Raw genomic sequence first — 54,781 nt, 5'->3', positions numbered from 1 at the left:
AGGGTTCCAATGAATCGCTGTTCGAGGGGGCCGGCGGAGCGCCGTTCTGCAACGGGAATTTTACGATGACGCGTCGGCTTTTCAGAATTCTGGCGGCCCTTGGCCTTGCGGTGAGCCTGAGCGGCTTCGCGCTGCCCGCACAAGCCGAGAAACGCGTTGCGCTCGTCGTCGGCAACAACGACTACAGGAACGTCCCCAAGCTCCTCAAGGCGGTCAACGACGCCCGTACCATGGGAGATACACTGAAGCAGCTCGGCTTCTCGGTGATGGTCGCCGAGAACCAGAGCCGGCAGCAATTCTCCGAGACGCTGCTCGCATTCGACAGGACGATCGAGCCCGGCGACACCGCATTCTTCTTCTACGCCGGCCACGGCTTCGAGATCGCGGGCCAGAACTACCTGCTGCCGACTGACGTGCCCGCGGCGACCGAAGGGCAGGAAGAGCTGGTGCGCGACGCTTCCATCCTGGCCGACCGCATCGTCGAGCGCCTTCAGAACAAGAAGGCGCGCACGTCGATCCTGGTGTTCGACGCCTGCCGCAACAACCCGTTCGAGCGCAAGGGCACCCGCGCGGTCGCCGGCGGCGGCGGCCTCGCGCCGATGGTGCAGCTGCCCGAAGGCGTGTTCTCGGTGTTCTCCGCAGGTCCCCGCCAGACCGCACTCGATCGTCTCTCCAACGACGACGCCAATCCCAATTCGGTGTTCACGCGCACCTTCGCCAAGGAGCTGCTCCAGCCCGGCGAGAACCTGGTGCAGGTGGCGCAGCGCACCCGCCGTCTCGTCAGCGAGATGGCCGACACCGTCAAGCACAGGCAGGTGCCGGTCTATTTCGACCAGATGGTCGACGACGTCTTTCTCAGCGGCGTTGCCAAGGACGCCACCGCCACCGCCGCTGCACGCCCGGCCGATCCGCCGCCGCAGAAGCTCGCGGCTCTCCCGCCGGTGTCGGTACCGCGCGTGCCGAAGGAAGAAACCACCAATGCGCCGATCGCCAGCTTCTCGCGGCACAATGGCGGCTGGAGCGTGGTGTTCTCCTTCGCCGACCCGACGCTCGGCATTTCCTGGCGCATGGCCGGCAATGGCGATTTCCGCGAGACCGGCTTCATCGACACGCTCGATCCGCGCACGCGCAAGCGGATGCCGAACCCGTCGATCGAATTGCCGCCGGATGCGCAGGCCGGCACCATCGAGGTCCGCTATGTCGATCAGTCCGGCGACATGCAGGGGCCATTCCCGATCCGGTTCGATCCCGAAGCCGCGCTGATCCGCGACCAGCGCAAGATTCTCGACATGACCGCGACGAGCTGGCTGTCGTTCCGCGAGTTCAACGGGCTGCTCGTCTATTACACGCACCTCGTGTCCTACCGCTGCGCCATCCGCGAGGTGCGCATCGGCATCGACACCGCCGTTCCGAACCAGGTGTTGAAGATGCCGGGCTGCGACATGCGCGATCCCAGCGCGATCAGCGCCGGCATGCCGCTCTACATGAAGCTTGCCCCGGCGACGCAGTTCGTCTCGGTGGAACTGACCTACCGCGACGGCAGCGTGTCGGAAATCAAGAGTTTTCGGGCCGCGAACCGCAGCAACAACTGAGCGGTCTGCGGTTCCATTGTTGGGCGGCGAGCGCGGTTGGCGCGGGAAACTAGCCGCGACGCTTCCCGATGTAGCGCTTGATGGCGTCGATCGCTTCCATCAAGGGTGGCGCAAGCGAGAAGAACGTCCCCATGGCGATCGAGATGACCACATGGCGAAGCAGGACCTTCTCCTGTTCCTCGAACGGATAGCCGTTCTGGTCGATCCGTGCCGGCGCGAGCGTGCCCGCCTCCTGAGGATCCGGCTTCCGCGGCTTGCGCGGCGGCAGCATGATCACGACGAAAAGCACGTTGATCAGTAGCCAGATGCCAAGCACTATCAGTATGGTGCGCAACGCGGGATCATCCTGAAATCAATCGAAATTATCAGCAACGCTACCGGCCATTCGGCATTGCGGCAAACCAATTCCGGCTTGTTGCACTGCACAGAGTACTAAAGTTGTAAGCGAGGAGTTGATGACGGAATCTGATACCCCAGAGCACACCGTGCGTCACTCCGTGAGAGCCCGATGTTGCATCGTCGGCGGCGGGCCGGCCGGCATGATGCTCGGCTATCTCCTGGGACGCGCCGGCATCGACGTCGTGGTGCTGGAGAAGCATGCGGATTTCTTCCGCGACTTTCGCGGCGACACCGTGCATCCCTCGACGCTCCAGGTGATGGACGAGCTCGGCCTGATCGATGGGTTCCTGAAGCTGCTGCACCAGCGCCTGCAAATGATGGACGGCCTGTTTGGCGGCACGCCCGTGCGGATCGCCGATCTCCGCCGGCTCCGCACCAAGTACCCGTTCATTGCCTTCATGCCGCAATGGGACTTCCTGAATTTCCTGCGCGAGGCCGGCCAGCGCTTCGCCTCGCTCAAGGTGATGATGAATACGGAAGCCGTCGATCTGATCCGCCGCGGCGAGACTGTCGCCGGCGTGCGTGCGATGACGCCGGAGGGGCCGATCGATATCGAAGCCGATCTCACCATTGCCTGCGATGGCCGGCATTCGACGGTGCGCGAGCGTGCGGGGCTCCGCGTCGAGGAGATCGGCGCGCCGATGGACGTGCTGTGGTTCCGCGTCGGCCGCAAGGCGGACGAGACCGAGAACCTGTTCGCGCGCGTCGAGCCCGGAAAGATGATGGTCACGTTCGACCGCGGCGACTATTGGCAGTGCGCCTATGTCATCGCGAAGGGACAATACGAGGCGGTGAAGGCGAGGGGATTGCAGGCGCTGCTCGACGACGTCGTGCGGATGGCGCCGATCCTTCGATCCGGCATCGCCGATGTGAAGAGCTTTGACGACGTCAAGCTGCTCACCGTCGCGATCAACCGCCTGGCGCGCTGGACGCGGCCGGGCCTGCTTCTTATCGGCGATGCGGCGCATGCGATGTCGCCGGTCGGCGGCGTCGGCGTCAATCTCGCCGTGCAGGACGCGGTCGCGACCGCCAATTTGCTAGCCGACAAGCTTCGGCAGTGCTGCCCAACCGAGAATGAACTCGATGCCGTGCGCCGACGCCGCGAATTCCCGGTGAGGATGACGCAGCGCATGCAGATGATCGTGCAGAACAACATCATCAGCGGCGCCCTGCAGGGCGGCGATCGGCCGCTGAAGGTGCCGCTGGTCGTGCGCCTGATCACTGCGCTGCCATGGCTCCAGGGTATTCCGGCGCGCCTGATTGCGCTCGGCGTGCGGCCCGAGCACGTGCAGTCCAAGGCCGCGCCGGCATCGTAGTGCAGGATGTCGGTAGGGATAACGCGGCGTTAAATCGCGCGCCGCGCGTTGCGTGCGTGCAACAGCGCAAACGGATTCACGTCGCGCCGCTTGCCAATCCGGCGTCTTAACTTTCTTGATTCAAATTTGAGTAAGACCTGCGTGTGACCGTGCGCCCATCAAAGGACACGGGGTGTACCATGCGTAACAAATTGATTGCCGCCTTCGCCTGCACGACCGCTCTGGTTTCGACCGGCGCTGCTTCAGCCGCCGATCTCGGTGCGCGCTACATGAAGGCGCCCGCCTATGCGGAGCCGCTGTTCAACTGGACCGGTTTCTATGTCGGCGGCCACATCGGTGGCGCATGGACCAACGAGCAGTTCATCAACAACGGGACCGGCGCGCCGTTCGGCGATCTCGTTCCGGGCCAGGGCTATCGCCAGCGTGGCGCCGGCATCATGGGCGGCGCTCAGATCGGCTACAACTGGCAGGCCAACAACTACGTGTTCGGCATGGAAGGCACGATCTCCGGCCTCGACAACAAGGGTACGGTCGTCAACACCGCCTTCGGCGCCGCTGACGACATCTTCACCTGGCGCGCCAACGTGCTCGCGACCGTCGTCGGCCGCGCCGGCTTCGCCGTGCAGAACAATTTGTTCTACATCAAGGGCGGCTATGCCGGCGTGAACAACCGTCTCAACGTCAGCGACACCGTTGCGCCCTCGACCGGCTCGGGTGGTCAGACCCACTGGGCCAACGGCTGGACCGTCGGCGCCGGCTGGGAATACGGCATCACCCGCAACTGGATCGTCGGCCTCGAGTACAATTACGCGGCCTTCGGCAGCCAGACCTATCAGCTCGGCGGGACCTCGGGTAACTACACCTTCGATGCCAAGCCGCGCGATATCCAGTGGGCCGTCGTGCGCGCGAGCTACAAGTTCGACGCACCGGTCATCGCGCGCTACTGAGCACGTCAACGAACGACCGAAGCTAAAAAAGTACTGCCAACAACTGAAAGCCCCGGCTCCGTCCGGGGCTTTTTTCTGCCGATTCGCGCGTCGTTGTCGCCACGGGCGGGACGGCGCAGCGGATGGTCATCTCCGGAAATTGACCGTGACGGTGCATAAGGGTGCAGTAGGTAAATAGCACTTGCCTATTTCTGCCCCCACGGACTCCGCGACGTATCGTTTCAGCCATGTCGTTGATGCGGTGCGCGTCGGCGTGAACTACCGCTTCGGTCCCTCGGCCGTCGTCGCAAGGTACTGATCTCTCCGAACGTGAGAGCTTTCAAAGCCCCGGCATCTGCCGGGGCTTTTTCGTCGACCGCGGGCAAGCTTACGCCATCACGGAGAATCCACCGTCGACGGGGATCGCAGTGCCCGTGACGAAGTTCGAGGCGGGCGAGGCGAGGAACACGGCGATGCCGGCGAAGTCGTCGATATCGCCCCAGCGTCCCGCGGGCGTGCGCGCCAGCACGCGCTCATGCAGTCCCGAGACCTGCTGCCGCGCGCCGCGCGTCAGGTCCGTGTCGATCCAGCCCGGCAGGATGGCGTTGACCTGGATGTTGTCGGGCGCCCACGCATTGGCGCACGCGCGCGTATACTGCACGATGCCGCCCTTGCTTGCCGCATAGGCGGTGGCGAAGCTCGCGCCGAAGATCGACATCATCGAGCCGATATTGATCACCTTGCCGTTGCCCGACGCCTTCAGCGCCGGATAGGCCAGCTTCGAGCACACGAAGGCGCTGGTGAGGTTGGTGTCGATCACCTTGTTCCACTCGTCGAGCTCGAGCTCGTGCGGCGGCTTGCGGATGCTCATGCCGGCATTGTTGATGAGGATGTCGATCCGGCCGAGCTCCTTGACGACGCGGTCGATCATGGCCGCGACCGCCGCCTTGTCGGTGACGTCGGTGGTGACGGCAATCGCCTTCACGCCGCGCTCTCTGAGATCGGCAACGGCAGCGGCCGACTTGGTTTCGTTACGTGCGACCACGGCGATATCGGCGCCGGCATCGGCGAGTCCGTGGGCGAGGCCAAGACCGATGCCGCCATTGCCCCCTGTGACGATCGCGACTTTGCCGCGGAGATCGAACCGGTTGGATGTCATATTTGTATTCCCTGGTTTCTTCTATTGGTTGCTCTGCCAGATCAGGACCAGTCCGAAGCCGGCCATGGCTGCGCCATAGCCGGCCCATTGCAACTGGTTGACCATGAAGCTCGACCGCGGCCAGGCGACGGTGCCCGTTCCCTGTCCGATCCAGAGCAGCCCGACGGCGAGGGCAAACAGGCCTGCGATCAGCAGAAATCTGCGCATGCATTCCTCCCCGTTGGTTTGCTTCTGTCGTGGCCTACGGCATCAACGATCGCCGCTTGTCACGAAAACTTCCCGCCAGACTAGCCGTAGCTTCGGTTTGGATACAATGGCTGCGGATGCAGGGCCGCTGGGAGGATCCATGTCCGTGCGGAAGATGATCCGTGGTAGCCCCCTGGCATCGCGGCTGCGGCCACACTGGTGGCGGCCTATGCCGTCATTCCGCGGCGTGCGGATCTGCGGGCGTTCGATCCGGCCGAGATGGCGCGGCTCGAGACCGCGATGTGGCGCGACTATTACGACAAGCGCTATGCCGCGCTGTTCTATCATCTCTACGAATCGACGCGAACGCAGTTCGGCTTTTCGCCGCTAAGAAGCTTGCAGATCGCGCTCGGCGCCGCCGGGGCCGCCAGGACGTTCCAGCCGACGCGGTCACGACCGGAGGCCGATGCGGCCCTGCCAGCGCTCGTTGGATACTACCGGGATTTTGCATCGGCCGCGCCTATGGCATTCGACGCGCACGAGGCCGCCCGTCTCGAGCTTGACTGGTGGCAGGCGCGGCGCGAGGCGGCGGACCCGCGCGACTATGGCCTCACCATCGCACGCGTGACGGCGCTGACCTACGGCAAGAGCGCGGACGATTCCGGCATCAGGCAGTTCGGCATCGCGCGGGCAGAGGCCATGGCGTTTCGCGATGCGCGGGGCGAGGCGATCGCTGAGACCGACTGGGCGGGGATCGAGAACCGGCTTGGAGAGGCGTACCGATCTCTGAAGGCGAGCGTCGGCCGCTGACAATCCGGCAACGAAAAAGCCCCGGACGATGCCGGGGCTTTGACGTCTAACCAGACTGGATCAGGACCTGTCTCAGGAGTTGGGGCGCTTCAGTTGAAGCGGTAGACCAGCGACGTGCTGATGGTCTGGACCCAGGGCTTGAAGGTAATTGCGGTGCCCGTCAGACCCACCGCCGGCGCGCCGAAATTATTGCCCGGAGCAAACGTCGTGGGCCGGGAAATGCGGTCATAGTACGCCGAACGGTATTCGGTTTTCATGAACCAGCCGGGCGCAGCAATTCCGAAAATGTCGAGGTTGTTCTCGACGCCACCGCCAACGAAAAAGCCATCGCGGTGGAAGGAGCCAGTGGTCGTCTGCGTCGCGGTACTGGCGCCCGGTCCCACACCCAGAAACGTCTGAGACGTGCCTGACCATTCCGAACCCGAGTAACCGGCGTTGACGTAAGACAGGACATTGGGCGCAACGAGATAGCCTAACCGCGCGCCGGCCGTGTAGCTGGTGCGAAGCTTTTGGCGGCCTTCCGTTTGCCAGAAGGCGGGGTCGGTCAGCGAGCCACTGATCTCACCGAACTGTCCGTCAGCAAAGACGCCGGCCACCCAACGGCCGTTGAATTGCCAATCGTAACCGGCGCCGACGGTTCCAAACCAGCCGCTGCCGCCCAGGCGCGTATCGCGGGTTATAGCGGTGCCCGCCGGTCCGAAGGCACCGAACCCTCCAGCAACACCAGTGCTCTGGATGTTGCTGTCAGCGGACCACAGACCGCCGCCGCCGCCGCCGAAGATGTAGAAGCCGGTCCAGCTTTGGACGGGCGCGGGCGCCAGAGCCTTCCCATAGGGGCGGGCCCCAAGGTCAGCCGCCGCGGCCGAACCGGTCATCGCCGCCAATGCCGTCAGAGCGAGCAAAAACTTCTTCATGATCAAATCCCAACCTTGGTCTGTTCGGCGCGCGCGCTGAACTTCGAGTCATCGGATGACCAAGCTATAGGCGGTTCCAGCCAAAAAGCTGTTGCCGGTCAGGTACATATGAATTGGGAACGCAGAGCTTGAGGCGACGCCTCCGGACTGGCACGACCCGCTGGGGCACCGCGCACCGGAGCTCTCGATGTATCGAGCCTTGAACTCCGCAAAACAGAAGCCGCAACGAAAAAGCCCCGGACAATGCCGGGGCTTTGACGTCTGAATTTCAGATCAGATCAGTACTTCGCGACGACCGGACCGGTCCAGTTGAAGCGGTAGACCAGCGAGGTCGAGATCGTCTGGTTCCAGCTGTTGGCGCGGATGCTGTTGCCGGTCGGGAGGTTGGTGCCGTCGATCAGTTCGTCCTGGGTCTTGGCGTTGTAGAAGGCCGAACGATATTCGGTCTTCATGAACCAGCCGGGCGAAGAGATGCCGAAGATGTTCAGGCTGTTCTCGACGCCGCCGCCAACGAACCAACCATTGCGGTTGTAGCTGTTGAGGTGGGCACCAGCGGGAACGCCGGCCAGCGTCAGGAAATTGGTCTGGCCGAAGTGAGCGCCGGAATAACCGCCGTTGACGTAGGAGAGAACGTTCGGAGCAACCAGATAGCCGAGGCGCACACCAGCGGCCCAGGAGTCTTCCAGCTTCTGCGAGCCGGTGATGCCGAAGAAGGGATCCTGAACCGTGCCACGGATGCTGCCGAACTGACCGTCAGCGAACACGCCGGCGACCCAGGTGCTGCTGACCTGCCAGTCATAGCCGAGACCGACGGTGCCGAACCAGCCCGAGCCACCCTGGCGCTGGCCGATCGTCAGCGGAACCGCGCCGACCGTGGTCTGGACGGACTGATCGGAGTTCGAGAGGCCACCACCACCACCGCCGAAGATGTAGAAGCCGGTCCAGTTGGCGACGGGCGCCGGAAGCGGGGCCTTCACGTAGGGACGGGCAGCCAGATCGGCCGCCGACGCCGAGCCGGTCATCGCGGCAACCGCGGTGAGTGCGAGCAAAATCTTCTTCATTTCAAAATCCCCAAGCTTTGGTCTGTCCGGCAGGCGCGAGCGCACTGAAGTCCGATTGATCTGATGCCCGGACTATAGCTGCTTTCCGCCGAAATGCTGTTGCCGGACAGGCACAGTCGCCGGGAAACGCCGCTCGGCGAGGATTCCGGGCGGGATCGCCGAAATCAAAAATAGCTCTATTATTACAATATGTTGCGCCATTTTCCGAAGATCGAATTCCGGTAACTTCTCGTTAGCAAATCCGGCTCTGTCCGAAATGGTAGCAATCCTGCCTCAGCCTTGGCGCCGGTGAGTCGTTGGCCGAGTCGTTCCGCCCCAAGATGAGTCGGGTAGCGGACGCGGTCTGGGTCGGGCGCCTCCGCGAGCAGCCGCAAACAAAAAAAGCCCCGGTGTCGGCCGGGGCTTTGTGCGTGACGTCAGAAGACTGCCTCAGACGTCCAGCAGCTCCTCGCTCGCGAACTCCGCCTTGTCCGAGATGAACGCGAAGCGCGCCTCGGCCTTGGTGCCCATCAGGCGCTCCACCGAATCCGCCGTGGTGTCGCGGTCGTCGGCGAGCAGCACCACCTTGAGCAGCGTCCGCTTGCGCGGATCCATGGTGGTTTCCTTGAGCTGCGCCGGCATCATCTCACCGAGACCTTTGAAGCGGTTCACCTCGACCTTGGCGTTGGCGTTGAACTCGCTCTTGAGCAGCGTCTCCTTGTGCTTGTCGTCGCGTGCGTAGACGGACTTCGAGCCATGGGTCAGCTTGTAGAGCGGCGGCACCGCGAGGAAGAGGTGGCCCTCGTCGATCAGCCGCGGCATCTGCCGGTAGAAGAAGGTGATCAGGAGCGAGGCGATGTGGGCGCCGTCTACGTCGGCGTCGGTCATGATGATGATGCGCTGATAGCGCAGATCCTCTTCGCGATATTGCAAAAGCTGGCCGCAGCCGATCGCCTGCACGAGGTCGGAGAGCTGCGCGTTCGCCGTCAGCTTGTCCTTGCCGGCCGAGGCGACGTTGAGGATCTTGCCGCGCAGCGGCAGCACCGCTTGCGTCTTGCGATCACGGGCCTGCTTGGCGCTGCCGCCTGCCGAGTCACCCTCGACGATGAAGAGCTCGGAGCCGTCGGTGCCGGCATCGGTGCAGTCGGCGAGCTTGCCGGGCAGGCGAAGCTTCTTGCCGGCGGTCTTGCGTGCCGTTTCCTTTTCTTGGCGACGGCGCAGCCGCTCCTCGGCGCGGTCGATCACGAAGTCGAGCAGCCGGTTGGCCATGTTCGGATTGCCCGACAGCCAGTGGTCGAACGGATCCTTCATCGCCTGTTCGACGATGCGCTGCGCTTCGGCGGTGGCGAGACGATCCTTGGTCTGGCCCTGGAATTCAGGCTCGCGCACGAACACCGACAGCATCACGGCCGCGCCCACCATGACGTCTTCCGACGTAATGGATGACGCGCGCTTGCCCTGGCCGACGCGCTCGGCGTGATCCTTCAGGCCGCGCAGCAGCGCGCTGCGCAGGCCGGATTCGTGCGTGCCGCCATCGGGCGTCGGCACCGTGTTGGTATAGGAGGACAGGAAGCCGTCGGCATCCGCGGTCCAGGCGACAGCCCATTCGCAGGCGCCGTGTGCGCCGTTGCGGCCCGATTTGCCCGAGAAGATGTCGGGATGCACCAGCGTGTCGGCGTGGATCGCAGCGGCGAGGTAATCCTTGAGGCCGCCGGGGAAATGGAACGTTGCTTCCGCCGGCACGTCCTCGACGCCCTTCAGGAGCTCGGGCGCGCAGTTCCAGCGGATCTCGACGCCGCCGAACAGATAGGCCTTCGAGCGCGTCATCTTGAACAGGCGCTGCGGCTTGAATGCGGCCTTGGCGCCGAAGATGTCGGTGTCGGGCTTGAAGCGCACGCGGGTGCCGCGGCGGTTGTTGATCTTGCCGAGATCCTCGAGCTTGCCCTTCGGGTGCCCGCGCTCGAATGTCATGCGGTAGAGCTTCTGGCTGCGCGCGACCTCGACCTCGAGCAGCGAGGAGAGGGCGTTCACCACGGAGATGCCGACACCGTGCAGACCGCCGGAAGTCTCGTAGACCTTGGAGTCGAACTTGCCGCCCGAATGCAGCGTGCACATGATGACTTCGAGCGCCGACTTCTTCGGAAACTTCGGATGCGGATCGATCGGGATGCCGCGGCCGTTGTCGGTGACTGTCAGGAACCCATCGGCGCTGAGCTCGACTCCGATGAAGGTCGCGTGCCCGGCCAGCGCCTCGTCCATCGAGTTGTCGATGACTTCGGCGAAGAGGTGATGCAGCGCCTTCTCATCGGTGCCGCCGATATACATGCCGGGCCGGCGGCGCACCGGTTCCAGGCCTTCGAGCACCTCGATATCGGCCGCAGTGTAGTCGGCTTCGCCGCCGGTCCCGCGCGAAGCCGCCTTGGCGGGCGCACGCGACTTCGGCTCATCGCCGCCGAAAAAATCGTCTTTTGCTTTTGGCTTCAACTGCTTGGACATATATTTTGATGCACTTTGATGGCCGCGATGGCGGCGAATCGGTTGGGCCGACTATGCCACGGCTGGCCTGCAAAGGTCACCGCAGGTCCGCCCGGCGGGTGTGGGTGGGAGCCAATCCCGGCGATTTTACGCCGCAGGCCCCACCAATTCCCGGCAATTTGACACCTGGGCCCGGCTCAGGCCCGGCTTTGTGACTTGATGTCACACAAGTCCTTGGCTTACCAGTCCTTTTATCTGACAGGACCGTGACGGGGCGGGAAGGCAATCTGGAATGGAGCAGTACGCGCACGCGCTGGCCGATTTCGTGCGCGCTCACCAGGCTTGGGCGGCCCCGATCGTGTTCCTGCTCGCCTTCGGGGAGTCGCTGGCGTTCATCTCGCTGCTGATCCCGGCCTGGGGAGCGCTGGTTGCGATCGGCGCGCTGATCGGGGCGAGCGGCATCAGCTTCTATCCGGTCTGGATCGCCGGCGGCATCGGTGCTGCGCTCGGCGACTGGGTCTCCTACTGGTTCGGCTATCGCTACAAGGAGCAGGTCGCGCAGATGTGGCCGCTCTCGCGTTACCCGGAACTGCTGCCCAGGGGCGAAGCCTTCGTGCGGAGCTGGGGCGTGCCCAGCATCTTCATCGGCCGCTTCTTCGGCCCCTTGCGCGCCTCGGTGCCGCTCGCAGCCGGCATTTTCGAGATGCCCTATTGGAGTTTTCAGGCCGCCAATTTCATCTCGGCGCTGGTCTGGTCCGCGGCACTGCTGCTTTTTGGCGACGTGATCGCGAAGATCACGGAATGGATCTGGCGCGTGATCTGACCGGGCAGCTCGGCCGCCCGGTCAGCGGATACGGCAGAGCCTAAAGCGAGGCGTTCCAGATCGACGGAATCCAGCGATAGCCCGAACCATCCTTCTCCTTCTCGACGCGGACGAGACCGGGGAAGGCGGCATGGAAGGCCTGGATCGGCATCTTCTCGGCAATCGCCATGTCGTAGAGCTTCCGCCGCGTCTCTTGCGCCAGCGGCTTGTCGACGTCGGAGGCGATGTTCCATTCGGGGTGCTTCACGAACAGGAAGGCTGCGCCTGCGGTGATGTCGACCTGCACAAGTACCTTTTCCGCGCCGGACGCGACGATGAAGGAGTTGTGTCCCGGCGTGTGGCCCGGGCTCGCCACCGAGCTGATGCCGGGCGCGACTTCCTTGCCGGATTCGTATTGCGTGACCTTGCGACCGAGCGCATCGAACACGCGGCGGATGTTCTTGAAGTTGCTTTCGAGGATCGGATTGCCGGTCCCCTTGCTCATCTCGCCGTCGTCCATCCAGAACTTCCATTCCACTGCCGGAACCATGATCTCGGCGTTGGGGAAGGCCGGCTTGTTCTCGGCCGCGAGCAGGCCGTTGATGTGGTCGCCGTGGAAGTGCGAGATGATGACGGTGTCGACTGCCGCGCAGTCGATGCTGGCCGCCGCAAGGTTGTTGTGGAACTGGCCGACCTTGCCCTTGGTCTGCGTGAACTGGTCGGGCCCGAGACCGGTATCGATCACGACGAGCTTCGGTCCGGTGTTGACGACGACCGGATTGAAGGTGTGGGTGACCTTGTCGGTCGGCAGATGGTTCTCGGCGAAGATCTTGTTGATGTCGTCCTTGCTGGCGCCGGCCGCGTAATTGTCCGTCAGGTTGACGGTCGCGACGCCGTCGCAGACCACGGTGATCTGGTGGGTGCCGACATTGTAGCGGTAGAAGCTCGCATTCTGGGTCGCGGCCGGGGGCGCGGCGGCGCTCGCGGGCGAGGTCTTCACGAAGGGCAGGAGCGCCGAGGCGGCGGCGCCGGCTAGCGTTGCGCGACGGGTGATCTCGGTCATGGCGATGTCCTGGGGCTGGGTTGCGAACGAAAGGCACGAACCGGCGGGGTTGTGGCGCGCCGGTCCTCTCTCGGGAACCCCCATGTTTAAGGGAAATTCCGCTGCGACCCGATGACATCAGTGCGGCATCCTGCCGTCACTCCTGCGGCATCCTGCCGTCACGAGGTGCGGCAGCCGTCACGCCCCATCGATTTGGACTTGACCCTGGAACCCTCTGGCCTTATAGCCGCGCGCCATGATCAACGCCGCGACCATCCTGTTCGCCCGTCGCCGCCGCCGCTCTTTAGCGGTTTGGGCGGTCGATCGCGTTTGAGATCATCGTCTTTGCCGCTGGATCCGATCCGCGGCATTCTCTCTCTCCTGTCAGCGCGATCTGATCCGGCGGCCCCCCGAGGAGGCCCAGCAGGAGACCACGATGTACACGCCACCCTTTTTCAAGCAGGACCGCGCCGCGAGCCTGAAATTCGCCGAGGAGCGCGGCTTCGGCACGATGTGCGCCTTCGACGGCCACAAGCCGGTCGCCTCGCCGCTGCCGTTCTACCTGACTTACGCCGCTGACGGCACGCCGCAGGCCGCCTTTCATGTCGCCCGTCACAATCCGCTGCTAAAGCTGGCGGACGGCGCGACCTCCTGGCTGCTCGCGGTCAACGGCCCCGATGCCTATGTATCGCCCGACTGGTACGTCTCGCCGGATCAGGTGCCGACTTGGCTCTACCAGTCGGTGCATCTGAGCGGGCCGGTGCGCCTCTTGTCGGACGATCAGCTGGCGGTGCAGATCGACACGCTGAGCGACAAGTTCGAGAGCTGGCTGTTGCCGAAAGCGCCGTGGACATCGGCGAAGATGACGGCAGGCCGGCTGGAAGCGTTGAAGAAGGGGATCGTGGGTCTGGTCATGACGGTTGAAGAGGTCGAAGGCAGCTTCAAGCTCAACCAGCACAAATCGGACGCCGACTACACCGCGATCGCCAACGCGCTCGGTGCGCAACCCGAAGCCGACGCCAGAGAGATTGCACAATTGATGCAGGACGTGAGGCCGGAGGCCTTCGCGAACGAAACCAACATGCTCGAAAGGAGCGCGCCATGAGCCTCACCGAAACCACCAAGGCCCCGACCACCGGCGCGGCCAAGAAGCCCGCCACCGTCTTCGTCGACGGCGGCTCCGGCACCACCGGGCTCGGCATCAATGAGCGGCTGAAGCTCCAGAGCGACGTCACGGTGAAGACGATCGCCGACGACAAGCGCAAGGACCCCGCGGCCAAGAAGGCGCTGATGGAGGAGGTGGATCTCGTCATCCTCTGCCTGCCTGACGATGCCGCGAAGGAAACAGTGGCGCTGGTCGACAGCATGGGCACCGCAGGGCCGAAGGTGCTGGACGCTTCCACCGCCTACCGGGTCGCGCCCGACTGGGCCTACGGCTTTCCGGAGCTGACGCCGGACCAGGCCGGCAAGATCAAGGCCGCGAAGAAGGTCTCCAATCCCGGCTGCTATCCGACCGGTGCGATCGCGCTGCTGCGGCCGATCGTCGATGCCGGTCTGTTGCCGCCCGATTATCCCGTCGCCGTCAACGCGGTGAGCGGCTATTCCGGCGGCGGCAAGTCGATGATCGCGAGCTTTGAAGACGGCAGCGCGCCGTCCTTCGAGCTCTACGGCCTCGGCTTCGAGCACAAGCATCTGCCGGAGATGCAGCTCTATTCGAAACTGACGCGGCGGCCGATCTTCATTCCCTCGGTCGCCAACTACCGGCAGGGCATGCTGGTCTCGGTGCCGCTCCAGCTCGACGCGCTGCCAGGCAAGCCCAGCGGTGCGGACCTTCAGGCCGCGCTGGCCAAGCGTTACGCCGGCTCAAAGTATGTCGCGGTGATGCCGCTCCAGAACGAGGCGACCAAGGGCGGCAAGCTCGAGCCGGAGGCGCTCAACGAGACCAACACGCTCGAGCTCCACGTCTTCGCCAGCGACAAATATCACCAGGCGGTGCTGGTCGCGCGGCTCGACAATCTCGGCAAGGGCGCCTCGGGTGCGGCCGTGCAGAACATGCGGCTGATGTTGGGCCTTGCCGACAATAGCTGATCGAACGTTGCTCGGGAGGCCAGCCCGGTGGACGAAGCGACGATGCGACTTTCGACCCCGGCAAGACGATCAAATGACGCCTGAAAGGTACGCGTGATGAGCTCGAAGAAGATCGGCATTCTCGGCGCCTCCGGTTACACCGGGGCCGATGCGGTGCGCCTGTTGGCCCGGCATCCGAATGCCGAGATCGTCGCGCTCACCGCCAACACCCATGCCGGCAAGTCGATGGGCGACGTGTTTCCGCATTTTTTCATGCTGGACCTGCCGAAACTCGTGGAATGGGAAAAGGTCGACTGGAGCAAGCTCGATGCGGTGTTCTGCGGACTGCCGCACGGCACCACGCAGGAAATCATCGCCGCGGTCCTCAAGGCAAATCCCAAAATCAAGGTCCTCGACATGTCCGCCGATTTCAGGCTGCGGGACAAGAGCACCTATGCGCAATGGTACGGCCATGAGCACCGGGCGCTCGAACTGCAGGGCGAAGCGGTCTACGGTCTCACCGAATTCTATCGCGAGAAGATCACGTCGGCGCGGCTGGTCGCCTGTCCCGGCTGCTATCCCACGGCGGCGCTGCTCGCGCTGGTGCCGCTTGCGAAAGCCAAGCTGATCGACGTCGACGACATCGTCATCGACGCGAAATCGGGCGTCACCGGCGCCGGCCGCGGGCTGAAACAGAACACGTTGTTCAGCGAGGCGGGCGAGGGGCTGTCGCCCTATTCGGTCGGCACCCACCGGCACGCGCCCGAGATCGAGCAGGAGATCGGCGTCGCCGCCGGTTCCGCAGTGACGATCAACTTCACGCCGCATCTTATTCCGATGGCGCGCGGCGAACTCTGCACCTCCTACGTCAAGCTCAACGGCGCGACGCCGGACGATCTGCGAAGCGCGCTGGAGCAGGCTTATGCCAACGAGCCCTTCGTGCATGTCGCCAGGAAGGGCGTGCTGCCGCAGACCCAGAATGTGCGCGGCTCCAACTATGTGCAGATCGGCGTCGTCGCCGACCGCATCAAGAACCGGGCGATCGTGATTTCCACGCTCGACAATCTGGTGAAGGGTTCGGCCGGGCAGGCGATCCAGAACATGAACCTGATGTTCGGGCTGCCCGAGACGGCGGGGTTGGAGCAGATCGCGCTGTTTCCATGACACGAGGTACTGCGGTGGACGAAGCGACCTTGCAATTCTACCGGCAGAACGCCGAGGCCTATGCCGGCTGGGCGAAGGCCGCATCGACGCGGTTGCGGGGCTTTCTCGCCCTGCTGCCGCCGGGAGGCGCGATCCTCGAGCTCGGTTGCGGTGCCGGCAATCATTCCGCAGTGATGCTCGCCGAAGGTTTTTCAGTGCGTGCGACCGATGGCTCGCCCGAAATGGCCGAGATCGCCTCGCGCCGGCTTGGTCATCCCGTCGAGGCGATGCGGTTCGACCAGCTGGATGCGCACGAGGCCTATGACGGCGTCTGGGCGAGCGCCTGTCTGCTGCATGTGCCACGCGACGAACTCGCCGGCATCCTTGGAAAGATCCACCGTGCGCTCAAGCCATCAGGCGTGTTCTACGCCAGCTACAAGATGGTGAGGACGATGGCCGCGACAGCCTCGGGCGCTACTACAGCTGCGTCTCGCGGGAGTGGCTCGAGATGACTTACGCCAGCGCAGGTTCGTGGATCACGCTGTCGTCGGACACCAACGTGATCCAGAGTTTCGACGAGACGCCAGCCAACATGCTGAACCTCGTCGTACGCAGGGCCTGATCCCTAAGAGACCCGATTTCTAGAGCACCTTGAAGATTGCCAGCGCAAGCACGGCCTGGGCGAGGAAACCGACGGTGAAGGCGAGAGTCCGGAACACCGGGATTCCGAGCGCATAGACGATCAGATGCGCGACACGCGACCAGAAATAGACCGCGCAGGCGAGCACGGTCCATTTCGAGGAATAGTCGATCGCGTTCAGGATCAGCACCAGCGGCGCGAACAGCACGAGGTTTTCGACGGCGTTGTCATGCGCGAACATCAGGCGGTTCGCCCACTCAGCTTGCGGCTTGTCGGCGCGCGAGGGATTGGCCAAGGCGCCACTGAGCCCCCGAACCTGGCAGCGGTTGATGGTGTAGGGAATCCAGAGGATCCCGGTCAGGATCACCGTCAGTGTCAGCCAGAACAATTCGCGCGTCATGGTCCGTCCCCTGTGTCTTCGCTGCGTTGAGAGCGAGTCTATACGAAAGCGCGGGCGAGTCCGCTATGCGCGAACCCTGACATAGCTGCCGGGCGCGTCCTCGATCGGGGGCAGGGCCTCGCTGCCGACCGCGCGCGCCGGGACTTCCTCGGGATCGAGCCCGCCCAACCATTCGCGCCAGTCCGGCCACCACGAGCCCTTGTGCTCCACCGCGCCCTTCATCCACTCGGCGACGTTGATGTCCTTGACGTTGTCGTTGGTCCAGTACTGGTACTTGTTCGAGGCGGGCGGGTTGACCACGCCGGCGATGTGGCCCGAGCCGGACAGGACGTATTTTACCGGGCCGCCGAAGAACTGCGAGCCGTACAGCACCGATTCGGCCGGCGCGATGTGGTCCTCGCGGGTGGCGAGGTTGTAGACCGGCACCTTGACCTTGGAGAGGTCGAGCAGCGTGTTGTCGAGCACCATGGTGCCGGTGGAGAGCCGGTTCTCCAGGTAGCAATTGCGCAGGTAATAGGAATGGTTCGACGCGGTCATGCGCGTCGCATCCGAATTCCAGTGCAAGAGGTCGAACGCGCTCGGCTGCTGGCCCTTCAGATAGTTGCTGACGACATAGGACCAGATCAGATCGTTGGAGCGCAGCATGTTGAAGGCCATCGCCATCTTCGAGCCTTCGAGCACGCCGGCCGCCTTCATGTCCTGCTCGAGGGCCGCGATCTGGTCCTCGTCGACGAACACCAGGAGATCGCCGGCATGGGTGAAGTCGACCTGCGCGGCGAAGAACGTCGCCGACGCCACGCGCTGGCGGCGCTTCTCGGCGAGCCAGGCCAGCGTGGTCGCGAGCATGGTGCCGCCGACGCAATAGCCGGCGGTGTGCACCTTCAACTCGCCGGTGACCTTCTCGATCACGTCCATCGCCGTGAGCGGGCCTTCCTTCATGTAGTCTTCCCAGCTCTTGTTGCCGAGCCGCTTGTCGGGATTGACCCATGAGATCACGAACACGGTGATGCCCTGGTCGACGCACCACTTGATGTAGGATTTCTCCGGCTTGAGATCGAGGATGTAGAACTTGTTGATCCAGGGCGGCACGATCAGGAGCGGCGTGCGCAGCACGTTCTCCGTGGTCGGCGAATACTGGATCAGCTGCATCATCTCGTTCTGGTAGATCACCTTGCCCGGCGTCGTCGCCATGTTGACGCCGACGACGAGATTGTCCGGATTGGACTGGCGGATCTTCAGCATGCCCTTTCCGGCCGCGATGTCCTCGGCCAGCATCTTCAGACCGCGTGCGAGATTTTCGCCGCTGCTCGCCACCGTCTCGCGCAGCACTTCCGGATTGGTCAGGACGAAGTTCGACGGCGAGATCGCGTTGGTGACCTGCTGGACGTAGAACTCCGCCTTGCGGCGGGTCTGCGGGTCGAGCTCGGCGTCGTGCACCAGCTCCTGCGCCCATTTGGTCGTGAGCAAATAGAGCTGCATCATGAAGTCGAAGAACTGGTTCGACTTCCATTCCGGATCGGCAAAGCGCTTGTCGCGCGGCAAGGGCGCGATCGCGGGTGAAGCGTCCTGGCCAGCCATGCGGCGCGCCGCCGAGCCCCAGAGGTCGAGATAATCCTTGGCGAGCTTGGTCTGCAGATCGGACGCGCGGGATGTATCTGACATCCAGTATTGGGCGACCGACGTGAAGGCCTTGACCACTTCCGTAAGCTCGGCCGGCGGGCGATCCTGCACGTCGCCGCTCTCGCGTGGTTTCAGATACGCGGCGAGCGCCTTGCCGCCGCTCTCCATCGCCCGCGCGACATTCATCGCGAAGGCTTCCGCATCGAACTTCGTCTCGGGTTTGGGCGTGTCGGTCGTGGCGGTACTCATGAGCAGAACAGTAACGATTCATTCTGTATTCGTCACCGCGAAGCTCGCATGTTTGGCGTTAAACAAGCTCCAACATGTGCTGCACTGCGACAAAGCCCCTTGGTTTTGTCACAATCAGCGTGCACCTCTTCCGCAGTGGGCCTTGGAAGTATTCTCGCTCGTACCATTTGTGGGCAGCAATGGTTTGAGCTTGGGCAGGTTGTCGGGTTAAGCTCCGGCAGCCTTGCGTTGGGACGAGTAGGGGATTTCCCAAGTGTTGGCGTTGAGGGACCTGCAAAAGTCGCTGCCGATCTGTGGCGCGCTGCTGATGGCGGCGCTTGCCTTGGGCGGCTGCTCGAGTCAGCTGGCTGACTATACCCCTACTGATGCGCAGGCCCATCCCAGGGAGCCCGGCTCGTACCTTCCGGTGCACGATCTGCCACCGGATCGTGATCAGGCAATCATCCCGCCGGACCAGCGCGCCAAGATCGAAGCCGAGCTGGCCGCCGCGCGCGACCGCCAATCCGTTGCCGCAAAAGACGCCAAGTAACGCGGCGTAATCGCTGGCGCCCCCGCCATGCCGTGCTAAAAGACCTCAGTTCAGCCGAGAGTCAGGGCGAACGACTTCAGCTCCTGCCGTCGAATATTGCTCTAAGCGTTTGATTTTGAGTGATTTTCGCGAGGGGGCGAGAGCTTTCCCGAGCGGCTGTCATGGCCGGTCGATTCTGTCCTGACCGGTTGCCCGGAGCCCAGAGAGCCATGGAAGAGTTTTACCGCATCCGCCGCCTTCCGCCTTACGTGTTCGAGCAGGTCAACCGGGCCAAGGCAGCCGCGCGGAATGCCGGCGCCGACATCATCGACCTCGGCATGGGCAATCCGGACTTGCCGGCGCCGGCGCATGTGCTGGAGAAGCTGAAGGAGACGCTGGGCAAGCCGCGCACCGACCGCTACTCGGCCTCCCGCGGCATCCCCGGGCTGCGCCGGGCTCAGGCCGCTTATTACGCCCGCCGCTTCGGCGTGAAGCTCAACCCCGACACCCAGGTCGTGGCGACACTCGGTTCGAAGGAGGGCTTTGCCAATGTGGCGCAGGCGATCACCGCGCCCGGCGACGTCATCCTCTGCCCGAACCCGAGCTACCCGATTCACGCCTTCGGCTTCCTGATGGCGGGCGGCGTGATCCGTTCGGTGCCCTCGGAGCCGACGCCGCAATTCTTCGAGGCGGTGGAACGGGCGATCGTGCATTCGATCCCGAAGCCGCTCGCGCTCGTCGTCTGCTACCCCTCGAACCCAACCGCCTATGTCGCGAGCCTCGATTTCTACAAGGACCTCGTCGCGTTCGCGAAGAAGCACGAGATCCTGATCCTGTCCGATCTCGCCTATGCCGAAGTCTATTTCGACGAGAACAACCCGCCGCCCTCGGTGCTTCAGGTGCCCGGCGCGATCGACGTCACCGTCGAGTTCACCTCGATGTCGAAGACCTATTCGATGGCCGGCTGGCGCATGGGCTTCGCGGTCGGCAACGACCGCGTGATCGCCGCGCTCGCCCGCGTCAAATCCTACCTCGACTACGGCGCCTTCACGCCGGTGCAGGTCGCCGCGACTGCCGCGCTGAATGGCCCCGACGATTGCATCAAGGAGATGCGCGATACCTACCGCAAGCGCCGCGACGCGCTGGTGGAGTCATTCGGCCGCGCCGGCTGGGAGATCCCGCCGCCGGAAGCCTCGATGTTCGCCTGGGTGCCGCTGCCGGAGGCCTTCCGCAGCGTCGGCAGCATGCAGTTCGCAACCCTGATGGTGGAGAAATCCGGCGTCGCGGTCTCGCCCGGCGTCGGCTTCGGCGAGCACGGTGAAGGATATGTCCGCATCGCCATGGTGGAAAACGAGCAACGGATCAGGCAGGCCGCGCGCGGCGTGCGGCGCTTCCTTGAAAGCGGCATCGAAACGTTGCACAACGTCGTTCCGCTCGCCAATCGGCGTTAAGTTTCTCTTCGGCAGGTTTTCTAAAGCATCATGGTTGCACCCCTGAAAGTGGGCATAGCGGGGCTCGGCACCGTGGGCGCCGAAGTTGTCCGTTTGATCGAGACCCAGGCCCGCGTGCTCGCGGGCCGCAGCGGCCGCGGCATTCGCGTCGTCGCCGTCACCGCGCGCTCGAAGGCGAAGAAGCGCGGCGTCGATCTGCGTGGTGTCGAATGGGTCAGGGACCCCATGGCACTGGCCACGCATCCCGGCATCGACTGCTTCGTCGAGCTGATGGGCGGCGCCGGTGATCCCGCTCTCTCTGCGGTCGAAGCGGCACTGAATGCGGGCAAGTCGGTCGTCACCGCCAACAAGGCGCTGCTCGCCAAGCACGGCCTGAGGCTTGCCAAGGCCGCCGAAAAGCACGGCGGCGCGCTGAATTTCGAGGCAGCGGTCGGTGCCGCGATCCCTGTCATCAAAACGTTACGCGAAGGGCTTGCCGGAACCGGCGTCACCCGCGTCTACGGCATCCTCAACGGCACCTGCAATTACATCCTGACGCGGATGGAGCAGGAGGGCCTGTCCTTCGCCGAATGCCTCAAGGATGCGCAGCGGCTCGGCTACGCCGAGGCCAATCCGTCCTTCGACGTCGATGGCCACGACACCGCGCAAAAACTTGCCATTCTCGCCAGCCTCGCTTTCGGCACGAAAGTTGCTCAAAGCGCTGTGTATGTCGAAGGTATCTCATCCATCGCGCCGGAAGATCTGCGCGCGGCCGACGATCTCGGTTACCGGCTCAAGCTGCTCGGTGTTGCCGTCCGTACCGCCAAGGGCATCGAGCAGCGCGTGCACCCGACCATGGTTCCAAAATCCTCCTCGATCGCGCAGGTGATGGGTGTCACCAATGCGGTCACGATCGATGGCGAGGGCATTCCTCCGATCACGCTGGTCGGCCCCGGTGCCGGCGGTGCTGCGACCGCATCCGCCGTCGTCGCCGACATCGCCGACGTTGCGCGCGGCATCCGCGCCAATCCGTTCGGCCGGCCGATCTCGCATCTGCGCGACACCAAGAAAGCGCCGATGGAGCGGCACGAGGGCGGCTACTATATCCGCCTGCTGGCGCGGGATTTCCCGGGCACTGCGGCCGCGATCGCGACCCGGCTCGCGGAGCAGAAGATTTCGATCGAGTCGATCGTGCAGCGTCATCCCAATGGCGGCGCTGCGCCGGCGAACGGCAAGGCGGTGCCCGTGCCCGTCATCCTGATCACCTATGCGACGCATGAGGACGCCGTGCGACGCGCGCTCGCGGCCGTGCAGAAGGACAAGGTGATCAGCGGACGGCCACAGGTGATCCGGATCGAGAAGAACTGAGCATGACCCGGAAAAGTGTGAAGAGGTTTTCCGGAAAGGTCATGCTCAAACAATAGGACACGGTTCGAACGAACTGTGGGTGTTACGAGTTGATGCGGGCGGAGATTTCCGTCCAAAACTGTTCCGAAGGAGTTAGCCGATGTCGACCCATATTTCAGTCCCGCCGCACGCGTTGCTCGAGCGCATCCTCACGCTGGAGATCGTGCGGGTGACGGAGCGGGCGGCGGTGTCTTCGGCGCGGCTGCGCGGGCACGGCAACGAGAAGGCGGCCGACCAGGCCGCGGTGGACGCCATGCGGCGCGAGCTCAACAAGCTGCCGATCGAGGGCACCATCGTGATCGGCGAGGGCGAGCGCGACGAGGCGCCGATGCTGTTCATCGGCGAGAAGGTTGGCATGAACGCCGGCCCGCAGGTCGACATCGCGGTCGACCCGCTCGAAGGCACCACGCTGTGCGCCAAGAACATGCCGGGCTCGATTGCCACCATGGCGATGGCCGACGGCGGCACGCTGCTGCACGCTCCTGACGTCTACATGGAGAAGCTCGCGATCGGTCCCGGCTACGACAAGGGTGTTGTCGAAATTGATGCCTCGCCCGCCGACAACGTCCGCCGCCTCGCCAAGGCCAAGGGTGTCCAGCCGGAAGGCATCACCGTTCTCGTGCTCGACCGCCCGCGCCATGCCAGCATCATCGAGAGCGTGCGCTCGACCGGCGCCGCCGTCCGCCTCATCACCGACGGCGACGTGGCCGGCGTGATCCACTGCGCCGACCCCGATAACACCGGCGTCGACATGTATCTCGGCACCGGCGGCGCGCCGGAAGGCGTGCTCGCGGCCGTGGCGCTGCGCTGCATCGGTGGCCAGATGCAGTGCCGCCTGATCCTCGATTCCGACGAGAAGCGCGAGCGCGCCGCCAAGATGGGCGTCAACGATCCCAAGATGATCTACGGCATCGAGGACATGGCGCGCGGCGACTGCCTGTTCGCCGCCACCGGCGTCACCACGGGCTCGTTGCTGTCGGGCGTCAAGTTCCGCAAGGACGGCGTGATCGAGACCGAGACGGTCGTGATGCGCTCCGTCACCGGCACCGTGCGTTACATCAAGGCCGAGCACCGGCAGTTGGAGAAGTTTTACCTGGGCTGACGCGCTTCGTCATTCCGGGGCGACGGGACCGCGCAAAGCGCGCGGCCCGGAGAAACCGGAATCTCGCGCCATAACTTCTGGATTCCGGGTTGGTGCTGACGCGCCCCCCGGAATGACAAGAACAACAAAAGAGGAAGCGCACATGTCCGATCTCTCCTCCGTCAAAGCGCTGGTCTTCGACGTGTTCGGCACCGTCGTGGACTGGCGCACCAGCCTGATCACCGACCTCATGTGGTGGGGCAAGGGCCGCGGCATCTCCGCCGACTGGACCGCTTTGGTCGACGGCTGGCGCGGCATGTACACGGCCGCCATGGATGACGTGCGCAAGCACCCCGAACGTGGCTATGTCATCCTCGACGTCCTGCACCGCCGCTCCCTGGACAAGCTGGTCGAGAAGTTCGCGATCAAGGGTTTGACCGAGGCCGACCTCGACTACATCACCAAGGGCTGGCACCGTCTGCATCCCTGGCCCGACAGCGTCGCCGGCCTGACGCGCCTCAAGACCAAATTCGCGATCTCGCCGCTGTCGAACGGCAACGTCGCGCTGCTCACCAACATGGCGAAGTTCGCAGGCCTGCCGTGGGACCTCATCATGTCGGCCGAGCTGTTTGAGCACTACAAGCCCGATCCCGAGACCTATCTCGGCGCCGCGCGCCTGCTCGGCCTCAAGCCGGAGCAGGTGATGATGGTCGCCGCCCACAACGGCGATCTCGCCGCCGCCCAGAAGAACGGGCTGAAGACCGCGTTCGTGGCGCGGCCGACCGAATACGGCCCCCTCCAGAAGGTCGATTTCGAGGCGACCGGCAACTGGGACATCGTCGCGAAGGACTTTGGCGGGGTCGCCGACAAGCTCGGCTGCTGAGCGGCACTGCTTCTGTTTGACATCCTTCAAGACAGCGCCTTTCATATCGACAATGTCGATGTGTGAGGTGCGCCCTTGGATACCGAGCTCGCGCGTACATTCTTGACCGTGGTCGCGACCGGCAATTTCATCACCGCCGCCGACCGGCTACACGTCAGCCAGTCCACCGTCAGCACACGGATCCACTCGCTCGAGGAGCTGCTCGGCTGCACGCTGTTCGTGCGCAACAAGGCGGGCGCGACGCTCACGGTGGCCGGGCGGCAATTTCAGCGCCATGCCTCGACGCTTGTTCGCACCGTCGAGCAGGCCCGCCACGACGTCGGCCTCCCCAAGGGCTTTAGCGGGGCGCTGGTGGTCGGCGGCCGCATCGGCCTGTGGGAGGAGTTCCTGCTGCTTTGGGTGCCGCGCATGCAGGAGGCCAATCCTCAGATCTCCATCCGGGCCGAGAGCGCCCTTGAGCCCGAGTTGATGCAGGGGCTGGTCGAGGGACGCATCGACATCGGCGTGATGTACACCCCGCAAAGCCGCCCCGGCCTCAAGGTCGAGTTGCTGATCGAGGAGCAGCTCGTGCTGGTGTCGACCAATCCCAGGAGCGATCCGGAGCCGCAGGATGGCTACGTCTATGTCGACTGGGGGCCGGAATTCTACGCCCGCCACAGCGCCGTCTTTCCCAATTTCGCGGGGCCTGCGCTGACCGCCAACATCGGCTGGCTCGGGCTGCAGCACGTTCTCGCCAACGGTGGCTCCGGCTATTTTGCGCACCGGATCGTCGAGCCGCTGCTGAAGGCGCGGCGGCTGCACCTGGTGGTGGGAGCGCCGAAATTCTCGATGCCGGCCTATGTCGTCTATTCGGTCGACCAGCCCGACGACCATGTGCAGAGCGCGATAGCGATCATGCGCGACCTCGCCGCCGAGCAGACCCGGCGCGTGACGGAACCGCCGGCGCGTGGCGCGCGCAAGCGCCGCTGACGGCTCGTTTGACTGGATCTATCCGCGCCGGTGCAGGCGGGTCTCGGCGAGCGCCGTCACCGCGCCAAGTGCGAGCGTCGCGACGACGATGTCCGCAGTCGCGTCGAAGCCGACGGCGAGGACTGCAGCGGCGATCACCGTAGCCAGCACGGTGATGGTGAAGCCTTCGTCGGTTATCAACCGTCGCGCTCCGCTGAGAAGCGTTGCACGCTTGTTCGTGGGACGCATTCGCCGCCTACTGAAACAGCTTCATGGCATTGAGCAGGGTCTGGATCACGCCCGCGAGCAGGGGGATGCCCGCAAAGCTCCAGGCCAGCGCCAATTGCAGCGGGGTGGTCTTTGCCGTCTGAGCGGTCTGCATGATGTCACGCCCCCGAGGGATTATTGCTCGCCGCGGCTGCGGCCGCGATCTCGGTGGCATGATGCACCGGCCGCATCGCAGCCATCGTCCGGGATACCCGCCAGGCGATCCAGCTCAGCAGCGATTGGGAGAATGACGCTTCGCTCGGTGATGTCGTGGTCATGGTCGCCTCCTTGTGTTCGTCCGGACGTCAGGCAGCACGCGCCGCCTCGAGACCTGAATTGTCCTCGTCCTGCATGTGATGACGCTTGTCGACGGCACGGACGCAGAGGTTGGCGAGGAAGCCGACCACGAGCAGTCCGGCCATGATGTACATGGTCGTGTTGTAGGCCTGCGCCTTCGGCACACCATGCGTGACGTTGTATTCGCGGATGTAGTTGATCAGCACAGGCCCGGCGATTCCGGCCATCGACCAGGCCGTCAGCAGGATGCCGTGGATGGCGCCGACATAGCGCGTGCCGAACATGTCGCGCAGATAGGCCGGCACGGTGGAAAAGCCGCCGCCATACATGCTGACGATGATCAGGAAGCACAGCACGAACAGCACGACATTGCCGCTCGCGCCGGCATAGGGCACGGTCACGTAGAGGGCGATTCCGAGCACCATGTAGACGAAATAGGTGTTCTTGCGTCCGATGAAGTCGGATAGCGAGGCCCAGCTGAAACGCCCGCCCATGTTGAACAGGCTCATCAGGCCGACGAGACCTGCGGCCGCCACCGCGGTGATGTGGCCGGGGAACATCTCCTGGCTCATCGCTGAGGCCTGGCCGAGCACGCCGATGCCGGCGGTGGTGTTGCAGAACAGCACGATCCAGATCAGCCAGAACTGCGGCGTCTTGATCGCCTGGTAGACGAACACGTCGTTCCTGGTCATCAGCTTGGTGGCGGCCGCAGGCGGCACATAACCCTCCGGCTTCCAGCCCGGCGCCGGTACGCGCACGATGGCGGAGCCGACCATCATGAAGACGAAGTAGACACAGCCGAGCGTGATGAAGGCGCCGAGCACGCCGACGTCGCTCGTGGTCGCAAACTTGCTCATCAGCCAGACGGAGAGGGGGGAGGCGATCAGCGCGCCGCCGCCAAAGCCCATGATCGCCATGCCGGTGGCCATGCCCGGCCGGTCGGGAAACCACTTCATGAGCGTCGAAACCGGGGAGATGTAGCCGATGCCGAGCGCGCAGCCACCGATCACGCCGTAGCCGAGATAGATGATCCAGAGATTGTGGAGATAGACGCCGAGGGCCGAGATCAGGAACGCGCTCGCCCAGGCAACGCCAGCGGTGAACATCGCCTTGCGCGGGCCGCCTTCCTCGACCCAGCGTCCGAACACTGCGGCCGACAGTCCGAGGAACACCATCGCGATGGAGAAAATCCAGCCGAGCTCGGTGAGCTTCCAGTCGCCGGATGCCGATTGGGTGACGCCGAGCAGCTTGGTCATCGGCAGGTTGAAGACGCTGAAGGCGTAGGCCTGCCCGATGCACAAATGCACGCAAAGCGCCGCGGGCGGCACCATCCATCGGCTGTAGCCCGGCCTTGCGATCGTGTGCTCGCGATCAAGGAAGGGCAGCAGCGAACGTGCAGGCATTCCCGATGCGTCGAGCGTCGTCGTCATCCAATCCTCCGGTGCCTCGCTGTTCTCGGGGGCGGCCTTTACGGGCAGCCGGGCGATGGCGCGGATCAGGCTACGCAGAAGGAGGATTTTGACAAACGAATAATATGCGCTGTTACAATCGGATTAATCGATATTAGAAAAAGCAGAAATCGGCATGGCGTTTTCGCGATGGACAAAAGGTCCGGGCGGTCTCGCGCCGCCCGGACCTGATCCGAAGAATGACAACGTCATCTGCCTTGGTTCGGTATTGTATGTCAGCCGATGCTACTTCGCTGTGACCGCATTCGCAGCCTTCCGGATCACATCCAGCACCACATCCGGCTTCGACAGCATGGGGACGTGGGACGAAGGCACTTCGGTCACGGTGGCGTTCATGCGCTTCGAGACGAAGTGTTGCAGATCGGGGTGAACCGTCTGGTCCTTGCTGGCGAGGATGTACCAGCTCGGCTTCGAGGTCCACGCTGTGCCATCGACCTTTTGGGTCAGGAGATCCGCAACCGGCGCCCCTTGCGTTGCGTAGACCAGCTTTTGCTCGGCTTCGGGCAGGTCGCCGGCAAAGTGCGTCAGGCCGCTTGGCTTGAGCCAGCCACGGCCCGCCGGCGCGTCGATGTGGCCGAACACCTGCGTCGTCGGAAATTTTGCAATCTGGCTCTGCGAAGTTTCGTCGGCAGCGGGCGCGAGCGCGGCGATGTAGACCAGCGCGGCGACCCGCGGATCGGTTCCGGCATGCGTGATCAGTGTGCCGCCATAGGAGTGGCCGACGAGGACCACGGGTCCAGGAACAGGGCCAAAGCACGCCGTCACGCAGGCGACGTCGGTTGCGAGTGAATCGAGCCCGTGCTGGCTCGCCAGGACCTCGTGGCCTTCGGCTTGCAGCGCCGGGATCAGCTTGCCGAAGCACGATCCGTCAGCCCAGAGGCCGTGCGCGAAAACGATGCTTGGTTTGGTCATGAGATGGTCTCCGTTGGCTGCGCAACGGCGAGCCGAGGTGCTCGCGGAGCGTGAAGCGGGGGAGCTTCACGTCTAACGCGCGACCACGTCAGCTGACAGAGGGGCGCAAGGATAATCGGGCGAATGCGAAATTGAGCAAGTTCGGCTCGTGAGCCGAATGCAGCTTACGCCCCACACGACAGAGAGCGTGCATCAGTTCAATGGTCCGGGCAGCGTGCACCGTCGCGATTGTGTCTCCTGATCGCGCGATGCGGCAGGACTGGACGAATCTTTTTGCGTCAGGATGGCGTGCGCATGCCGAGGCGTTCGACGAAGCGCACGAGGTAACCGTCCGGATCCTGGACGAGGAATTCGCGCTGGCCGAATTCCTGGTCGCCGACCCGATACCAGGCTTCGTTCGGCTGCTCGTAGAGCGGCCATTTGGCATCGCCGAGAGCCCTCAGCATGGGATCTATGCGATCGACGACCATCTGGAAATTGACGCCGCGTCCGAACGGCCGCTGCATCTCTGCCGTCTCCCAGCGTCCATTCAATTCGCAGAGCATGACCTGCAAACGCCCCCTGACGAGATACGCAAATCGCGCATCGGGGCGATCATAGGCGAGCTCGAAGCCGAGCAAGTCGCGCCAGAACGGCAGGCTGGCTTGAATGCTGGAAACGCTGAGTTCGGGAACGAGATCGGCAAAGCCGCCTTGCGGTGCGCCTCCCGTGCTGTCGGAGGTCGCACGCGCGACGGGGTCTGAGGACAGCGGTTTGTTCATTGCGGCGTCGCCTGATCTTATGACCGATCTTCGAGGCGGTTATCGCAGCGAAGCGGCGCGAAGGCCAGACGCGGAATGAACGAATGCTCGCCGCGCGAGCCCGCCTCACGCGATCCGCAGCGCGAGGTCGTTTCCTTCCGTCTCGGCAAAGCCCGCCTGCAAAACCTCTTCGCGCTTGTGGCGCAGATGCGCACGCAGGATGTGGGAGAGGCCGGCGTCATCGGCGTGACATAGCGCGCGCGGCGAATGCGCGCGGTCACGGAAGCATAGAGCCCGGTCAGCGCGGGATTTTCGGCTGCGGCGACGATGGCCTCGTGAATGGCGCGGTTGCCGCGATAATACTGGATCAGATCGCCCTCGCGATAATGCCGGACCATGTCGTCATGTGCGGCGGCGATTTCGCCGATCCCGGCGTCGCTGATGCGCTCGCAGGCGAGCTCGCCGGCGAGCGCCTCGAGACCCTGGCAGACCTTCGGTGGATTCCCATTCCCGATCTGCACGCCGGCGCACGGCACGGCCTACGACATCGCAGGGCAAGGCATCGCGTCGATCGGCGCCAGCCGCGCCGCGTTGCTGCTGGCCGCGGAGATGGCCGCGCGCCGCGCTGCGTGACGAGGCGGCGCTACTTCGTGATCGGCGTGACCAGCTCCTTATCTGCTGAATCCACGACGAAGACGGCCAGCAGCTTCGCAGGTTCAGTATCGCTGGCATTCGCGCTTATGGCGTGACGGTCGCCGGGCTTTTCGAAGAAATTCTCTCCTTTGCGATAGACCTTGGCGGGCTCGTCATTGACCTGACTGCGGATCGCTCCTTCCAGGATGGTCGCATAGATGAATGCGGAGCGCGGATGCATGTGGGCCGGCGAGGAGCCTCCGGGACCATACTCGACCAGCACGCCCTTCATGCTCTTGCCTGGGACGTTCGGTAGCGCCTGGTCGAACACGACCGTCACTTTGGCCAGAGGTGCCGGTTCGGCGGCATGACCCGTCAGGACTGATGCGGCATAAACCGCCGTTGCGATCAGCAATCTGCGCATGGGATTTCCTTCATTGCAGTGGTTGTCGTGATGGAAGCTCTTGCGGTCCCTCAGAGTCTTGCGAGCCACGTTGCGAGCGGCGTTTTTCCAAGCCGCGCCTCGCCGAGCGGGTTCAGCGATGTGTCGTCGATGGGGGCGCCGTAGTACGGTGCCTTCGGGTCTCCCACCACCGGTCGGGCGTCGCCGGACGCCTTCAGGCGCCGCGCAATGAATTCATTGAAGGGCGCCTTCTCGGGTCCTGCGATATCGATGGTGCCGTTGAGCGGCCGGCCCATGGCGACCTCCCCGAGGCGATCAGCTACGTCTTCGGCGGCGATCGGCTGAAACAGTGCGGACGGGACGACGATCTTTCCTTCGACCACAGCCGTTTCGGCAATGGCGCCGAGGAACTCGAAGAACTGGGTGGCACGAACGATGGAGTAGGGGACCGAAGAGGATTTGACGATGGTCTCCTGGGCGAGCTTGGCCCGAAAATAGGAATTGTCGGGCGACCGTTCGGTCCCCACGATCGACAGCGCTACGTGATGCTTCACGCCCGCGGCTGCCTCTGCCGCGACGAGGTTTGTGCTCGAGCGCTGGAAGAAATCGAGCACGGCGGCGGGCTCCCAGGACGGCGCGTTGGCAACGTCGACGACGACATCCGCGCCAGCCAGCGCTGCTGCGAGGCCTTCCCCGGTCACGGCGTTCACGCCTGATTTCGGCGAGGCTGCAACGGCCTCGTGGCCGTGTTGTTTCAACTTCGTCACGAGCTTGGATCCGATCAATCCGGTCCCGCCGATCACGACGATCTTCATGGCATGTCTCCTCGGCATGTGACGAGCGTGAGTGATCCCAACCCGTGGGCCGATCACGTCACTTCCGCCCAACGTGATGCGAAGCGCAGCGTAGCCGAGCAATGCGGCAAGCTCTTGCCTGTAACCGGCCTGCCTTGCCGGAAAATGCTCAGAAGACTCGTTGCGACGGGGTGGGCGCCGCGCCTGCCGCGGTCGGATTGAAGCCCAAGGCAAGAAGTTTGCTGCATCTGCTCTGCTCGTGCGGAGTCGGCGAAATTGCACCGAGATCAATGTTCTTATTGTACTGAGATTTGTACCGGTTCATATTGCGCCGCATCGCCCCTAAAATGCACCGAGAGGTGGTCGCGCCCGACAAAGCGGAGCAACAGAATGAGCGTGAGTTATCTTGATGTGTTTCTGGCATTCCTCGGAATGACCTTTGGCCTGCCTTCAGTGCTGCCCGGTCTCTTTTTCCAGCCGAAGGCCGAGCCGCCTCGAACCTCGCAAGCGACGTCGACCGACGCCGGCCCAACAGCAACCGATGACGACGTCACGGCGACCTGAGCCGAGTCTCTCCCGCGACGTTTCGGCGTGACGCGCGCCGAGGCGCGAGCGTGACGGTCATGGAGATGCGCAGATGGATTTGACGGTCGCCACGGTGATCATCGCCTTTTGCGGCGTCTTCCTGATCTGCTTCATGAAGGGCGCATTCGGCGGCGGCTTCTCCATCGTCGGCATTCCGTTGCTGTCGTGCGTGATGGATCCGGTCACGGCGGGCGGCCTGCTCGCGCCGCTCTTCATCGCTATGGACCTGTTCGCGTTGCGCTACTGGAAGCCCTCGACATGGTCGAAGCCGGACCTGGTGCTGCTGTTGCCCGGGCTCGTGATCGGCATTGCCCTCGGCTATCTCTTGTTCCGTGTATTGGACCATCGCGCCGTCGCGATCGTGATGGCGGTCGTGACGTTGAGCTTCGTTGGCATATGGCTCGTGAGTGATCCGAAGGTGGTCATTCGTCCGCGCTCCTCGCCGAAGGCGGTTGCTGCCGGTCTTGCCTCGGGTGTCACGACCATGGTCGCGCATTCCGGCGGACTGCCGCTGGCGATGTACCTCCTGCCGCTTGGCCTCAGCAAGGAGGTCTACGCGGGAACGACGAGCCTGTTCTTCACCGTCGGCAACGCGATCAAGGCGGTGCCTTGGCTGTTGCTGGTGCGGCCGGCGGGCAACGTCTGGATCGTGATGGCGGCGTGCCTCTTTGCCATTCCCAGCGGCGTCTGGCTCGGCTGGCGGCTGCACGGAAAGCTGGACCAGCGGCAGATCTACCGGGCGTGGCATGGCTTGCTGGCCGTGACGGCGTTGAAGCTGTTGTGGGACGGAGTGTCTGGCTATCTCGGATAGGCTGCAAGTCACTCCGCATCACGGCGCGACCATCGTTCGACGGTCACGCTGCCGCGCTCACAGATCACGCGATGATGTCGTCACGCCCCGCAGACGATCACGCCGTACCAGCCGAGGCCGCGATAGGTCTCGTAGCCCGGGGTCGCATGGAACGCGACCAGCGCGCCCGTGCGGTCGTGATAGAAGCCGGACCGCTGGCCGTTCAGCGAGATCGCGATGCGCTCGCTCAAAATACCCTGGCCGTCGGAAGCTGCGATGACACGCAGATTGGAGTCGACCAGCAGCACGCGCGCCTTGTCGCCGTCGCCGACGCGCACGCCCTGCACGATGGCGCGGGCCTGCGCCTCCCAGTCGAAATGGATGGCGAGCACGCCGATCGGCGCGCCGTTGGCCTGGCCGCCGGCGCGGACGCTGGCACAATAGGTCGCGACCTGGGCATTGCCGAGCAGCGGCTGGTTCTCGACGTCACCGGCGACATAGTCGTCGCCGGAGCGCAAGGTTCGCGCCTCGCGAAACCACTTTGTGTGGGCGACGTTCTGGCCGACGACGCGAAAGCGGTCGCCGCGGCCATTGGCGATGACATTGCCGTCGAGGTCGCAGAGCCAGAGGTCGAGATAGACGGTGTAGGCGCCGAGGATCACGCCGAGGCGCTGCGAGGCATGGGAGACGGCTGCGGCGCTCGGCGAGGCCGCGCAATCGACCACGGCGGAGTCGGTCGCCCACCAGCGCACGTCGCAGGTGCGTTCATAGAGATTGCGATCGATCAGCTCGATGGCGTTGAGCGACAGGTCGACCATGCGCTCGCCGCGCGAGCGCTGGCTCATGCGGTCGATCGAGGCAACGAGATCGCCGGTGCGCTTCGTCAGCTGGGTTTCGAGCTCGCGCGCGATGGTTTCGACCTGCTGGCCGACGCCGCGCACCTCCTGCGCCACCACCGCGAAGCCGGCGCCCTGCGCGCCGGCGCGCGAGCTCTCGATCAGCGCGTTCAGCGCCAGCATCTTCATCTGGTTGGTGATCTGCTGAATCGCCTTGGTCTTGTCGACTGCGATCTGGTTGACCTCCGCGGTCAAGCGATTGATCAGTGCGGAGATATCGGAATCGTCATCAGCGGGTTCGGTGGCGATCGGCTTGGCTTTCAGACCCAGCGCAGCAGACATCGGGGAGCTTCCCTTGGCAATGAGGCCTGATCTGCAACGAACCCGGAACAACTAATTACAGATCGAATACGAGTCTTTTTCGAAGATTCCGCCTAACGCCTGCTTAATTTGCTGTTCCACGGAATGCCCAAATGATAGTCAGTCCGCGCAGCAAAGCGGCAATCCACCGCTTTGTGCGGCGTGGACATTGCAAATCCCGGGGGATTCCAGGTCAATCGTCATTGTCGGCCGATCGCCGCAACGCCCGGTTCGATTCCCGGGTTCCTCAAGCCAGTCTCGACTCATGACGCCGCCCGCAACCGCCTTGCCCGTCGAAGTGCCCCAGGCGTTTCTGGGCGTCGCGCGCTCGCTCACCGACAAGCTCTGGCTCGACCGGCTGGATGCGCGCGGGGCTGCCAAGGCGCTCGCCATCGTGCAGCGGCACCAGCTGCCGGAGTTGCTGGCACGGGTGCTGGCGGGCCGCGGCATCGACATCGATGGCGTCAGCGACTTCCTGGATCCGACCATCCGCAAGCTGTTGCCGGACCCGTACACTGTGACCGAGATGGAGGCCGCCGCGAAGCGGATCGCGGACGCAGCGATGCGCGGCGAGAAGGTCGCGATCTTCGGCGACTACGACGTCGACGGCGCGACCTCGGCGGCGCTGCTCGCCTGGCATCTGCGCCATTGCGGGCTCGATCCGCTGATCCATATTCCCGACCGGATTTTCGAAGGCTACGGCCCGAACACTGAAGCGATCCGCGCGCTGGCCGCGAAGGGCGCCACGCTGCTCGTCACCGTCGATTGCGGCACCACCAGCATCGAGCCGCTCGCTGAAGCCAAGCGCCTCGGCATGTCCGTGGTCGTGATCGATCATCACCAGGCCGGCACGGAGCTGCCGGAGGTCGATGCGCTGGTCAATCCGAACCGGCTCGACGATCTCTCGGGCCTTGGCCATCTCGCCGCCGTCGGCCTCGTGCTGGTGACGCTGGTCGCGGTCAACCGCGAGCTGCGCCAGCGCGGCTTCTGGACGAGCGAGATGCCCGAGCCCGATCTCCTCGGCATGCTGCATCACGTCGCGCTCGGCACGGTTGCGGATGTCGCGCCGCTGATCGGGCTCAATCGTGCTTTCGTCGCAAAAGGCCTGATCGCGATGCGGCGGCGCGACCATGTCGGCCACACCGCGCTGATGGACGTGGCGCGGCTCAACGGCCCGCCGGAGGCCTGGCATCTCGGCTTCATGCTGGGGCCGCGCGTCAATGCCGGCGGCCGCATCGGCCGCGCCGACCTTGGCGTGCGGCTCTTGCTCGAAGGCGACAGCGTCGAGGCGGCTCGGATTGCGGCCGAGCTCGATCGCCTCAACAGCGAGCGCCGCGTCATCGAGCAGGCGGCCGAAGCGCAGGCCGAAGCCGAGGCGCTGGCCTCGATCGGGCTAGAGGACAAGATTGGCGTCATCGTCACGGCCTCCGAAGGCTGGCATCCCGGCGTGGTCGGCCTCGTCGCGTCCCGCCTGAAGGAGAAGTTTTCACGGCCGGCCTTTGCGATTGCGCTGGAGCCCGGCGGCATCGGCACCGGCTCGGGCCGCTCCATCGCCGGCGTCGATCTCGGCAAGGCGGTGCGGCAGGCGGTGACCGACGGCATCTTGCTGAAGGGCGGCGGCCACGCGATGGCCGCGGGCGTAACGTTGCGGAAGGAGAAGCTCGCCGAATTCCGCGCCTATCTCGAAAATGCGCTGGCGCGGGACGTTGCCGAGGCGCGCCATGTCAACGAGCTCTATGTCGACGGCGCGGTGTCCGCGCGCGCCGTGACGACGGAGCTTGCGACCACGCTCAACCGCGCCGGTCCCTTCGGCAGCGGCAATCCGGAGGTCGTGCTGGCGCTGCCATCGCATCAGCTCGTCTATGCCGATGAGGTCGGACAGGCGCATTTGAGGCTACGCTTCAAGTCTGGCGACGGCTCGATCGTCAACGGCATTGCGTTCCGTTCGGTCGGCCAGAAGCTCGGCAATGCACTTCTCGCCAATCGCGGTCAGCAATTGCATGTCGCGGGATCGTTGTCGGTCGACCGGTACCAGGGCGCCGAGCGCGTGCAATTCCGCGTCGTCGACGTCGCGCTACCGGACCAGGGGCCATCCGTGATTAGATAACGCAAGATCCCTCGCGACAAACGCGGTACGCGTTTGCGCGGAGATCATGCGTCAAAAATGAGCCGCTCAAACAACAAAAAATCGGAGTGAACATGGCAGGGCAGGTTGAGGGCAAGGTCGCGCTGGTGACGGGCGGTGCGTCGGGTATTGGCGAGGCGATCGTCGAGCTGTTCGCCCGCGAAGGCGCCACTGTCGTCGTCACCGATATCGACGAGCTGCGCGGCCCCGAGCTCGCCAAGCGCGTGACCAAAGCCGGCGGCAAGGCGATCTTCCTGGAGCAGGACGTCACCAGCGAGGAGCCCTGGATCGAGATCGTCGCCGAGATCGCCAGGCGCTATGGCCGGCTCGACATCATGGTCTCCAATGCCGGCATCGGCATTGCGGTACCCTCGATCGTCGATATGACGCTCGCTGACTGGCACAAGCAGAACGCGATCAACCTCGACGGCGTGTTTCTGTCCGTGAAGCATTGCCTGCCGCTGATGCGCAAGACCGGCGGCGGCTCCATCGTCATGATGTCCTCGCTCGCGGGCTTGCGCGGTGCGCCGGGCCTGTCGGCCTATTCGCTGACCAAAGGCGGTGTGCGGCTGTTTGCCAAATCGATCGCGATGGAGTGTGCGGCGGCCGGCGACGGCATTCGTGTCAACTCCGTGCACCCCGGCATCATCGACACCCCGATCTGGGGCAAGATCCCGACGGGGGCGACGGGGGCCGGCCAGAACGCCCCGATCGACCCCGAGGAGCGGGCCAAGGTCGCGACGCCGCTCGGTCGCGCCGGGCAGGCCGCGGAGATCGCCTCCGGCGTGCTGTATCTGGCCTCCGATGCGTCGCGCTACGTCACCGGCAGCGAGCTCGTCATCGACGGTGGCATGAACGCCGGCGGCGTGCCGCGGCGGCAATAAGCCGCCGCGCGAGACGCGAAGGGCAGGGTGGCGCCCGCAGGGGCTGACGCAGAGGCGTCGGCCCTGTACAACGCGGGGCTCTTCCGACCGATAGAGGTTTCCTTCGCCATGGCGCACAGCCTTCAATCTTCCTCATCCGCACCTGCGCCGTTCCGCTCGAACCGGCCTGATCTCGCCACCGACGCGATCCGCACCGCGCGCGAGGACCTCGCGGCCTGCTTCCGCATGGCCGCGCGCAATGGTTTTGAGGAGGGCATCTGCAACCATTTCTCGGCCGTGGTGCCTGGCCACGACGATCTCTTCCTGGTCAATCCATATGGCTACGCCTTCCGCGAGCTGACGGCGTCAAAGCTCCTGATCTGCGATTTCCACGGCAGCGTGCTCGACGGCGATGGCGCGCCCGAGGCAACCGCGTTCTACATCCACGCCGAGATGCACAAGCGCCTGCCGCGCGCGAAGGTCGCCTTCCACACCCACATGCCCTACGCCACGGCGTTGTCGATGACCGAGGGTGATCCCCTGATCTGGGCCGGCCAGACCGCGCTGAAATTCTACGGCCGCACCGCAGTGGACCGCGATTACAACGGCCTCGCACTCGACAACCGCGAGGGCGCGAGGATCGCATCCGCTGTCGGCGATGCCGACATCGTCTTCATGAAGCATCATGGCGTGATGGTGCTGGCGCCGACCATCGCGGAGGCCTGGGACGATCTCTACTATCTCGAGCGCGCCGCCGAGGTGCAGGTGCTGGCGATGTCGACGGGACGAAAGGTGCTGCCGGTCGATCCCGCGATCGCGGCGGAAACCTACAGGCAGATGCGCGAAGGCGATTCCGAATCCGCGCGATTGCATCTCGCCGCGATCCGCCGCCAGCTCGACGCGGAAGAGCCGCAGTACCGGCACTGACCCCAACCGCCGTCATTCCGGGCTCGCGCCAAGTGGCGCGCCCCGGAACGACAAAGTGAGAGAGCGGGCCCTACGATCCCTGTCGCAACTTCGCCAGCACCTTCAGCCCGCCATAGCCATCCGCGGGCGTGATCCCCGCGCGCTGCTGGAAATCCTTGATCGCCTTCATGGTGTCGTTGCCGACGCGGCCGTCGGTGCCGCCGGTGTCGAACCCGGCCTTGGTCAGGCGCGTCTGCATCTCCTGCACCTCTGCGAGCGTCAGCGCGCGCTCTGAGCCGGGAAAGGGCTGGATGAAGGGCGGCGCGCCGAGGCAGCGGTCGCCGAGATGGCAGATTGCGAGCGCATAGTTCATCGAGGGATTGTAGCTCTTCACCGAATAGAAATTCGGTCCCAGCAGGAATGTCGGCCCGCCCGCAACCGGCGTCCACATCTGCGCGGATGCATTCGGTTGCGGAAACGGCTGGCCGTCGGCGCGGGTGACGCCGGCCGATGCCCACGCCGCGTAGGTCCGGTTGCCGCTCATATCGCCGGACGCGCGCACCTCGTAGCCCCAGTGCTCGCCACGGCGCCACTTGCCGCGATTGACCAGGTACTTTGCCGTTGAGCCCAGCGCGTCGTCGGGCTTGCCGAACGGCGAGACCTTGCCGTCGCCGTCATAGTCGATGCCGACATTGAGCCAGACCTCCGGCATCCATTGCGAGTGCCCCATCGCGCCGGCCCAGGATCCCTGCATCTGCTCCGGCGTGCTCCAGCCCTTGTCGACGATGCGTAGCGCGTTGATCAGTTCGGTTTCCCAATAGGCTTTTCGCCGCGGCTCGTTCCAGGCGAGCGCGGCGAGCGAGGGGAATACCGGCGTCATGTGGTTTTGTTGCACCAGCGGATCGCCATAGGCGGACTCCACGCCCCAAAGCGCCAGCAGCGTGCCGCGCTCGACGCCGAAATCACGCTCGATGCGCGCGAGCAGCGCCTCGTTGTTTTTCAGCGCGATCTTGCCATTGATGATGCGCCAGTCCGAGACGCGGCGGTTGATGTATTGCCAGACCTGCTCGTGGAATTCGGGCTGGTTGCGCATCTGCTTGAACACGCTCATGTCGGGCTCGACCCGCGCCATCGCACGCTGCCAGGTCGCGGCCGAAATGCCCTTCGCCATGGCGCGTGCACGAAAACCCTCGCGCCATTCGTCGAAGCCCGGAGGCGCGGCGAGAAGCGGCGTGGGGAATGTGATGAAGGCGGCTGCGCCGAGCGTGGATCGAAGCAGGGCGCGGCGGCTGTGATTGGCCGAGGAATCAGCTTGTTTCATGGACCCATTCTAGCGGGAATCACGGCTGCTGTGGGCCGGTTCCTGGAACACCGGGAACAGGCCATCGCCCCCGCGTTCTGCCGGAACAAAGTGTCGCAGTCCCGCATTCCCTCCGCATACACTGGAGGATGAAGATGAAGAGATATCTGTTTGCCGCCGCCATGGTCACGGCCATCGCCGCCCCTGCATTCGCCGACGAAGTCGGCGTTCACGTCGGCCCGGTCGGTGCCGGCGTGACGGTCGGACAGTCCCACGAATATCGTGAGCGGGACCGCGATCGCGACCGCACCACGGTCATCAGGGAGCGCGAGCCTGCCAACCGCACCACGGTGATCAAGAAGGAAGATGAATTCGGCAATCGCAGCAAGACCGTGATTCATCACGACAACGACTGACGGAGCAGGGCCCCGGCCGAGCGCCGGGGCCCGCCGTCTGCACGCAATCTGCTCATCGAGAATTCGGGGTGGAATGAAGATACGGGCACATGCGGAAAGCCATGTCGTCGAGCTCGACGACGGATCGCAATGGCGGATCTATCCCGGCGATCTCGCGACCACGTTGAGCTGGAAGCCCGAAACCGATCTGCGTCTCGAGCCGAGCGGTGATCGGACGAGTTCGCATGTGCTGGTGAATGCCGCCGATCAGAGCCGCGTGCGCGTGAGCGCGGCGGGCGATGCCTGGCCCGACGGCGAGGTTAAGAAAGCGTTGAAGGGCGGCTGAGCGTCCTTAGGCTTGCCCGGATATCCCCAATTTCAAGCCTGTCGCTTTACGGTCGGTTTGCTTCCGTCTGCCCAGAATGCGCGCATGCGGGAGCTGTTCGACATCATCCGTACCAATCCCTGGCCGTTCGGCGCCGGGCTGTTTGTCGTGATCCTGATGATCATCGCCGAGAACTTTGGTCGTGGCATCCAGGGCGACGGCGTCGTCAGCGATTTCTCGGATGCCGATGGAGGCGACGGCGGCTGCGGTGGTGACGGAGGCGGCGGCGACTAGAGCCGGTTAGTCCTCCTGCAAATCGGCGGCGATGCCGACGAGCCAGCGCCGGATGGCGGTCTCTGCCTTGGCGTCCAGACTTGCGGCAAGGCGCTTCTCCAGCGCGATCACGCGCTCCCTGCAAGCCTTCAACAGCGTCGTTCCCCGCTGCGTCAGCGTCCATTGCTGGATCCGGCCGTGGACCGGATGAGGCGTCATTGCGATCGCACCGTCGCGATCGAGGTTGCGAATGATCACACCGACCGTCTGCGGGGTCAGGAAGGTGAGCCGGGCGACGTCGGCGCCGGAGAGGCCCGGATAGGCGTTCAGCATGGTCAGCACGGCAAATTGCGGCGACGTCACGCCGAGGTCGGCGAGCGTCCGTTCCATCGTCAGGCGGACCGCGGCGTGGGCCTGTCGCAGCAGATAGCCGAGATAACCTTGCTCGCCGCGCTTGCCTTCGCCGGGCGCCGGCACGCGAACGGCAGCGATTTCGGCAGGCGCGGCCGGCTTCCGCGAAGCCTTCGATTTCGCGATGGCAGCGGTCTTGCGTGTCATATAAGAGCTCTTATAAGATGTAAGCAGTCTTACAATACACGAGGTGAACGCTAATGTCACACGCCCGCTGCGAGTACGAGGATTTCAAGAAGATCGCGCCCGACGCGTATGAGCTGGTGCTGGCGCTCGGCCAGGTGGCGGCCAAGGCGGGCCTCGACAAGCAGCTGCTCGAGCTGGTCAAGCTGCGCGCCTCGCAGATCAACGGCTGCGCCTTCTGCGTGCAGCACCACGTCCTTTTGTCGGAGCGGATCGGCGTGCCCGTGGACAAGCTCAATCTGGTCGCGGTCTGGCGCGAGGCGCCGGTCTTTTCGGCGCGCGAGCGGGCCGCGCTGGCCTGGGCGGAGGCGCTGACCTTCCTGCCCGATGGCGTCAGTGAAGAGGTCTATGCGGACGCTTCCGGCGAATTCTCCGAGGCCGAGCTGATGTACCTGACCTCGGCGGTTGCCTCGATCAACGTCTGGAACCGCTTTGGCGCCGCGTATCGCTGGACGCCGGTGAAGCGGCCGGTCGCAGCGAGCGCCGCGGCATCTTAAGTGCAACATCGAGAAAACAAGGGGAGGTTATCATGACTGCAATGAGTTTGACCCATGCGCAGCGTCCGGTGCCGTCGCGCTCGATGGCGCTGGCCGTCGTCGGCGGGCTCGCCTGCGCGCTTGCGATCGGCAAGGCGTTGCCGGTGACGATGGACGCGGTATCCGGCGCGTTGGCGCCGCTCTGCGCGACCGCGGCGGAGAGCTCGCCGCTCGACAAGGTCGAACCGATCGGCTCCTACGCGTTGCCGAACGTCCCGGGCAAGCGCGTCACCATCGTGCGTGTGTTCTACGGTCCCGGCGGATTCTCGCGGCCGCATCGTCACGCGGGTTCGGTGACCGCCTACATCACCAAGGGTGAAATCCGTTCCCAGCTTGGCGGCGGTCCTGTCGAGACATTTGGTGTCGGCCAGTCCTTCTTCGAGCCGCCGGGATCGACGCATCTGGTCTCGGCCAATGCCAGCACGACCGAGCCGGCGGAATTGATCGCGGTATTCGTGGCGGACGAGGGCGCGCAGCTGACGACGCTGTTGGAGTAGTCCGTAGCGGCCGCATGAGCGAACTCGCCCCTCAATTCTCCTCGCCGCTCGATCCTTCGCGCAGGTCCGGCTTGATCACGTCCTCCGGCAACGCATGCGCCACCGGCTGCGGCGTGCCGGCGATCTCCGGGCCGACTTCGCGGCCGCGGGCGTGGATCAGGCGTTCATAGGCCGAGACCAGCGTGACGTAAGGACTGACCCAGATCCAGCCGTCGCGAGTAAATACCTGCACGTCGAAATGCAAATGCATCGATGTGCCGGCGGGATGGTCGAGATAGTTGGAGACCACGCCGATCTTCTCGCCTTCGGTGACGATGCGGCCGTTGAGCATGCCGTCGGCGGTCAGCGCCTGCGGGTTCATGTGCATATAGCGGAAGCGAATATGCTCGGTGCGGCTGTTGACCTCGAGCGTCGCGGCCTGATCCTTGGCGCCGCGGATCACGATGGCGTCGCGCACCGCGACGACGCCGCGCTGCTTGCGATCGCAGGGGTCGTGGCCTTCGCCGGGCGGTGGGCATTCGGCGGCGCGGATGTCCTCGCCCTGGTGGCCATAACCGCCGCCGCACTGCCAGACCTCGAAACTGCGGGACTCGCAGAAATTGTCGCGCCAGGGATAGGCCGTCGGGCCGTCGCTCTTGTCGCGCTTGCCGTAGGATTGCGAACGCACGAAGGCGGGCGCCTTTTCGAGCGGAAAACGGATCTGCGCATAGGCCATCACATCCGGATGGCCGGCCTTGTTGCGATAGCCGGTGTTCGGGATGATGTCGCCGCTCGGTCGGTAGGTGAAATCCGGCGACCGCGCTGAAGGACGATCGATGATGCTGGAGGCCATGTCCGTCAGCGGCCGCATGCGCTGGCCGCCGGCGATGCGGAGCCCTTTCAGGAAGCGCTCGGCAACCGGATAGGCTTCCTTGCAGGCGAGCCTCCGCGGCTTTGCGATGCTGTCCAGGCACTGGATGGAGACGACATAGGCAACGCCGAAGCGGGTGAAGGCGTAGCGCACATAGCCTTCCCGGATGAACCTGCGCAGGTCCGGATAGGTTGCCGCAAGCAGCTTGACCTGCTCGCCCTTGCCGCCGGCGGGATCGGCGACGTCGTAAACGAGTGCCGAGCCCGTGATCTGCACCTCGACCGGCCTTGTGTAGACGCGGCTCGGCATGCCGTCGCCGGCACCGGGTTCGAGCGAGAAGCTGGCACTGTAACCTGAGGGGCCGGCATCAAACATGTCGACGGGATTGAAGTCGGCCTGGTAGTGCGAGAGCGCGAGTGTCCCCGGCGCGCGATTGCGCTGCGCCTCGAGATAGGCGGCAGCATCGAACGGCAGCAGCACGGGCACGGAGCTGCGGGCGATACCGGTGAAGAATTGCGATGAGACCGCGTTGAGCTGCACCAGCGCAGGCATCGCGCGCGGATCGTAGCGTGGCACCGAACGGCGGGGTGCGAAGATGAAGTCGCCCGCGATCGGGGGACGGCTGTTGACCTCGGTGCGGAGCTGGTCGAGCGCTGCGCGCCAATCGACGCGCAGCGCCGTGAGCGAAGGGCTGCGGATTTCGTCCGCAGCGAGCGGAGTGGCGGTGAGGAGCGAAAGCGCCGCCAGAAACAGCGAGACGAAGCGGAAACTTTTCCCAACCACTGCCTCGGCCCCCGGCGGCACCTGCTCTGATTCCTCGCTTAGTCCTTGGCGCGCTCGGAGTAGGAGCCGTCTTCGGTCATCACCACGATACGGGTGCCGACGGCGATGTGCGGCGGCACAGTGGTGCGCAGGCCGTTGGAGAGCACCGCAGGCTTGTAGGAGGAGGAGGCGGTCTGGCCCTTGGTCACGGGCTCGGTCTCGACCACTTCCAGCGTCACGCGCTGCGGCAACGCGATCGACACCACGTTGACGTCATGCGTCGACAGCTTGACCGTCATACTCTCCTGGAGATAAGCGGCCGCATCGCCGATGACGTCCTTGGACACCTGGACCTGGTCATAGGTTTCCGGGTTCATGAAATGGAAGCCGTCGCCATCTTCATAGAGGAAGGTGAAGTTGCGCTCTTCAATCGTGGCCTTCTCGACCTGGTCGGTGGTCTTGTAGCGCTCGGAGATCTTTACCCCGTCCGAGATTCGGCGCATTTCGATCTGGCTGACCGGAGTGCCCTTGCCGGGATGGATGTTCTCGGCGGTCACAACGACATAAAGCTTGCCGTCTTGCTCGATCACGTTGCCCTTGCGAATAGAACTGGCGATGACTCTCAAAGCTATATTTCCTGCTTGCTTGGCCCGGCTCCGGCCAGGACGTGGTCAAATTGATGGGGGACCTGGGGCCTCAAATCAGACCGCGGCACCCGTTTCGGGCCGCAACATACGCATTTTGTCGTTGAATGCCAGCATTTTGCTGGCCTGCGGGGCGGCCGGTTGATGGTTGGGGACAAGCCGATTTCGCCGTTCTGGTCGCCCTCGCGGCACCTCGACCGGCGACCGTTCCTCCAGGCCAGGGGGGCCATTACCGGGTCTCTCAGGGGCTTTTTCGCCGAGCAGGGGTTCCTTGAGGTCGAAACCTCGGTCCTCCAGGTCTCCCCGGGCAACGAAACCCATCTGCACGCCCCCCGGACCGAGATCATGTGGCCCGATGGCAGCCGTGCCAGCCGGTACTTGCGGACCTCGCCGGAATTCGCCTGCAAGAAGCTGCTGGCGGCCGGCGAGGAGCGGATTTTCGAATTCGCACGGGTGTTCCGTGATCGCGAGCGCGGCGACCTGCATCTGCCCGAATTCACCATGCTGGAATGGTATCGGGCTCGCGCCCCCTACGATGCCATCATGGCGGACACCGTCGTCGTCATCGCCCGCGCCGCGCAGGCGACCGGAATCGGGAATTTCTCGTTCCGCGGCCGGACCGCGGATCCCTTCGCCGAGCCGGAGCTGGTGACGGTCGCCGGCGCCTTCGAGCGGTTCGCAGGGATCGACCTGCTGTCGACAATTTCGGGCGGCGAGGGTAACCGTGCCGCGCTCGCGCAGGCGGCCGGCGGCAAGGTCCGGGTGGCGGAGGACGACACCTGGTCCGACATCTTCAGCAAGGTCCTGGTCGAGCATGTCGAGCCGCATCTGGGGCAGGGGCGTTTGACCATTCTGTTCGAATACCCATCTCCAGAAGCGGCGCTGGCGCGGGTGAAGGCCGATGACCCGCGGGTCGCCGAGCGGTTCGAGGTCTATGCCTGCGGCGTCGAACTCGCCAACGGCTTTGGCGAGTTGACCGACGCCGAGGAACAGCGCAAGCGCTTCACGGAGTCGATGGCGGAGAAGCAGCGCCGCTATGGCGAGGCCTATCCGCTGGACGAGGATTTTCTGGCCGCGGTCGCCCAAATGCCGGAGGCGAGCGGTGTCGCGCTCGGCTTCGACCGGCTGGTGATGCTGGCGAGCGGCGCAGCGCGGATCGATCAGGTGGTGTGGACACCGCCTGCAAATGAAACGTTAAGTGAGACATGACGAAGACCAACCTTGCACGCACCCTGCGTGAGCCGGCCGAACTTGTGGCCGCGCAGCTCGCACCGGCCGAAGCGCTGCCCGCGCTCGAACGTGTCGCCGCGCGCTATGCGGTGGCGATTACGCCGGCGCTGGCCGAGCTGATCGACACGTCCGATCCCGACGATCCGATCGCGCGGCAATTCGTTCCGACCGCCGCGGAACTGGAGATGCAGCCAGGCGAGAGCGCCGATCCGATCGGCGATCATCCGCACTCGCCGGTGCAGGGCATTGTGCATCGCTATCCCGACCGCGTGCTGTTCAAGCTCGTCCACGTCTGCGCGGTCTATTGCCGCTTCTGCTTCCGCCGCGAAATGGTCGGGCCCGGCAAGGAGAACGCGCTCTCGGACGGCGCCTATCGCGCGGCGATCGACTACATCCGTTCGCACAGCGAGATCTGGGAAGTGATCCTGACCGGCGGCGATCCCTTGATGCTGTCGCCGCGCCGGATGAGCGAGATCATGGCCGATCTCGCGGGAATCGATCACGTCAAGATCATCCGCCTTCACACCCGCGTGCCGGTGGCCGATCCCGCGCGGATCAGCGACGAGATGGTGGCTGCGTTGAAGGTCGAGGGCGCGACCACCTGGGTGGCGGTGCATGCCAACCATGCGCGCGAGTTGACGGGGCCTGCGCGCGCGGCCTGCGCACGGCTTGCCGATGCCGGAATTCCCATGGTGAGTCAGTCCGTGCTTTTGCGCGGCGTCAACGACAGCATTGCCGCTTTGTCGGATTTGATGCGAGCTTTCGTCGAATGCCGGATCAAGCCCTACTATCTGCATCACGGCGATCTCGCGCCGGGCACCGTGCATTTGCGAACGACGCTGGCCCAGGGGCAGGATTTGATGCGGCAGTTGCGCGGACGGGTGTCAGGACTGTGTCAGCCCGACTATGTCATCGACATTCCCGGCGGCGCCGGCAAATCGCCGGTGGGGCCGAATTATGTGTTGGCGGTGCAAAATACCGCAGCCGACGCGCGTGAAGCGGAGACGGAAACGCGCTATCGTATCGTGGATTATTGCGGCGACGTTCATCTCTATCCGCCCGAGACGTGAGCGGCGATGCAGAGAACGTGGGTTTGAGAATGGAGGAACGGACATGAAGAAGATCATGGTGGTGGCAGCGTCGCTCGTGGTCTTGCTTGGCGGAGCGGCGGTTGCACAGCCCAGCGGCTCCAAGGGGTCGACATCCGGCGGCGCCACGTCGGGATCAGTGCCGCAGGCACCCATCGGTCATCGCCAGCCGCGCGCCGGTGACGTACCGAACGAAAAAAATCTGAGCGATCCGAATAATCCCGTGAACAAGGAAGACGCGGCGCTCGACAAGAAGATCAAGAGCATCTGCCGCGGCTGTTAGCTTGTGGCTAGCGGCGGGCAGGGCGCGACAGCTCGCCCCGCCCGCGTTGGCTTTGGCCTTACGCCGAGCGTTCGTGCAGCCCCGCGCGCTTCGTGTTGCGCCGGATCTCGACCGCGTCAGCGATTTGCTCGAGCGCGGTTGCCGTGGTCGCCCAGTCGATGCATCCGTCCGTGATGCTCTGGCCGTAGGTCAGCGGCTTGCCCGGCACCACGTCCTGGCGGCCGGCAACGAGATTGCTCTCGATCATCACGCCCATGATACGGTTCTCGCCACCTGAGATCTGGCCGGCGATGTCGGCCATGACCAGCGGCTGGTTTTCCGGCTTCTTGCTCGAATTGGCGTGGCTCGCATCCACCATCACCAGCGGCGCGACGCCGGATTTGGCCAGATCGTTGCAGGCCGCCGCGACGCTTGCCGCATCGTAGTTCGGCTTGCTGCCGCCGCGCAGGATGATGTGGCAATCCTCGTTGCCCGCGGTCGAGGCAATCGCCGAACGGCCGAGCTTGGTCACCGCCATGAAATGATGCGGATGCGAGGCCGACTTCACCGCGTCCGCCGCGATGCGCACATTGCCGTCGGTGCCGTTCTTGAACCCGACCGGGCAGGACAGCCCCGAGGCCAGCTCGCGATGGATCTGGCTCTCGGTCGTGCGCGCGCCGATCGCGGCCCAGGACACGAGGTCCGCAATGTATTGCGGCGTCGTCATGTCCAGAAATTCTGCGCCGGCGGGCAGGCCGAGATTGTTTACCGCGGACAGCACGTTGCGCGCCAGCCGCAAGCCCTTGTTGATGTCGAAGCTGCCGTCCAGGTCAGGATCGTTGATCAGGCCCTTCCAGCCGACGGTGGTGCGCGGCTTCTCGAAATAGACCCGCATCACGATCTCGAGCTGGTCGGCCAGCTCTTCGCGCAAGCTCGCGAGGCGCTCGGCATATTCGAGCGCGGCCTTGGGATCGTGCACCGAGCAGGGGCCGACCACGACCAGCAGGCGGTCGTCCTGGCCGTTGAGGATGGCATGGATGGCGTTGCGCGCCGCCATCACCACACGCGTTGCGGTGAGCGTGCGCGGGACTTCCCGCATCACCTCTTCCGGCGTGCTCAGCTCTTTCAGTTCGCGGATACGAAGATCGTCGGTCGTGCTCAGCACGGCGGGCTCCTGTTTGTTTGAACCTGCCGGCAATAAAAAAGCCGCCAGGTCTGGCGGCTTGTTCGGACGTTTGCTTCAATATTCAGATTGAGCGCGATCCTCCTGCCGCCAGCGAGCTGTCGTAGCTAAAGTACCAAAAATAGCTGGTGACGAGGGTGATCATGGCCGCTCATATAGCGTGCGATTGGCGGGTTGTCACCCCCCAATCGGCGCGAGCGGCCACGAGGCGCCTCAACTGTTGCTCTTGCGTGCCGCCAGCGCCATGCCGATCAGGGTGGCGCCGCCGAACAGCAAATTAATACCGACGAGGATGCCGATCGCCCATTCCGCCGAGCTCGGCAGCCCCGTGATCACCATGAACGCGATGGCGATGTCGACGAGGCCGGAGATCAGGAGCCAGGACCAGCGGCTGCTCAGCTCGCGGCGGTGCTCCAGCGCATACATGATGGTGGCGACGCCCTCGGCGAGGAAGTAGGCGCCGAGCACGATGGTCAGCGTCAGCACGGCCTGCATGGGTCGGGCCAGCAGGAGCATGCCGGCGAGCACGGCCAGCGCGGCCGAGATCAGCGACCACCAGAATCCCGGCGAGCTGCGCGCCCAATAGGTCACGATCAGTCCGCCGATGCCGCTGATCAGGAACATCCAGCCGAGAAAGATCGTGATCGCAAGGCTCGCGAGCGGCGGCAGGATCAGCGCGGCGACGCCGAGGACGGCAAGCAGGATGCCTTCGAACAGGAAAGCCTTCCAATGCGCCTTGACCGTTTCGCTCATGGCGGATTGCAGCCGGGAAAAATCCTCAGGCGATGTCATCGGCAGGCTCCAGATCGAAAGATGTGTGCTCAATCTAGTATGCACACACCGCGCTTGCCATCCCGGAGCTCAACCGCCGCCGTGCGCTGACGAAAAACCTTCGCCGCTGGTGCGAACGCGGTTGCGGCCGAGAATGTAGATCGCGATCGTGACGATCAGGAGCGCTAGGCCGAGCAGGATCGAGACGAAGCCGATCGGGATCAGGGCCAATGTCAGATTGCGCTCGGGATTGATCAGCCAGTGATGGATCGAGGTCAGCACGAAGGCGAGGCCGAGAAAGCCGACGCCGCCGCCGGCGAGCAGCAGCGCCCACATCCGGCGCAGCTGGCTAAGCCGCTCCCGCGCGACATCGGTCCGCGGCGCGTGATGGCGCGCGACCCGCCGCACCAGGCGGATGGCGAAGGCGATCGAGCTGAAGCCGATCAGCAGGCTCGCTCCGCCCAGCCACATCCGCAGCGTCGGATCGAGATCGGGCATCCGCTGCAAGGTCAGCAGCGGGAAGTCGAAGGCCGAATGCAGCGCGAGCGGGCCGGCGAAGATCAGCAGGCGGCTGGACAGGCGGGCCCAGTCGCGATGGTGGCGGTTGGCGCCCAGCGCCGTGCCGGCGCGTGCGATCGTCAGGTAGGCGCCGGCGATGATGCCGAGCGCGCCGTGGAACGGCACCGTCAGCACGCTGCGTAGCGCGGCCAGCGAGCGCCACATCTCGGCGTGCTGGACGAGGTAGGCGAGGTTCTCGTAGGCGGCGAAGCCGAGGCCGACGGCGGCGCCATAGACCACGGTATCCATCGGATTGGCGAAGGTCCGCCGCTTGGTCGAGGAGACCAGCACGATGGCGATCACCTTGACCGCTTCCTCGGGCAGCGCGACCCCGAAGACCGAATGCATGGCGAGCGCCGCCCAGGGGTTGTCGGGGGCTGCAACCATCTTGGCGAAGGGCGCGCGAGCAAGGCCCAGCAGCGAAATGCTGGCCGCCCCGAGCAGGAACGCGGTCCAGACCTGGGCCGGCGGTCCCGGACGCTCCTCGGCGGCAATGACGAGCCACAGCATCAGCAGCGCCGGGGCGATGGCGGCAGTTCCGATGACGGTGGGCAAAGCTTCAATCAGGTACATCGGCGCCGAAAATAGGTTCCCTTGATCTGCTTATCTACGTCTACCGATGCGACCATGTGTCATGCATTTGCTGTCGCGTCACTTAACAGGCGCGACAGCCAGCGTTCATCGGGATCGGCACCGAACGTGTAGAATGCGAGCGCAACCAAGCGCATGACAGAACCAATTCGTCACCGATGGGAGCGGTCCGCGCCCGCCACCGGATCGCGATTGGCAAGTCAGATCAAGGCACTGCGCAGGTTTCTTCGATTCACGATGCACGTGCGCGAGAGGCGTGTCCAGAGGCGGCGTGGCTGCCGTCTGGACAACGCTGGGCCGGGCCAACCGGCCTAGTCACGCTTCGTTGTGCGCCCGCGGGGCGGCGCAGCGACCCGGCGTGCCCGCACCTGCTCCAGCTCCCAGAAGGCGCGTACGAGGCACGTGCCAAGGCAGAAGACGATGAGCAGCAGCAGGAAGGCCTGGTCGACGGCGGGGATGTGTATCATGACGTTGATTAAGCAACCTGCATGCCATGCGTTCCCGCAGCCGCCTGCGCCGCGCGCAGCCCGCACGGCGATTTGGGCCGGCGTTTCCCGCGCTTCAATGCGTGGTGAACGGCGGTGGGGTGTCCGGCGCGATGTCGAAGGCGCCGAGATGGAATTCCTCGCCGACGGCCTCGTCCGGCTCGGCGTGGTGCGCGAGCAGCGTGAAGGCGGCTTGCGGATATTGCTTCCAGATATCGAGATCGCCGGCCGTAATAGTCAGCCAGCCAAAGGTGTACATGTAGCGTCCGGGCTCGGTGACCCGGCCAACCCTGTCCCAAGTGATCTTATCAATCCTAATCTTGTTGACTGCCATTCGGTCCCCCGATCGCAAGTCTGCAAATGAGGTCCGGCACGAGGCACAGACCCTCAAAAGCTGATCCCGCAATGGGGCCGCGATAGGGCAGCGGAGCGGAGGCGAGACGGCCGGATGAGGCCGCCGGCCTGCCGGTTCAGCGCCCCGTCGTGGCCGCCTGCGCTTCCGCTTCGGACGCCAGCTCGAGCTGACGGTGCGACGCGTGGAAGACGTCGTGGACGAGGCCGATCTTCTCCATGCCCAGAATGATCAGGCCGTTGAGATCGATCTCCCACCAGGCGTGCGAGATATAGGCGTCCCGCGGGAAGCGGTGATGGTTGTTGTGCAGACCCTCGCCGAAGGTGAGGATCGTGGTCACGAACTCGTTGGTCGAGGCGTCCTCGACCTCGAAGCGGCGGTAACCGTAGGCGTGGCAGACCGAGCCGGTGAGCTGGCTGGTGAGGATCAGCAGGTAGCAGCGGAGCAGGCCGGAGAACAGCACGCAGCCGATCATGGTGTGCACGCCGCCGAAGGTGTAGCCGATTACGGCGGGAATGAAGACACCGGACATCCCGTACCAGACCCAGCGCGTGCGCACGAAGAACATCGCGATCGGATCGGCCAGGATGTCCTTGGCGTAGTATTCGTTGTCGGTGGTCGCCTGGTCGAACACCCAGCTGCCCTGGGCGTGCAGAAAGCCCTTGAGCGCGCTGACATAGCGATTGCCGAAGCCGTCGAATTGCGGGCTGTGGGGGTCGCCGACGTCATCAGCGTAGAGATGATGGCGGCGGTGGTTGGCGACCCATTTCGCGATCGAGCCCTGCACCGCCATCTGGGCGATGGCGCAGAAGAAGACGCGCATGATCGGGCCGGTGCGGAAGCTGCGATGGACGAACAGGCGGTGCATGCCTGCGCCGATGCCGAACGTCGTCAGCGCGAACATCCAGGCAAAGGTAAACAGCTCCACCTTGCCGACGCCTTGCGTGATGGCCCAGATGATGCCCGCGACGGCGCCGACGTAGAGAATGCCGAGGAGGAGATAGCTTTCGCGCAACTTGGCCTGGACGAGCGGGCCTTCAGTGATGACGCCGGGCGGGAGCTGCGGCTTTGCGACGGCGGGCGCGTTTTGGGCGGTCTCTGCCGGGGCGAACTCAGCGATGGACATTCCGGGACTTCCAATAACTCGGGGCCCGCAGTGATTGCGGACATGCTGGGTCACACCCTATCGCGCGGGGATCAGCACCTCCAGTATTTAGTTAAAATTGAGTTAAAATCGATCGGGCCGATTCAGGCCGATTGCAGCATGGGCGTACGGACAACCAGGCGGACGAGGTCGTCCCGCTGCTGCTTCTCGGCGAACTTGACCGCAAAGCCGTTGTCGAATTTGCGAATGACGCGCCCGACGCAGGCGCCGACTGCAAGCGGGGTTCCGATCGCCGGGTCGTATTCGCAGGATATCGCGACGCCGGCCGTGGAGACGTCGATGATGAAGCAGGCATGGGTGCTGCCGTCGGCGAGCGTCAGAAAGGTGTGCGAGACCTGGGGAACGAAGCGCGCGTCATTGCGCAGTTCCAGAATGCTGGCGTCCTTCTGCTTCTTCTCCAGCCAGGTCAGCTTTTCCGACATCCAGGCGCGCCGCTCCCGCGTCATGTCGAGTTCCATCAGGAAGCCCGCCTTCAGCGTCGCGCTGATGGTGCACTGGAATTCGCCAAAGTCCTGAAAATAGGAGGTCACGCGCTCGCCGACCTTTCCGACAACAGGCACGTCGACGATCATGCGGAACGGGGAGACACGCTTGGTGCGGCAGGCGAAGGTGCGCAGCTGGCCCTCACAATCGTACCAGCGCGGCAGCGAGTAGCTGCCGCTCACGCTGACTTCCACTGCACGCTGCCGGAGGAACTCTGAGACGGACATGAACGCCAATCGTGTTTCGGATTGTTTCCGTAGATTCACGGTAGGGCGCAACGTCTAAGCAAACGATACGCCGATCAAATAGCAGGGGTAAATTTCCGGTAAGCGACCCGGCCGTCTCACGACATCGTCATTGCGTGCCGCTCAGAGAGATCCGAGCAGCACCAGCAAGGCGAGCAGGCCAAGGGTCATGAGGAGTTTGATCGCCGTCGCGGTCAGGCTGTCCGGCCTGATCTGAAATCCGAACCACGGCAATGCGTGTCGCATCGCCAGCCCCGCAGACGCTTCGACGGTCGCGAACACGACGGCGATGCCGGCAATGGCGGACCAGGATGCGGCCGGCGGCATCCATGCCGCAAGCCAGGCCGGGACGGAGCCTTGCAAGGACGCGAGCAGCGCGAACCATCCGAACAGGGAGGCGAAGCCCTTGATGATGTCGGGACCGACCGTATCCGGCTCGAGCCGGATGCCGACCGTTCCGAGCGCGTGCTCGATGCGCTCGCCGTCGGTGAGGAAGAGGAAGGCGCCGAGGTAGAGCGGAACGCGCGACTGGAACAGCAGGGCGATGACACCGAACAGGACCGTGTAGCCGAAGGCGTCGCCGAGAATGTCCACGCCGCTCGTGCGCGACGGCGCCGTCGTGGTCGCGGCCTGGGGCTGCGGAAGCGATCGGGCGCGCGCCATGTGCTCCAGCATTCTGGCGCGCCGCTCCGGCGCGTAGGGCGCGGTGCGGTGCATCCAGGACGGCGGCGCCGGCGAGGCGGCGCCGGTCTGGCGGTCCGAGGGGGATTTATGCAGCACCATGGCCTGTACCGGTTCCAACGGGACATTGGTCGTCGGTCAGGGGCGGGGAGGTTCATGCGGGGGCAGCGGATTTCGCCGCATCACCCGATGGCCCGGATGATGGCGCTCCCTAGCGGAATCGAACCGCTCTCTCCACCGTGAAAGAGATGGGATGATGTGCATGGTCGTTTATCCCCGGCTAAAAATGCGTGCTGCTTCGGCTTCCTCGTCGAGCTTACGCATCCGCTCCTGGTGGTAGGCCCTGGCGGCCGCTCGGTTCTCTGCCTTGGTCATTGCGCCATCGCAGCCTGGCGCCGCGAGAGTCAAATTATCAATCCCTTGGGCCGCGGAACGAACGCGGGCTACTGCGCATCGTGGGTGTGGAAAAGCAAAGGCCCGCCGGTTCACGCTGGCGGGCCCCAGCCTTGTTGCATGCGCTAATCATTCGTGAATTGCCCAGCCCTGACGCCGTAGAAATACTGATCCAGCTATGATGGCGGTGGCGTTGATTACCGGCTGTGTCAGCGTTTTGGCTCTAGGCGCCACATTCGCGGTGGTCATCTATATCGATGCTAGAGCGGATCGCAGGCGCCAACAGTAAGGCCGCGCCGGAAGTTGATTGCCTGATGAACAGGATCACTCAAACGTTGGGCCGGACGGGGATGTCCCTTGTTGTCGTCTCTCTCGTCTCTGCCTGCTCCAGCTCAGAACATGCCGCTCCGAAGTCAGTTGCTCGATCTGGCGCGCCGTGGGCCCGAGACCTCAATGAGCCGCCCCCAAATCGAGAGCCCGCGAGTGCCGCAACTGCACAGACAAAGGCAGGCCTGAACGCTGCGCGCCAGAAGGCGGTTACCGGGCGGTAGGGGGGCTTTCGCGCTGAGTCGTCCGCAAGCTTGCCTGTGCTGGCAGAACTTCACGAGCGGCGGGGCTTTGGTCCCGCGCCTAGATCAGCGGAAAATGGTTGTTCCTATATTGAAGGGCTGACGGATCCGCAGGGCTCATGGGTTAGGAGCACGTGCCCGTGCCAACATTCATGGTGCGTTTGGGCGAAGCCAATCAAGGCCAGGATAATCAAAGCCACTGCGACGCATCCGGCTACAACGTTCTGCATCATGGCTGCCACTCCAGGTAAACTGTGACTGGCTTACTCGGCCAGGCACCGGCGAGCAGGCCTTCGAAGTCCGCGCTGGGCGCCCGGTCACCGAGTGATCACCGCGGACGGTGACCGGGCGGACAAGCTATCTGGCGAAACCGGAGTCTAGAAGCTTCAGAGTCGAAATCGGCCACTTGCCGTCGTGGCCACCGATCGAGATCCGGAGCCCGTGCACCTCGTCAAGGAAGACGTGATCAACCGTCCCCGCCTTACCGTCGGTCAGGATAACACCCCTGCCGATTAGCTCCGTCTCGGCAGCATGAAGTTCTCGAAGGATGTTCGTCGCTCGTTTGGTCCAGTCATCGGACATGGTCATGCCCTACGCGGCTGGCGGATTAGTGAAGATCAGTCAGAGCGGCAGATGCATTGAGTCAATCGCCGCTTCGCGCGAGTCAGTGCCGCCAACCGTCCTTGTCGAGCTCGACCCTGAAACCTTCCGGCAGCCGCGGCGTCTCGCCTTCGGTCACGACTTGCAGCGCGGGTTACTTCGGTGGGCGCAAATCGCCTTGAAGCCAGCGGCCATTGGAATGCATGGGATCTTCATGCGTTGCGAATGTCGTAAGTGCGTGATTGCAGACAGCGCAGCGAAACATGTGCAAGTCCACGCTTAGGCTTTTTGGCTCGATGCTGACGAGCATCATCTGGGCCTTGCACCTCGGACAGGCAGGGCGCGCAAATGGAGCCGGCGGAATGGGCCGCGCCAATCTGGCGGCCCACCGATGTTCGAACTTTCTTTCGAGGTCCACAGGGATCGTGCTCATGATCCGAACTCCGGGGGTCGCGATCCTGCCCCGGTGCTACCACTTCAACGCTCACCGCGCCCCAAAGGTCCCAAACAGCACCTGAGGGAACCATCGCGTCCGCAGCGGCGCGGTAGTCGGCCGCCAGCGCGTTCAGTCCGTCGCGCGCGAGAACGAGATCGTCATCGTCCGCCCAATCCGAGCAAAGGCGCTCCATTTCGCGCAGCTCCGCGACCCGGCGCTGTGTACGAGTCCATACCCGTATATTGGCCATGTGTTGGACACGGCAGCGGGGCAGAGCGCTAAGTAATTGATTTGTATGGCGCTCCCTAGCGGAATCGAACCGCTCTCTCCACCGTGAAAGGGTGGCGTCCTAACCGATAGACGAAGGGAGCAAACACAAGGCCCCGCCGCTTTTCACGGCATGGCCGCCGGCCACCCGAGTCGAGCCCGGCGGCTGCAGCGGGCGAACGTATAGTGGCCTTTGGCGCCGTGGGCAAGCCGTTCGGGAACGGTCTTT

The 54,781-nt window shown here is 64.4% G+C and carries 59 protein-coding genes, 1 tRNA gene and 2 pseudogenes; 29 read left to right on the top strand and 33 right to left on the bottom strand.

Annotated features, from left to right (window positions below; genetic code table 11):
- Positions 1-65 precede the first annotated feature (65 nt).
- Positions 66-1,592 carry a caspase family protein gene (locus IVB46_RS30655; RefSeq protein WP_247344127.1) on the top strand — a complete coding sequence of 509 codons (1,527 nt, stop codon included), beginning with the start codon at positions 66-68 and terminating at the stop codon, positions 1,590-1,592.
- A gap of 49 nt (positions 1,593-1,641) precedes the next feature.
- Here IVB46_RS30655 and IVB46_RS30650 read toward each other — a convergent pair whose 3' ends face one another.
- Entirely contained in the window at positions 1,642-1,926 is a 285-nt protein-coding gene (locus IVB46_RS30650; RefSeq protein ID WP_063983514.1) for a hypothetical protein, read from the bottom strand.
- Between the two features lie 121 nt (positions 1,927-2,047).
- On the opposite strand from IVB46_RS30650, the gene IVB46_RS30645 reads away from it, so the two are divergent.
- A complete protein-coding gene (locus IVB46_RS30645) occupies positions 2,048-3,307 on the top strand; it encodes an FAD-dependent oxidoreductase (protein ID WP_247310731.1) in 1,260 nt (419 codons plus the stop codon).
- A gap of 179 nt (positions 3,308-3,486) precedes the next feature.
- Positions 3,487-4,254 (top strand): outer membrane beta-barrel protein, encoded by a 768-nt coding sequence (locus IVB46_RS30640; protein WP_071914298.1) that lies wholly within the window; start codon positions 3,487-3,489, stop codon positions 4,252-4,254.
- A 367-nt stretch (positions 4,255-4,621) separates the two neighbouring features.
- Here IVB46_RS30640 and IVB46_RS30635 read toward each other — a convergent pair whose 3' ends face one another.
- Positions 4,622-5,392 (bottom strand): glucose 1-dehydrogenase, encoded by a 771-nt coding sequence (locus tag IVB46_RS30635; protein WP_063983511.1) that lies wholly within the window; start codon positions 5,390-5,392, stop codon positions 4,622-4,624.
- 21 nt (positions 5,393-5,413) lie between these two features.
- Entirely contained in the window at positions 5,414-5,599 is a 186-nt protein-coding gene (locus IVB46_RS30630) for a hypothetical protein (RefSeq protein WP_007609848.1), read from the bottom strand.
- 198 nt (positions 5,600-5,797) lie between these two features.
- On the opposite strand from IVB46_RS30630, the gene IVB46_RS30625 reads away from it, so the two are divergent.
- Positions 5,798-6,388, top strand: a complete 591-nt coding sequence (locus tag IVB46_RS30625; RefSeq protein WP_247310724.1) for a hypothetical protein — start codon at positions 5,798-5,800, stop codon at positions 6,386-6,388.
- 89 nt (positions 6,389-6,477) lie between these two features.
- Here IVB46_RS30625 and IVB46_RS30620 read toward each other — a convergent pair whose 3' ends face one another.
- From IVB46_RS30620 to parE, 3 genes are all read right to left on the bottom strand, one after another.
- A complete protein-coding gene (locus IVB46_RS30620; RefSeq protein ID WP_247310722.1) occupies positions 6,478-7,302 on the bottom strand; it encodes a porin family protein in 825 nt (274 codons plus the stop codon).
- A 278-nt stretch (positions 7,303-7,580) separates the two neighbouring features.
- Positions 7,581-8,363: a porin family protein gene (locus IVB46_RS30615; protein ID WP_167767882.1), complete on the bottom strand. Its 783-nt coding sequence runs from the start codon at positions 8,361-8,363 to the stop codon at positions 7,581-7,583.
- A 429-nt stretch (positions 8,364-8,792) separates the two neighbouring features.
- A complete protein-coding gene (gene parE / locus IVB46_RS30610; protein WP_208071610.1) occupies positions 8,793-10,838 on the bottom strand; it encodes a DNA topoisomerase IV subunit B in 2,046 nt (681 codons plus the stop codon).
- A gap of 271 nt (positions 10,839-11,109) precedes the next feature.
- Between parE and IVB46_RS30605 the strand changes: the two genes are divergently transcribed.
- Entirely contained in the window at positions 11,110-11,640 is a 531-nt protein-coding gene (locus tag IVB46_RS30605) for a DedA family protein (protein ID WP_247310719.1), read from the top strand.
- A gap of 40 nt (positions 11,641-11,680) precedes the next feature.
- On the opposite strand, the gene IVB46_RS30600 is transcribed toward IVB46_RS30605, so the two are convergent.
- A complete protein-coding gene (locus tag IVB46_RS30600) occupies positions 11,681-12,682 on the bottom strand; it encodes an MBL fold metallo-hydrolase (protein WP_247310715.1) in 1,002 nt (333 codons plus the stop codon).
- 415 nt (positions 12,683-13,097) lie between these two features.
- Here IVB46_RS30600 and IVB46_RS30595 point away from each other — a divergent pair, with 415 nt between their 5' ends.
- The 4 genes and pseudogenes from IVB46_RS30595 to IVB46_RS30580 all read left to right on the top strand — a co-directional run bounded on the left by IVB46_RS30595 (position 13,098) and on the right by IVB46_RS30580 (position 16,493).
- Positions 13,098-13,766, top strand: a complete 669-nt coding sequence (locus tag IVB46_RS30595; protein ID WP_208086635.1) for an FMN-binding negative transcriptional regulator — start codon at positions 13,098-13,100, stop codon at positions 13,764-13,766.
- Positions 13,763-14,749, top strand: a complete 987-nt coding sequence (argC, locus tag IVB46_RS30590; protein WP_247310714.1) for an N-acetyl-gamma-glutamyl-phosphate reductase — start codon at positions 13,763-13,765, stop codon at positions 14,747-14,749. Before IVB46_RS30595 ends, argC (IVB46_RS30590) begins: the two co-directional genes overlap by 4 nt.
- A gap of 96 nt (positions 14,750-14,845) precedes the next feature.
- Positions 14,846-15,892 (top strand): N-acetyl-gamma-glutamyl-phosphate reductase, encoded by a 1,047-nt coding sequence (gene argC, locus IVB46_RS30585; RefSeq protein WP_063983503.1) that lies wholly within the window; start codon positions 14,846-14,848, stop codon positions 15,890-15,892.
- A gap of 14 nt (positions 15,893-15,906) precedes the next feature.
- Positions 15,907-16,493: pseudogene (locus IVB46_RS30580) on the top strand (class I SAM-dependent methyltransferase).
- A 19-nt stretch (positions 16,494-16,512) separates the two neighbouring features.
- Here the strand turns inward: IVB46_RS30580 and IVB46_RS30575 are convergent.
- Positions 16,513-16,911: an MAPEG family protein gene (locus IVB46_RS30575; protein ID WP_063983501.1), complete on the bottom strand. Its 399-nt coding sequence runs from the start codon at positions 16,909-16,911 to the stop codon at positions 16,513-16,515.
- Positions 16,912-16,974: 63 nt separating this feature from the next.
- Positions 16,975-18,780: a class I poly(R)-hydroxyalkanoic acid synthase gene (gene phaC / locus IVB46_RS30570; protein WP_247310713.1), complete on the bottom strand. Its 1,806-nt coding sequence runs from the start codon at positions 18,778-18,780 to the stop codon at positions 16,975-16,977.
- A 253-nt stretch (positions 18,781-19,033) separates the two neighbouring features.
- On the opposite strand from phaC, the gene IVB46_RS30565 reads away from it, so the two are divergent.
- From IVB46_RS30565 to IVB46_RS30540, 6 genes are all read left to right on the top strand, one after another.
- A complete protein-coding gene (locus IVB46_RS30565; RefSeq protein ID WP_063983499.1) occupies positions 19,034-19,309 on the top strand; it encodes a hypothetical protein in 276 nt (91 codons plus the stop codon).
- Positions 19,310-19,518: 209 nt separating this feature from the next.
- On the top strand, positions 19,519-20,739 hold the full coding sequence (locus IVB46_RS30560; protein ID WP_014495524.1) for an LL-diaminopimelate aminotransferase: 1,221 nt from the start codon (positions 19,519-19,521) through the stop codon (positions 20,737-20,739).
- Between the two features lie 30 nt (positions 20,740-20,769).
- On the top strand, positions 20,770-22,086 hold the full coding sequence (locus IVB46_RS30555; RefSeq protein ID WP_247310712.1) for a homoserine dehydrogenase: 1,317 nt from the start codon (positions 20,770-20,772) through the stop codon (positions 22,084-22,086).
- Between the two features lie 139 nt (positions 22,087-22,225).
- Entirely contained in the window at positions 22,226-23,227 is a 1,002-nt protein-coding gene (gene glpX / locus IVB46_RS30550) for a class II fructose-bisphosphatase (protein ID WP_063983497.1), read from the top strand.
- Between the two features lie 142 nt (positions 23,228-23,369).
- Positions 23,370-24,089: a haloacid dehalogenase type II gene (locus IVB46_RS30545; protein WP_247310711.1), complete on the top strand. Its 720-nt coding sequence runs from the start codon at positions 23,370-23,372 to the stop codon at positions 24,087-24,089.
- Between the two features lie 75 nt (positions 24,090-24,164).
- Positions 24,165-25,058 (top strand): LysR family transcriptional regulator, encoded by an 894-nt coding sequence (locus IVB46_RS30540; protein ID WP_247310710.1) that lies wholly within the window; start codon positions 24,165-24,167, stop codon positions 25,056-25,058.
- 18 nt (positions 25,059-25,076) lie between these two features.
- On the opposite strand, the gene IVB46_RS30535 is transcribed toward IVB46_RS30540, so the two are convergent.
- The 7 genes from IVB46_RS30535 to IVB46_RS30510 form a co-directional block, all read right to left on the bottom strand.
- Entirely contained in the window at positions 25,077-25,238 is a 162-nt protein-coding gene (locus IVB46_RS30535; protein WP_247310709.1) for a hypothetical protein, read from the bottom strand.
- 55 nt (positions 25,239-25,293) lie between these two features.
- Positions 25,294-25,419 carry a hypothetical protein gene (locus tag IVB46_RS44945; protein ID WP_014495518.1) on the bottom strand — a complete coding sequence of 42 codons (126 nt, stop codon included), beginning with the start codon at positions 25,417-25,419 and terminating at the stop codon, positions 25,294-25,296.
- Positions 25,420-25,423: 4 nt separating this feature from the next.
- Positions 25,424-25,582 (bottom strand): hypothetical protein, encoded by a 159-nt coding sequence (locus IVB46_RS30530; protein WP_247310695.1) that lies wholly within the window; start codon positions 25,580-25,582, stop codon positions 25,424-25,426.
- Positions 25,583-25,609: 27 nt separating this feature from the next.
- The gene (locus IVB46_RS30525; RefSeq protein WP_247310689.1) at positions 25,610-27,031 is read right to left on the bottom strand and encodes an OFA family MFS transporter; all 1,422 of its coding nucleotides are present in this window, start codon (positions 27,029-27,031) and stop codon (positions 25,610-25,612) included.
- Positions 27,032-27,295: 264 nt separating this feature from the next.
- Complete coding sequence (locus tag IVB46_RS30520; RefSeq protein WP_247344123.1) at positions 27,296-27,982, bottom strand: alpha/beta hydrolase; 687 nt, start codon at positions 27,980-27,982, stop codon at positions 27,296-27,298.
- Positions 27,983-28,260: 278 nt separating this feature from the next.
- Positions 28,261-28,743, bottom strand: coding sequence for a VOC family protein (locus tag IVB46_RS30515; RefSeq protein ID WP_247310677.1), 483 nt, complete (start codon positions 28,741-28,743; stop codon positions 28,261-28,263).
- 17 nt (positions 28,744-28,760) lie between these two features.
- Positions 28,761-29,243: an FCD domain-containing protein gene (locus tag IVB46_RS30510; protein ID WP_247310667.1), complete on the bottom strand. Its 483-nt coding sequence runs from the start codon at positions 29,241-29,243 to the stop codon at positions 28,761-28,763.
- On the opposite strand from IVB46_RS30510, the pseudogene IVB46_RS30505 reads away from it, so the two are divergent.
- Positions 29,218-29,355: pseudogene (locus tag IVB46_RS30505) on the top strand (4-hydroxythreonine-4-phosphate dehydrogenase PdxA); the annotation flags it as partial. The gene IVB46_RS30510 and the pseudogene IVB46_RS30505 overlap by 26 nt on opposite strands.
- A 10-nt stretch (positions 29,356-29,365) precedes the next feature.
- On the opposite strand, the gene IVB46_RS30500 reads toward IVB46_RS30505, so the two are convergent.
- Positions 29,366-29,779, bottom strand: coding sequence for a cupin domain-containing protein (locus IVB46_RS30500; protein WP_071914269.1), 414 nt, complete (start codon positions 29,777-29,779; stop codon positions 29,366-29,368).
- 50 nt (positions 29,780-29,829) lie between these two features.
- On the bottom strand, positions 29,830-30,573 hold the full coding sequence (locus IVB46_RS30495) for an SDR family oxidoreductase (protein ID WP_247310664.1): 744 nt from the start codon (positions 30,571-30,573) through the stop codon (positions 29,830-29,832).
- 369 nt (positions 30,574-30,942) lie between these two features.
- Here IVB46_RS30495 and IVB46_RS30490 point away from each other — a divergent pair, with 369 nt between their 5' ends.
- Both IVB46_RS30490 and IVB46_RS30485 read left to right on the top strand, forming a co-directional pair.
- Positions 30,943-31,116, top strand: coding sequence for a hypothetical protein (locus IVB46_RS30490; protein WP_166096445.1), 174 nt, complete (start codon positions 30,943-30,945; stop codon positions 31,114-31,116).
- Positions 31,117-31,189: 73 nt separating this feature from the next.
- Positions 31,190-31,948, top strand: a complete 759-nt coding sequence (locus tag IVB46_RS30485) for a sulfite exporter TauE/SafE family protein (protein WP_247310661.1) — start codon at positions 31,190-31,192, stop codon at positions 31,946-31,948.
- An 80-nt stretch (positions 31,949-32,028) separates the two neighbouring features.
- On the opposite strand, the gene IVB46_RS30480 is transcribed toward IVB46_RS30485, so the two are convergent.
- On the bottom strand, positions 32,029-33,105 hold the full coding sequence (locus IVB46_RS30480; RefSeq protein WP_247310658.1) for a methyl-accepting chemotaxis protein: 1,077 nt from the start codon (positions 33,103-33,105) through the stop codon (positions 32,029-32,031).
- Positions 33,106-33,388: 283 nt separating this feature from the next.
- Here IVB46_RS30480 and recJ point away from each other — a divergent pair, with 283 nt between their 5' ends.
- The 3 genes from recJ (at position 33,389) to IVB46_RS30465 (ending at position 37,038) form a co-directional block, all read left to right on the top strand.
- Entirely contained in the window at positions 33,389-35,230 is a 1,842-nt protein-coding gene (gene recJ / locus IVB46_RS30475) for a single-stranded-DNA-specific exonuclease RecJ (RefSeq protein WP_071914265.1), read from the top strand.
- A gap of 92 nt (positions 35,231-35,322) precedes the next feature.
- A complete protein-coding gene (locus IVB46_RS30470) occupies positions 35,323-36,132 on the top strand; it encodes a glucose 1-dehydrogenase (protein WP_247310655.1) in 810 nt (269 codons plus the stop codon).
- 108 nt (positions 36,133-36,240) lie between these two features.
- On the top strand, positions 36,241-37,038 hold the full coding sequence (locus IVB46_RS30465) for an aldolase (RefSeq protein ID WP_247344118.1): 798 nt from the start codon (positions 36,241-36,243) through the stop codon (positions 37,036-37,038).
- A gap of 70 nt (positions 37,039-37,108) precedes the next feature.
- On the opposite strand, the gene IVB46_RS30460 is transcribed toward IVB46_RS30465, so the two are convergent.
- Complete coding sequence (locus IVB46_RS30460) at positions 37,109-38,338, bottom strand: lytic murein transglycosylase (RefSeq protein WP_247344114.1); 1,230 nt, start codon at positions 38,336-38,338, stop codon at positions 37,109-37,111.
- A 134-nt stretch (positions 38,339-38,472) separates the two neighbouring features.
- Here IVB46_RS30460 and IVB46_RS30455 point away from each other — a divergent pair, with 134 nt between their 5' ends.
- From IVB46_RS30455 to IVB46_RS30445, 3 genes are all read left to right on the top strand, one after another.
- Positions 38,473-38,733: a hypothetical protein gene (locus IVB46_RS30455; protein ID WP_028151025.1), complete on the top strand. Its 261-nt coding sequence runs from the start codon at positions 38,473-38,475 to the stop codon at positions 38,731-38,733.
- Positions 38,734-38,806: 73 nt separating this feature from the next.
- The gene (locus tag IVB46_RS30450) at positions 38,807-39,058 is read left to right on the top strand and encodes a hypothetical protein (RefSeq protein ID WP_028161293.1); all 252 of its coding nucleotides are present in this window, start codon (positions 38,807-38,809) and stop codon (positions 39,056-39,058) included.
- Between the two features lie 84 nt (positions 39,059-39,142).
- A complete protein-coding gene (locus IVB46_RS30445; protein ID WP_247310649.1) occupies positions 39,143-39,331 on the top strand; it encodes a hypothetical protein in 189 nt (62 codons plus the stop codon).
- A gap of 6 nt (positions 39,332-39,337) precedes the next feature.
- On the opposite strand, the gene IVB46_RS30440 is transcribed toward IVB46_RS30445, so the two are convergent.
- Positions 39,338-39,868: a MarR family transcriptional regulator gene (locus IVB46_RS30440; protein WP_247310647.1), complete on the bottom strand. Its 531-nt coding sequence runs from the start codon at positions 39,866-39,868 to the stop codon at positions 39,338-39,340.
- A 53-nt stretch (positions 39,869-39,921) separates the two neighbouring features.
- On the opposite strand from IVB46_RS30440, the gene IVB46_RS30435 reads away from it, so the two are divergent.
- Together IVB46_RS30435 and IVB46_RS30430 are read left to right on the top strand one after the other, a co-directional pair.
- Positions 39,922-40,401, top strand: coding sequence for a carboxymuconolactone decarboxylase family protein (locus IVB46_RS30435; RefSeq protein ID WP_247310644.1), 480 nt, complete (start codon positions 39,922-39,924; stop codon positions 40,399-40,401).
- A gap of 32 nt (positions 40,402-40,433) precedes the next feature.
- Positions 40,434-40,937, top strand: coding sequence for a cupin domain-containing protein (locus IVB46_RS30430; protein ID WP_208086655.1), 504 nt, complete (start codon positions 40,434-40,436; stop codon positions 40,935-40,937).
- 31 nt (positions 40,938-40,968) lie between these two features.
- Here IVB46_RS30430 and IVB46_RS30425 read toward each other — a convergent pair whose 3' ends face one another.
- Positions 40,969-42,591 (bottom strand): M23 family peptidase, encoded by a 1,623-nt coding sequence (locus IVB46_RS30425; RefSeq protein ID WP_247310641.1) that lies wholly within the window; start codon positions 42,589-42,591, stop codon positions 40,969-40,971.
- A gap of 17 nt (positions 42,592-42,608) precedes the next feature.
- Positions 42,609-43,175, bottom strand: a complete 567-nt coding sequence (efp, locus tag IVB46_RS30420) for an elongation factor P (RefSeq protein ID WP_063983478.1) — start codon at positions 43,173-43,175, stop codon at positions 42,609-42,611.
- Between the two features lie 162 nt (positions 43,176-43,337).
- Between efp and epmA the strand changes: the two genes are divergently transcribed.
- The 3 genes from epmA to IVB46_RS30405 are packed head-to-tail and all read left to right on the top strand — an operon-like array spanning position 43,338 to position 45,794.
- The gene (epmA, locus tag IVB46_RS30415; protein ID WP_247344109.1) at positions 43,338-44,402 is read left to right on the top strand and encodes an EF-P lysine aminoacylase EpmA; all 1,065 of its coding nucleotides are present in this window, start codon (positions 43,338-43,340) and stop codon (positions 44,400-44,402) included.
- On the top strand, positions 44,399-45,493 hold the full coding sequence (locus IVB46_RS30410; RefSeq protein ID WP_247310635.1) for a lysine-2,3-aminomutase-like protein: 1,095 nt from the start codon (positions 44,399-44,401) through the stop codon (positions 45,491-45,493). The genes epmA and IVB46_RS30410 overlap by 4 nt, the downstream gene beginning before the upstream one ends.
- 43 nt (positions 45,494-45,536) lie before the next feature.
- Positions 45,537-45,794, top strand: coding sequence for a hypothetical protein (locus tag IVB46_RS30405; RefSeq protein ID WP_085401231.1), 258 nt, complete (start codon positions 45,537-45,539; stop codon positions 45,792-45,794).
- A gap of 58 nt (positions 45,795-45,852) precedes the next feature.
- On the opposite strand, the gene IVB46_RS30400 is transcribed toward IVB46_RS30405, so the two are convergent.
- The 10 genes from IVB46_RS30400 to IVB46_RS30355 all read right to left on the bottom strand — a co-directional run bounded on the left by IVB46_RS30400 (position 45,853) and on the right by IVB46_RS30355 (position 54,656).
- On the bottom strand, positions 45,853-46,938 hold the full coding sequence (locus IVB46_RS30400; RefSeq protein WP_346016148.1) for a 3-deoxy-7-phosphoheptulonate synthase: 1,086 nt from the start codon (positions 46,936-46,938) through the stop codon (positions 45,853-45,855).
- A gap of 231 nt (positions 46,939-47,169) precedes the next feature.
- A complete protein-coding gene (locus tag IVB46_RS30395; RefSeq protein WP_063983474.1) occupies positions 47,170-47,748 on the bottom strand; it encodes an HdeD family acid-resistance protein in 579 nt (192 codons plus the stop codon).
- A gap of 69 nt (positions 47,749-47,817) precedes the next feature.
- Positions 47,818-48,858 carry a PrsW family glutamic-type intramembrane protease gene (locus tag IVB46_RS30390; protein ID WP_247310632.1) on the bottom strand — a complete coding sequence of 347 codons (1,041 nt, stop codon included), beginning with the start codon at positions 48,856-48,858 and terminating at the stop codon, positions 47,818-47,820.
- A gap of 329 nt (positions 48,859-49,187) precedes the next feature.
- Entirely contained in the window at positions 49,188-49,343 is a 156-nt protein-coding gene (locus tag IVB46_RS30385) for a hypothetical protein (RefSeq protein ID WP_247310628.1), read from the bottom strand.
- 94 nt (positions 49,344-49,437) lie between these two features.
- Positions 49,438-49,695 carry a hypothetical protein gene (locus tag IVB46_RS30380; RefSeq protein WP_063983473.1) on the bottom strand — a complete coding sequence of 86 codons (258 nt, stop codon included), beginning with the start codon at positions 49,693-49,695 and terminating at the stop codon, positions 49,438-49,440.
- 136 nt (positions 49,696-49,831) lie between these two features.
- Positions 49,832-50,839: an acyl-CoA desaturase gene (locus IVB46_RS30375; RefSeq protein ID WP_247310625.1), complete on the bottom strand. Its 1,008-nt coding sequence runs from the start codon at positions 50,837-50,839 to the stop codon at positions 49,832-49,834.
- Positions 50,840-50,961: 122 nt separating this feature from the next.
- Positions 50,962-51,588: a PilZ domain-containing protein gene (locus IVB46_RS30370; RefSeq protein ID WP_247310622.1), complete on the bottom strand. Its 627-nt coding sequence runs from the start codon at positions 51,586-51,588 to the stop codon at positions 50,962-50,964.
- Positions 51,589-51,729: 141 nt separating this feature from the next.
- Positions 51,730-52,389, bottom strand: a complete 660-nt coding sequence (locus IVB46_RS30365; RefSeq protein ID WP_247310620.1) for a hypothetical protein — start codon at positions 52,387-52,389, stop codon at positions 51,730-51,732.
- Positions 52,390-53,606: 1,217 nt separating this feature from the next.
- Complete coding sequence (locus tag IVB46_RS30360; protein WP_081369264.1) at positions 53,607-53,837, bottom strand: photosystem reaction center subunit H; 231 nt, start codon at positions 53,835-53,837, stop codon at positions 53,607-53,609.
- Positions 53,838-54,581: 744 nt separating this feature from the next.
- Positions 54,582-54,656 (bottom strand) — tRNA-Glu (locus IVB46_RS30355).
- Positions 54,657-54,781: the final 125 nt, after the last annotated feature.

The organism is Bradyrhizobium sp. 61, assembly GCF_023073075.1.
In the GTDB taxonomy this organism is placed as follows: domain Bacteria; phylum Pseudomonadota; class Alphaproteobacteria; order Rhizobiales; family Xanthobacteraceae; genus Bradyrhizobium; species Bradyrhizobium barranii.
The sequence above is the reverse complement of the archived record's forward strand: the minus strand, read 5'-3'. Positions and strand labels throughout refer to the sequence as shown.

Excerpts from the sequence above, each read along its gene's own strand:
- IVB46_RS30410 (WP_247310635.1), top strand. The coding sequence starts at position 44,399 with ATGACGAAGACCAACCTTGCACGCACCCTGCGTGAGCCGGCCGAACTT.
- IVB46_RS30545 (WP_247310711.1), top strand. The coding sequence starts at position 23,370 with ATGTCCGATCTCTCCTCCGTCAAAGCGCTGGTCTTCGACGTGTTCGGC.
- IVB46_RS30465 (WP_247344118.1), top strand. The coding sequence starts at position 36,241 with ATGGCGCACAGCCTTCAATCTTCCTCATCCGCACCTGCGCCGTTCCGC.
- IVB46_RS30490 (WP_166096445.1), top strand. The coding sequence starts at position 30,943 with ATGAGCGTGAGTTATCTTGATGTGTTTCTGGCATTCCTCGGAATGACC.
- IVB46_RS30455 (WP_028151025.1), top strand. The coding sequence starts at position 38,473 with ATGAAGAGATATCTGTTTGCCGCCGCCATGGTCACGGCCATCGCCGCC.
- IVB46_RS30360 (WP_081369264.1), bottom strand. The coding sequence starts at position 53,837 with ATGACCATGTCCGATGACTGGACCAAACGAGCGACGAACATCCTTCGA.
- IVB46_RS30600 (WP_247310715.1), bottom strand. The coding sequence starts at position 12,682 with ATGACCGAGATCACCCGTCGCGCAACGCTAGCCGGCGCCGCCGCCTCG.
- IVB46_RS30555 (WP_247310712.1), top strand. The coding sequence starts at position 20,770 with ATGGTTGCACCCCTGAAAGTGGGCATAGCGGGGCTCGGCACCGTGGGC.
- IVB46_RS30605 (WP_247310719.1), top strand. The coding sequence starts at position 11,110 with ATGGAGCAGTACGCGCACGCGCTGGCCGATTTCGTGCGCGCTCACCAG.
- IVB46_RS30630 (WP_007609848.1), bottom strand. The coding sequence starts at position 5,599 with ATGCGCAGATTTCTGCTGATCGCAGGCCTGTTTGCCCTCGCCGTCGGG.
- IVB46_RS30530 (WP_247310695.1), bottom strand. The coding sequence starts at position 25,582 with ATGACCACGACATCACCGAGCGAAGCGTCATTCTCCCAATCGCTGCTG.
- phaC (WP_247310713.1), bottom strand. The coding sequence starts at position 18,780 with ATGAGTACCGCCACGACCGACACGCCCAAACCCGAGACGAAGTTCGAT.
- IVB46_RS30615 (WP_167767882.1), bottom strand. The coding sequence starts at position 8,363 with ATGAAGAAGATTTTGCTCGCACTCACCGCGGTTGCCGCGATGACCGGC.
- IVB46_RS30365 (WP_247310620.1), bottom strand. The coding sequence starts at position 52,389 with ATGGTGCTGCATAAATCCCCCTCGGACCGCCAGACCGGCGCCGCCTCG.
- recJ (WP_071914265.1), top strand. The coding sequence starts at position 33,389 with ATGACGCCGCCCGCAACCGCCTTGCCCGTCGAAGTGCCCCAGGCGTTT.
- IVB46_RS30635 (WP_063983511.1), bottom strand. The coding sequence starts at position 5,392 with ATGACATCCAACCGGTTCGATCTCCGCGGCAAAGTCGCGATCGTCACA.
- IVB46_RS30435 (WP_247310644.1), top strand. The coding sequence starts at position 39,922 with ATGTCACACGCCCGCTGCGAGTACGAGGATTTCAAGAAGATCGCGCCC.
- IVB46_RS30370 (WP_247310622.1), bottom strand. The coding sequence starts at position 51,588 with ATGTCCGTCTCAGAGTTCCTCCGGCAGCGTGCAGTGGAAGTCAGCGTG.
- IVB46_RS30595 (WP_208086635.1), top strand. The coding sequence starts at position 13,098 with ATGTACACGCCACCCTTTTTCAAGCAGGACCGCGCCGCGAGCCTGAAA.
- IVB46_RS30525 (WP_247310689.1), bottom strand. The coding sequence starts at position 27,031 with ATGACGACGACGCTCGACGCATCGGGAATGCCTGCACGTTCGCTGCTG.
- IVB46_RS30405 (WP_085401231.1), top strand. The coding sequence starts at position 45,537 with ATGAAGAAGATCATGGTGGTGGCAGCGTCGCTCGTGGTCTTGCTTGGC.
- IVB46_RS30575 (WP_063983501.1), bottom strand. The coding sequence starts at position 16,911 with ATGACGCGCGAATTGTTCTGGCTGACACTGACGGTGATCCTGACCGGG.
- epmA (WP_247344109.1), top strand. The coding sequence starts at position 43,338 with ATGGTTGGGGACAAGCCGATTTCGCCGTTCTGGTCGCCCTCGCGGCAC.
- IVB46_RS30495 (WP_247310664.1), bottom strand. The coding sequence starts at position 30,573 with ATGAAGATCGTCGTGATCGGCGGGACCGGATTGATCGGATCCAAGCTC.
- IVB46_RS44945 (WP_014495518.1), bottom strand. The coding sequence starts at position 25,419 with ATGCAGACCGCTCAGACGGCAAAGACCACCCCGCTGCAATTGGCGCTG.
- argC (WP_063983503.1), top strand. The coding sequence starts at position 14,846 with ATGAGCTCGAAGAAGATCGGCATTCTCGGCGCCTCCGGTTACACCGGG.
- IVB46_RS30390 (WP_247310632.1), bottom strand. The coding sequence starts at position 48,858 with ATGTACCTGATTGAAGCTTTGCCCACCGTCATCGGAACTGCCGCCATC.
- IVB46_RS30385 (WP_247310628.1), bottom strand. The coding sequence starts at position 49,343 with ATGATACACATCCCCGCCGTCGACCAGGCCTTCCTGCTGCTGCTCATC.
- IVB46_RS30560 (WP_014495524.1), top strand. The coding sequence starts at position 19,519 with ATGGAAGAGTTTTACCGCATCCGCCGCCTTCCGCCTTACGTGTTCGAG.
- IVB46_RS30440 (WP_247310647.1), bottom strand. The coding sequence starts at position 39,868 with ATGACACGCAAGACCGCTGCCATCGCGAAATCGAAGGCTTCGCGGAAG.
- IVB46_RS30520 (WP_247344123.1), bottom strand. The coding sequence starts at position 27,982 with ATGACCAAACCAAGCATCGTTTTCGCGCACGGCCTCTGGGCTGACGGA.
- IVB46_RS30645 (WP_247310731.1), top strand. The coding sequence starts at position 2,048 with ATGACGGAATCTGATACCCCAGAGCACACCGTGCGTCACTCCGTGAGA.
- IVB46_RS30515 (WP_247310677.1), bottom strand. The coding sequence starts at position 28,743 with ATGAACAAACCGCTGTCCTCAGACCCCGTCGCGCGTGCGACCTCCGAC.
- IVB46_RS30480 (WP_247310658.1), bottom strand. The coding sequence starts at position 33,105 with ATGTCTGCTGCGCTGGGTCTGAAAGCCAAGCCGATCGCCACCGAACCC.
- IVB46_RS30485 (WP_247310661.1), top strand. The coding sequence starts at position 31,190 with ATGGATTTGACGGTCGCCACGGTGATCATCGCCTTTTGCGGCGTCTTC.
- IVB46_RS30655 (WP_247344127.1), top strand. The coding sequence starts at position 66 with ATGACGCGTCGGCTTTTCAGAATTCTGGCGGCCCTTGGCCTTGCGGTG.
- IVB46_RS30380 (WP_063983473.1), bottom strand. The coding sequence starts at position 49,695 with ATGGCAGTCAACAAGATTAGGATTGATAAGATCACTTGGGACAGGGTT.
- IVB46_RS30470 (WP_247310655.1), top strand. The coding sequence starts at position 35,323 with ATGGCAGGGCAGGTTGAGGGCAAGGTCGCGCTGGTGACGGGCGGTGCG.
- glpX (WP_063983497.1), top strand. The coding sequence starts at position 22,226 with ATGTCGACCCATATTTCAGTCCCGCCGCACGCGTTGCTCGAGCGCATC.
- IVB46_RS30450 (WP_028161293.1), top strand. The coding sequence starts at position 38,807 with ATGAAGATACGGGCACATGCGGAAAGCCATGTCGTCGAGCTCGACGAC.
- IVB46_RS30460 (WP_247344114.1), bottom strand. The coding sequence starts at position 38,338 with ATGAAACAAGCTGATTCCTCGGCCAATCACAGCCGCCGCGCCCTGCTT.
- IVB46_RS30395 (WP_063983474.1), bottom strand. The coding sequence starts at position 47,748 with ATGACATCGCCTGAGGATTTTTCCCGGCTGCAATCCGCCATGAGCGAA.
- IVB46_RS30640 (WP_071914298.1), top strand. The coding sequence starts at position 3,487 with ATGCGTAACAAATTGATTGCCGCCTTCGCCTGCACGACCGCTCTGGTT.
- IVB46_RS30375 (WP_247310625.1), bottom strand. The coding sequence starts at position 50,839 with ATGTCCATCGCTGAGTTCGCCCCGGCAGAGACCGCCCAAAACGCGCCC.
- parE (WP_208071610.1), bottom strand. The coding sequence starts at position 10,838 with ATGTCCAAGCAGTTGAAGCCAAAAGCAAAAGACGATTTTTTCGGCGGC.
- IVB46_RS30500 (WP_071914269.1), bottom strand. The coding sequence starts at position 29,779 with ATGCGCAGATTGCTGATCGCAACGGCGGTTTATGCCGCATCAGTCCTG.
- IVB46_RS30445 (WP_247310649.1), top strand. The coding sequence starts at position 39,143 with ATGCGGGAGCTGTTCGACATCATCCGTACCAATCCCTGGCCGTTCGGC.
- IVB46_RS30430 (WP_208086655.1), top strand. The coding sequence starts at position 40,434 with ATGACTGCAATGAGTTTGACCCATGCGCAGCGTCCGGTGCCGTCGCGC.
- IVB46_RS30620 (WP_247310722.1), bottom strand. The coding sequence starts at position 7,302 with ATGAAGAAGTTTTTGCTCGCTCTGACGGCATTGGCGGCGATGACCGGT.
- argC (WP_247310714.1), top strand. The coding sequence starts at position 13,763 with ATGAGCCTCACCGAAACCACCAAGGCCCCGACCACCGGCGCGGCCAAG.